The organism is Knoellia sp. p5-6-4, assembly GCF_029222705.1.
GTDB lineage: Bacteria > Actinomycetota > Actinomycetes > Actinomycetales > Dermatophilaceae > Pedococcus_A.
In genome coordinates, this window is the sequence record NZ_JARGZF010000002.1 from 960,565 (window position 1) to 1,017,146 (window position 56,582).

52 protein-coding genes (2 of these 52 only partly in view) are annotated in these 56,582 nt (G+C 72.0%); 18 read left to right on the forward strand and 34 right to left on the reverse strand.

Translation table 11 applies throughout. From position 1 onward, the window contains the following. Positions 1-1,039: the 3' portion of a UDP-N-acetylglucosamine 2-epimerase (non-hydrolyzing) gene (gene wecB / locus P2F65_RS15960; protein ID WP_275809921.1), read on the forward strand. It extends 41 nt beyond the left edge of the window; 1,039 of the gene's 1,080 nt are visible here — the last part of the coding sequence; the start codon falls outside the window, past its left edge; it ends in the stop codon at positions 1,037-1,039. A 10-nt stretch (positions 1,040-1,049) separates the two neighbouring features. Beyond that, positions 1,050-2,192, forward strand: coding sequence for a glycosyltransferase (locus P2F65_RS15965; protein ID WP_275809925.1), 1,143 nt, complete (start codon positions 1,050-1,052; stop codon positions 2,190-2,192). A 6-nt stretch (positions 2,193-2,198) separates the two neighbouring features. Here the strand turns inward: P2F65_RS15965 and P2F65_RS15970 are convergent, their stop codons facing one another. The 5 genes from P2F65_RS15970 to P2F65_RS15990 form a co-directional block, all read right to left on the reverse strand. Beyond that, positions 2,199-3,374, reverse strand: a complete 1,176-nt coding sequence (locus P2F65_RS15970; RefSeq protein ID WP_275809928.1) for a glycosyltransferase family 4 protein — start codon at positions 3,372-3,374, stop codon at positions 2,199-2,201. Positions 3,375-3,458: 84 nt separating this feature from the next. After that, positions 3,459-4,451 carry a Gfo/Idh/MocA family oxidoreductase gene (locus P2F65_RS15975; protein ID WP_275809931.1) on the reverse strand — a complete coding sequence of 331 codons (993 nt, stop codon included), beginning with the start codon at positions 4,449-4,451 and terminating at the stop codon, positions 3,459-3,461. Next, positions 4,451-5,587, reverse strand: a complete 1,137-nt coding sequence (locus P2F65_RS15980; RefSeq protein ID WP_275809933.1) for a DegT/DnrJ/EryC1/StrS family aminotransferase — start codon at positions 5,585-5,587, stop codon at positions 4,451-4,453. Before P2F65_RS15980 ends, P2F65_RS15975 begins: the two co-directional genes overlap by 1 nt. Beyond that, positions 5,584-6,192 (reverse strand): acyltransferase, encoded by a 609-nt coding sequence (locus P2F65_RS15985; protein WP_275809936.1) that lies wholly within the window; start codon positions 6,190-6,192, stop codon positions 5,584-5,586. The genes P2F65_RS15980 and P2F65_RS15985 overlap by 4 nt, the downstream gene beginning before the upstream one ends. A gap of 2 nt (positions 6,193-6,194) precedes the next feature. After that, positions 6,195-7,529 carry a nucleotide sugar dehydrogenase gene (locus P2F65_RS15990; RefSeq protein WP_275809939.1) on the reverse strand — a complete coding sequence of 445 codons (1,335 nt, stop codon included), beginning with the start codon at positions 7,527-7,529 and terminating at the stop codon, positions 6,195-6,197. Between the two features lie 113 nt (positions 7,530-7,642). Between P2F65_RS15990 and P2F65_RS15995 the strand changes: the two genes are divergently transcribed. Further along, a complete protein-coding gene (locus P2F65_RS15995) occupies positions 7,643-8,974 on the forward strand; it encodes a UDP-glucose/GDP-mannose dehydrogenase family protein (RefSeq protein ID WP_275809942.1) in 1,332 nt (443 codons plus the stop codon). A gap of 45 nt (positions 8,975-9,019) precedes the next feature. Next, entirely contained in the window at positions 9,020-9,475 is a 456-nt protein-coding gene (locus P2F65_RS16000; protein WP_275809945.1) for a CoA-binding protein, read from the forward strand. 6 nt (positions 9,476-9,481) lie between these two features. Here P2F65_RS16000 and purE read toward each other — a convergent pair whose 3' ends face one another. Together purE and P2F65_RS16010 are read right to left on the reverse strand one after the other, a co-directional pair. Next, a complete protein-coding gene (gene purE / locus P2F65_RS16005; RefSeq protein ID WP_275809948.1) occupies positions 9,482-10,015 on the reverse strand; it encodes a 5-(carboxyamino)imidazole ribonucleotide mutase in 534 nt (177 codons plus the stop codon). Continuing rightward, on the reverse strand, positions 10,012-11,223 hold the full coding sequence (locus P2F65_RS16010; RefSeq protein ID WP_275809951.1) for a 5-(carboxyamino)imidazole ribonucleotide synthase: 1,212 nt from the start codon (positions 11,221-11,223) through the stop codon (positions 10,012-10,014). Before P2F65_RS16010 ends, purE begins: the two co-directional genes overlap by 4 nt. Before the next feature lie 82 nt (positions 11,224-11,305). Between P2F65_RS16010 and P2F65_RS16015 the strand changes: the two genes are divergently transcribed. Beyond that, positions 11,306-11,818, forward strand: coding sequence for a GtrA family protein (locus P2F65_RS16015; RefSeq protein WP_275809954.1), 513 nt, complete (start codon positions 11,306-11,308; stop codon positions 11,816-11,818). 20 nt (positions 11,819-11,838) lie between these two features. On the opposite strand, the gene P2F65_RS16020 is transcribed toward P2F65_RS16015, so the two are convergent. From P2F65_RS16020 to P2F65_RS16040, 5 genes are all read right to left on the reverse strand, one after another. Next, the gene (locus tag P2F65_RS16020) at positions 11,839-12,882 is read right to left on the reverse strand and encodes a HAMP domain-containing sensor histidine kinase (protein WP_275809957.1); all 1,044 of its coding nucleotides are present in this window, start codon (positions 12,880-12,882) and stop codon (positions 11,839-11,841) included. 9 nt (positions 12,883-12,891) lie between these two features. Continuing rightward, on the reverse strand, positions 12,892-13,569 hold the full coding sequence (locus P2F65_RS16025; RefSeq protein WP_275809960.1) for a response regulator transcription factor: 678 nt from the start codon (positions 13,567-13,569) through the stop codon (positions 12,892-12,894). Positions 13,570-13,598: 29 nt separating this feature from the next. After that, positions 13,599-14,396 carry an enoyl-CoA hydratase-related protein gene (locus P2F65_RS16030; protein WP_275810691.1) on the reverse strand — a complete coding sequence of 266 codons (798 nt, stop codon included), beginning with the start codon at positions 14,394-14,396 and terminating at the stop codon, positions 13,599-13,601. 29 nt (positions 14,397-14,425) lie between these two features. Continuing rightward, entirely contained in the window at positions 14,426-15,520 is a 1,095-nt protein-coding gene (locus P2F65_RS16035) for an adenylate/guanylate cyclase domain-containing protein (protein WP_275809963.1), read from the reverse strand. A gap of 112 nt (positions 15,521-15,632) precedes the next feature. Further along, positions 15,633-16,418, reverse strand: a complete 786-nt coding sequence (locus P2F65_RS16040; RefSeq protein WP_275809966.1) for a biotin--[acetyl-CoA-carboxylase] ligase — start codon at positions 16,416-16,418, stop codon at positions 15,633-15,635. Between the two features lie 23 nt (positions 16,419-16,441). Here P2F65_RS16040 and P2F65_RS16045 point away from each other — a divergent pair, with 23 nt between their 5' ends. Both P2F65_RS16045 and P2F65_RS16050 read left to right on the forward strand, forming a co-directional pair. Continuing rightward, complete coding sequence (locus P2F65_RS16045; protein ID WP_275809969.1) at positions 16,442-18,073, forward strand: acyl-CoA carboxylase subunit beta; 1,632 nt, start codon at positions 16,442-16,444, stop codon at positions 18,071-18,073. Next, positions 18,070-18,324, forward strand: a complete 255-nt coding sequence (locus P2F65_RS16050; RefSeq protein WP_275809972.1) for an acyl-CoA carboxylase epsilon subunit — start codon at positions 18,070-18,072, stop codon at positions 18,322-18,324. Before P2F65_RS16045 ends, P2F65_RS16050 begins: the two co-directional genes overlap by 4 nt. A 4-nt stretch (positions 18,325-18,328) precedes the next feature. Here P2F65_RS16050 and P2F65_RS16055 read toward each other — a convergent pair whose 3' ends face one another. Both P2F65_RS16055 and P2F65_RS16060 read right to left on the reverse strand, forming a co-directional pair. After that, on the reverse strand, positions 18,329-19,186 hold the full coding sequence (locus P2F65_RS16055; RefSeq protein WP_275809975.1) for a CoA transferase: 858 nt from the start codon (positions 19,184-19,186) through the stop codon (positions 18,329-18,331). Then, positions 19,183-19,860, reverse strand: a complete 678-nt coding sequence (locus tag P2F65_RS16060) for an MOSC domain-containing protein (RefSeq protein ID WP_275809978.1) — start codon at positions 19,858-19,860, stop codon at positions 19,183-19,185. The genes P2F65_RS16055 and P2F65_RS16060 overlap by 4 nt, the downstream gene beginning before the upstream one ends. 73 nt (positions 19,861-19,933) lie before the next feature. Here P2F65_RS16060 and P2F65_RS16065 point away from each other — a divergent pair, with 73 nt between their 5' ends. Next, positions 19,934-21,634, forward strand: coding sequence for a DUF885 domain-containing protein (locus P2F65_RS16065; protein WP_275809981.1), 1,701 nt, complete (start codon positions 19,934-19,936; stop codon positions 21,632-21,634). Between the two features lie 8 nt (positions 21,635-21,642). Here the strand turns inward: P2F65_RS16065 and P2F65_RS16070 are convergent, their stop codons facing one another. Then, positions 21,643-22,587: a trypsin-like peptidase domain-containing protein gene (locus tag P2F65_RS16070; RefSeq protein WP_275809984.1), complete on the reverse strand. Its 945-nt coding sequence runs from the start codon at positions 22,585-22,587 to the stop codon at positions 21,643-21,645. A 130-nt stretch (positions 22,588-22,717) separates the two neighbouring features. On the opposite strand from P2F65_RS16070, the gene P2F65_RS16075 reads away from it, so the two are divergent. Next, positions 22,718-23,281, forward strand: a complete 564-nt coding sequence (locus P2F65_RS16075; protein WP_275809987.1) for a dihydrofolate reductase family protein — start codon at positions 22,718-22,720, stop codon at positions 23,279-23,281. Between the two features lie 8 nt (positions 23,282-23,289). Here P2F65_RS16075 and arr read toward each other — a convergent pair whose 3' ends face one another. Further along, on the reverse strand, positions 23,290-24,243 hold the full coding sequence (arr, locus tag P2F65_RS18470; RefSeq protein ID WP_345803705.1) for an NAD(+)--rifampin ADP-ribosyltransferase: 954 nt from the start codon (positions 24,241-24,243) through the stop codon (positions 23,290-23,292). 196 nt (positions 24,244-24,439) lie between these two features. Here arr and P2F65_RS16085 point away from each other — a divergent pair, with 196 nt between their 5' ends. Next, positions 24,440-27,517, forward strand: coding sequence for a hypothetical protein (locus P2F65_RS16085; RefSeq protein WP_275809990.1), 3,078 nt, complete (start codon positions 24,440-24,442; stop codon positions 27,515-27,517). Positions 27,518-27,569: 52 nt separating this feature from the next. Here the strand turns inward: P2F65_RS16085 and P2F65_RS16090 are convergent, their stop codons facing one another. From P2F65_RS16090 to P2F65_RS16120, 7 genes are all read right to left on the reverse strand, one after another. Further along, a complete protein-coding gene (locus P2F65_RS16090; RefSeq protein ID WP_275809993.1) occupies positions 27,570-28,379 on the reverse strand; it encodes an LLM class flavin-dependent oxidoreductase in 810 nt (269 codons plus the stop codon). 63 nt (positions 28,380-28,442) lie between these two features. After that, positions 28,443-29,183, reverse strand: coding sequence for an alpha/beta fold hydrolase (locus tag P2F65_RS16095; protein ID WP_275809996.1), 741 nt, complete (start codon positions 29,181-29,183; stop codon positions 28,443-28,445). A gap of 203 nt (positions 29,184-29,386) precedes the next feature. After that, entirely contained in the window at positions 29,387-29,509 is a 123-nt protein-coding gene (locus P2F65_RS16100) for a hypothetical protein (RefSeq protein ID WP_275809999.1), read from the reverse strand. Positions 29,510-29,586: 77 nt separating this feature from the next. Then, entirely contained in the window at positions 29,587-30,648 is a 1,062-nt protein-coding gene (locus P2F65_RS16105) for a S8 family serine peptidase (RefSeq protein ID WP_275810002.1), read from the reverse strand. Between the two features lie 195 nt (positions 30,649-30,843). Beyond that, complete coding sequence (locus P2F65_RS16110; protein WP_275810005.1) at positions 30,844-31,872, reverse strand: dihydroorotate dehydrogenase-like protein; 1,029 nt, start codon at positions 31,870-31,872, stop codon at positions 30,844-30,846. After that, entirely contained in the window at positions 31,872-35,441 is a 3,570-nt protein-coding gene (gene nifJ, locus P2F65_RS16115) for a pyruvate:ferredoxin (flavodoxin) oxidoreductase (RefSeq protein ID WP_275810008.1), read from the reverse strand. Before nifJ ends, P2F65_RS16110 begins: the two co-directional genes overlap by 1 nt. 1 nt (position 35,442) lies before the next feature. Beyond that, positions 35,443-37,089, reverse strand: coding sequence for an NAD(P)-binding protein (locus P2F65_RS16120; RefSeq protein ID WP_275810011.1), 1,647 nt, complete (start codon positions 37,087-37,089; stop codon positions 35,443-35,445). 145 nt (positions 37,090-37,234) lie between these two features. Here P2F65_RS16120 and P2F65_RS16125 point away from each other — a divergent pair, with 145 nt between their 5' ends. Beyond that, positions 37,235-39,115: a Na+/H+ antiporter gene (locus P2F65_RS16125; protein ID WP_345803706.1), complete on the forward strand. Its 1,881-nt coding sequence runs from the start codon at positions 37,235-37,237 to the stop codon at positions 39,113-39,115. Between the two features lie 46 nt (positions 39,116-39,161). On the opposite strand, the gene P2F65_RS16130 is transcribed toward P2F65_RS16125, so the two are convergent. Genes P2F65_RS16130 through P2F65_RS16140 form a run of 3 tightly spaced genes read right to left on the reverse strand, consistent with a single transcriptional unit; the run spans position 39,162 to position 42,230 of the window. Beyond that, the gene (locus tag P2F65_RS16130) at positions 39,162-39,920 is read right to left on the reverse strand and encodes an SDR family NAD(P)-dependent oxidoreductase (protein WP_275810017.1); all 759 of its coding nucleotides are present in this window, start codon (positions 39,918-39,920) and stop codon (positions 39,162-39,164) included. A gap of 43 nt (positions 39,921-39,963) precedes the next feature. After that, positions 39,964-40,971, reverse strand: coding sequence for an acetamidase/formamidase family protein (locus tag P2F65_RS16135; RefSeq protein ID WP_275810020.1), 1,008 nt, complete (start codon positions 40,969-40,971; stop codon positions 39,964-39,966). Positions 40,972-40,985: 14 nt separating this feature from the next. Next, entirely contained in the window at positions 40,986-42,230 is a 1,245-nt protein-coding gene (locus tag P2F65_RS16140) for an alpha-hydroxy acid oxidase (RefSeq protein WP_275810023.1), read from the reverse strand. A gap of 228 nt (positions 42,231-42,458) precedes the next feature. Here P2F65_RS16140 and P2F65_RS16145 point away from each other — a divergent pair, with 228 nt between their 5' ends. Genes P2F65_RS16145 through P2F65_RS16155 form a run of 3 tightly spaced genes read left to right on the forward strand, consistent with a single transcriptional unit; the run spans position 42,459 to position 43,600 of the window. Then, complete coding sequence (locus P2F65_RS16145) at positions 42,459-42,701, forward strand: hypothetical protein (RefSeq protein WP_275810026.1); 243 nt, start codon at positions 42,459-42,461, stop codon at positions 42,699-42,701. Positions 42,702-42,728: 27 nt separating this feature from the next. After that, entirely contained in the window at positions 42,729-43,385 is a 657-nt protein-coding gene (locus tag P2F65_RS16150) for a Maf family protein (protein WP_275810028.1), read from the forward strand. Further along, complete coding sequence (locus P2F65_RS16155; protein WP_275810031.1) at positions 43,382-43,600, forward strand: hypothetical protein; 219 nt, start codon at positions 43,382-43,384, stop codon at positions 43,598-43,600. The genes P2F65_RS16150 and P2F65_RS16155 overlap by 4 nt, the downstream gene beginning before the upstream one ends. A gap of 21 nt (positions 43,601-43,621) precedes the next feature. Here P2F65_RS16155 and P2F65_RS16160 read toward each other — a convergent pair whose 3' ends face one another. After that, positions 43,622-45,220, reverse strand: coding sequence for an acyl-CoA carboxylase subunit beta (locus tag P2F65_RS16160; protein ID WP_275810034.1), 1,599 nt, complete (start codon positions 45,218-45,220; stop codon positions 43,622-43,624). A gap of 26 nt (positions 45,221-45,246) precedes the next feature. Continuing rightward, positions 45,247-46,428, reverse strand: a complete 1,182-nt coding sequence (locus P2F65_RS16165) for an acyl-CoA dehydrogenase family protein (protein WP_275810037.1) — start codon at positions 46,426-46,428, stop codon at positions 45,247-45,249. Between the two features lie 60 nt (positions 46,429-46,488). Here P2F65_RS16165 and P2F65_RS16170 point away from each other — a divergent pair, with 60 nt between their 5' ends. Further along, positions 46,489-46,887 (forward strand): MerR family DNA-binding transcriptional regulator, encoded by a 399-nt coding sequence (locus P2F65_RS16170; protein WP_275810040.1) that lies wholly within the window; start codon positions 46,489-46,491, stop codon positions 46,885-46,887. Here P2F65_RS16170 and P2F65_RS16175 read toward each other — a convergent pair. The 4 genes from P2F65_RS16175 to P2F65_RS16190 all read right to left on the reverse strand — a co-directional run bounded on the left by P2F65_RS16175 (position 46,871) and on the right by P2F65_RS16190 (position 50,491). Continuing rightward, the gene (locus tag P2F65_RS16175; protein ID WP_275810043.1) at positions 46,871-47,383 is read right to left on the reverse strand and encodes a GDYXXLXY domain-containing protein; all 513 of its coding nucleotides are present in this window, start codon (positions 47,381-47,383) and stop codon (positions 46,871-46,873) included. The genes P2F65_RS16170 and P2F65_RS16175 overlap by 17 nt on opposite strands. Next, positions 47,380-48,594 (reverse strand): DUF2157 domain-containing protein, encoded by a 1,215-nt coding sequence (locus P2F65_RS16180; RefSeq protein WP_275810046.1) that lies wholly within the window; start codon positions 48,592-48,594, stop codon positions 47,380-47,382. Before P2F65_RS16180 ends, P2F65_RS16175 begins: the two co-directional genes overlap by 4 nt. 105 nt (positions 48,595-48,699) lie before the next feature. After that, positions 48,700-49,563: a tryptophan 2,3-dioxygenase gene (gene kynA / locus P2F65_RS16185; RefSeq protein WP_275810049.1), complete on the reverse strand. Its 864-nt coding sequence runs from the start codon at positions 49,561-49,563 to the stop codon at positions 48,700-48,702. 91 nt (positions 49,564-49,654) lie between these two features. Further along, positions 49,655-50,491 (reverse strand): aldo/keto reductase, encoded by an 837-nt coding sequence (locus tag P2F65_RS16190; RefSeq protein WP_275810052.1) that lies wholly within the window; start codon positions 50,489-50,491, stop codon positions 49,655-49,657. 137 nt (positions 50,492-50,628) lie between these two features. Between P2F65_RS16190 and P2F65_RS16195 the strand changes: the two genes are divergently transcribed. Together P2F65_RS16195 and P2F65_RS16200 are read left to right on the forward strand one after the other, a co-directional pair. Further along, entirely contained in the window at positions 50,629-51,522 is an 894-nt protein-coding gene (locus tag P2F65_RS16195) for a CPBP family intramembrane glutamic endopeptidase (RefSeq protein ID WP_275810055.1), read from the forward strand. A gap of 101 nt (positions 51,523-51,623) precedes the next feature. Then, positions 51,624-53,399: a biotin carboxylase N-terminal domain-containing protein gene (locus tag P2F65_RS16200; RefSeq protein ID WP_275810058.1), complete on the forward strand. Its 1,776-nt coding sequence runs from the start codon at positions 51,624-51,626 to the stop codon at positions 53,397-53,399. A 90-nt stretch (positions 53,400-53,489) separates the two neighbouring features. On the opposite strand, the gene P2F65_RS16205 is transcribed toward P2F65_RS16200, so the two are convergent. Both P2F65_RS16205 and P2F65_RS16210 read right to left on the reverse strand, forming a co-directional pair. Further along, positions 53,490-54,266, reverse strand: coding sequence for an Rv0909 family putative TA system antitoxin (locus P2F65_RS16205; protein WP_275810061.1), 777 nt, complete (start codon positions 54,264-54,266; stop codon positions 53,490-53,492). Between the two features lie 204 nt (positions 54,267-54,470). Continuing rightward, positions 54,471-55,877, reverse strand: a complete 1,407-nt coding sequence (locus P2F65_RS16210) for an NAD(P)H-quinone dehydrogenase (protein ID WP_275810064.1) — start codon at positions 55,875-55,877, stop codon at positions 54,471-54,473. 52 nt (positions 55,878-55,929) lie between these two features. On the opposite strand from P2F65_RS16210, the gene P2F65_RS16215 reads away from it, so the two are divergent. Next, a protein-coding gene (locus P2F65_RS16215; protein ID WP_275810067.1) for a purine-nucleoside phosphorylase crosses the window boundary here: on the forward strand, positions 55,930-56,582 show its 5' portion. It continues 199 nt past the right edge of the window; only the first 653 of its 852 coding nucleotides appear in the window; it begins with the start codon at positions 55,930-55,932; its stop codon lies beyond the right edge, outside the window.

The following is a 56,582-nucleotide window of genomic DNA, read 5'->3' on the forward strand; positions in this document are numbered from 1 at the left end:
CAAGCTCGCGCCCATCGCGCGGGCCCTGGGTGAGGCCGGCCATGAGCACGTCATCGTTCACACCGGCCAGCACTACGACCTCAACATGTCGGACGTCTTCTTCGAGGACCTGGGCATCCCCGCCCCCGATGTGCACCTCGCGGTCGGCTCCGCGAGCCACGGCCGCCAGACCGGCGCCATGCTCGGGGCCATGGACGAGGTGCTCGAGGAGCACCGCCCGGACTGGGTCCTCGTCTACGGCGACACCAACTCCACGGTCGCCGGAGCCCTGTCAGCGGTGAAGATGCACATCCCGCTGGCCCACCTCGAGGCGGGCCTGCGCTCGTTCAACCGCCGGATGCCCGAGGAGCACAACCGCGTGCTCACCGACCACGCGGCCGACCTCTGCCTCGCGCCCACCGAGCTGGCGATGCGCCACCTCGCCAACGAGGGCCTCTCGGGCCGCAGCGTGCTCGTCGGCGACGTCATGACCGACGTGCTGCTCACCGTGCGCGACGCCGTCGCCGAGCGGGAGCCGGAGCTGCCCGAGGACATCGACCCCGCGAGCCCCTACTACGTCGCCACGCTGCACCGCGCAGAGAACACCGACGACCCCGAGCGGCTGCGCGCCATTATCGAGAGCCTGGCCAAGGTCGACGCGCCCGTGCTCCTCCTCGCCCACCCGCGCCTGCGGTCACGCGCCGAACAGCACGGCCTCGACCTGGCCCAGGGTGCCGTCGTGGCGGCCGACCCGCTGCCCTACCCCACCCTGGTCCGGGCGGCGATGTCGAGCGCCGGCGTCATCACCGACTCCGGCGGCCTCCAGAAGGAGGCCTTCCTGCTTCGGGTCCCGTGCACAACCATCCGCACAGAAACGGAATGGACCGAGACCGTCGACCTCGGATGGAACGTTCTCGCCGGAGATATCGAGACCTTGTATGCCGCCGTGACACGGCCCCACCCACAGGCCACAGACGCGATGCCGTATGGCGACGGCAGCGCAGCTGGGCGGGCGGTCGAAGCCATCCTCGCCGGCGGCACACGGCTGGCCAGCGCTTAAGATCAGCGCCGTGCCGCGACCTCGGATCCTTTGCATCTCCCTCTCGCCCATCTCGCGCGATGCCCGCGTCCTGCGGCAGCTGGACGTCCTGAGCGAGCACGGGGACGTCACCACCGTGGGCTACGGCCCACGCCCGACGGGCGCGACCGACCACGTCGTGGTGCCGGACAGCGCGCTGACCCTGCCTCAGACGCCCATGGGTGTGCTGAAGTTGGCGACCCGTCGGCTGCGCAGCGCCGAGCTCGACGCACCAGCCGTGCGCTACGCGTTGCAAGCACTGGAGGGCCAGCGCTTCGACTTGGTCGTTGCCAATGACGCGCGATCACTCGCGCTGGCGTTCCGGCTCGCCGAGGGTGCGCCCGTCTGGGGCGACATGCACGAGTGGGCGCCCGGCCAACGCGACCAGTACGTCGTTTGGCGGCTCATGGTGGCTCCCCTGATGGACTACATGTGCCGCACCTACCTGCCGCAGTGTGCTGCCGTCAGCACGGTGGCCGAAAGCCTGGTCCATGAGTACGACCGGGTCTACGGCACCCAGGCGGAGCTCGTCCGCAACTCCCGCCCGTGGGAGGACCTTGAGCCCACTCCCCTGAGCGCGGACGGCCGGCTTCGGCTCGTGCACAGCGGAGGGGCCGAGCCCAACCGCAACCTCAGCATGCTGATTGACGCCGCCGTCGAACTCGAGCACACGACGCTCGACCTGTACCTCGTCTCTGCCGGTGACGGCGGAAAGTACCTCCGTATGCTTCAGGAACAGGCCGCGGTGAGCGACCGCATCACCATCCACGACCCCGTCCCCCCCGCGGAGCTGCCCATGACGCTGAACGCCTACGACGTGGGCGTCTTCTCGTTGCCGCCGGACAACTTCAACATGGAGAACTGCCTCCCCAACAAGCTCTTCGACTTCCTCCAGGCGCGACTGGCGTTCGCCGTCAGCCCCTCGCCCGAGATGGCGCGGTTCGTGCGTGAAAACGAGCTCGGTGTGGTCTCGGCTGATTACTCGCAGGACGCCTTCGTGCGGGCCCTCCGCACCCTGACCCCCGAGGGGGTCGTGGCAGCAAAGGAGTCAGCACATCGCCACGCCAAAGAGCTCAGCAGCGACACGGACGTCGCCGCCTCCCATGCGATCGTCCGCCGTCTCCTAGGGGACTGACGCGGCTCAGGGAGCCAGAGTCACGCCGGCGGCCCTCAACGTGGCGTCCGCGGCACCTCGGGCCGCCGCCACCAAGGAGGCATTCTCCTCGGTCCAGTGGGCGAGCCGGGCACGCTCCTCGGCAGGAGCCGGCGACGACAGCGCCGCAGTCATTGCGGCAGCCACCGCAGCAACGTCATACCCAGGCGCCCACCCGAGCCGCTCTTGCGTCACGAGCTCTTGACCGGCACCGCGCCCAGCGAACACCACGGGCGTTCCACAACTCGTCGCGGCATAGATCTTCGTCGGCTTGGCGAAGTCGTAGCCCAGCCCCGGCTTGATGGACACCAGTGCCGCCGCTGCACCACGGAGCCAACGGGCGGCCTCAGGCGGGGGCACCACGCCCAGAAAGTCGACAGCATCGGGCATCTCTGATGCCGCCAGCTCCTTGAGGTGCGGGAGCTCACTGCCCTGCCCAAGGAAGACGATGCGTGCCCTCGGGTGCTCCCGGCGCACGAGCGAAAGCGCCCGTACGAAGACTTCGGCACCCTGCCACTCGGACATGGTCCCGGTGTAGGCGAAGTAGGCCCCTCCCCCCTCGGGTCGAGGACCGTCGGGCCGGAAGACGCGGGTATCGATCCCGTTTCCCACGACGAGGATGCGGTCCTCAGGGACCCCCATCCCGGCGACCCGCTCGGAGACGCCCTCGGACACCGCGAGCACCAGGGAGGCACCGCGCAACACCCAGGCCTCCACCGACCTTAAGCCCTTCACGAGTAGGGCTGGAGCCCCCATGCTCGCGGCTCCGTCGGACCACACGTCGGCGGCGTAGTAGGCGTATGGACGCCGCTGGAGAAGGGCCGCAAGCCGGACCACGACCCCGGTTGTCGGCGGTGGTTCTGCCACAAAGAGCAGCGGTGCGCGTCGCACGAGCAGCCGCAGCAGAGCCGGTACGTCGAAGCTGAGGTAGTGGAAGTAGCCGCGAATGTTGCCGTTCACGTCTCGTAGTGCCGGCCACCGGGAGACGTGCAGGGCCCCGTCGTCGGGCGCTGCCGAGACTGCCGCTGGGGGAGTCGTCGTGAGGACCTCGACGTCACAACCCAGGTCGGCGAAGGAGTCGGCCAGCACGCGCTGCCGGAAGGCCGCAGCGCCCACCTCGGGAGTGAACAGGCGAGTCACGATACGCACAGTCCTGGTCGGCACGCGTGTCACCCTACCGAGCCGCAACACCACATCTTCACGCCCCGCCGCTCTGGTGGAGCTTCGGATTGGGCCCGCGACCAATGGCTAGTCGATCGCGATCGTGCGCCCGGACTGCGCGGACTCGATGCAGGCCTCGGCGACGCGGACGGTGGTCAGGCCCTGCTCCATGGTGACGATGTCGGCGCCCTCCTTGCCCAGCACCGCGTCGCGGAACATCTCGTGCTCCACCCGCAGCGGCTCGGGCTTGGGGATCGCGTAGCGCACCACGTCGCCCTCGGAGACGCCGCGGAACTTCGCGATCGCGTCCCAGGTGGTGGCGATCTCGCCGTTGGCGAAGAAGGTCAGGTCCGCGGTCAGGGTGTCGGCGACGAAGGTGCCCCGCTCACCGGTGATCACGGTGACCCGCTCCTTCAACGGGGACAGCCAGTTCACCAGGTGGTTGGCCACCGTGCCCTTGCTCAGCGACGCCACCACCGCGACCAGGTCCTCGTGCTCGCGCCCGGACTTGTGCGCGGTGCGCGCCGACACCGAGGTGTAGGTCTGCTGGGTCACCCACGCGGTCAGGTCGATGTCGTGGGTGCCCAGGTCCTTGACCACCCCGACGTCGGCGATCCGGGCCGGGAACGGCCCCTGCCGGCGGGTGGCCACCTGGTACACGTCACCGAGCTCACCGGCCTCCAACCGGGCCCGGGCCTGCTGCAGCGCCGGGTTGTACCGCTCGATGTGCCCGACCGCGCCGACCAGCCCGGCGTCGGCGAACGCCCTCGCCAGCTTCGTCGCGCCCGGGGTGTCCTGCGCCAGCGGCTTCTCCACCAGCGCGTGCACCCCCGCCGCGGCCAGCGCCAGCCCGACCTGCTCGTGGTAGACCGTCGGCACCGCGACCATGCAGTAGTCGATCCCGGCCTCGATCAGCTCCTCCACGCTGCCCAGCACCGGGCGCCCACCGGCCACCCCGTGCGGGTCCCCACCGGGGTCGGCCACCGCGACCAGGTCCACCCCGTCCAGCGAGCCCAGCACCCGCGCGTGGTGCCGGCCCATCATGCCCAGCCCGATCAGGCCCGCCCGCAGGTTCGCCATCACGCACCCGCCTTTGCCAGGGCGTTCACCGCGGTCACGATCCGCTCCAGGTCACCCTGGCTCAGCGACGGGTGCACCGGCAGCGACAGGCACTCCGCGGCCGCCTTCGCGGTCTGCGGCAGGTCCGCGTGCGGAGCGTGCGCGAACGGCGCCAGCTGGTGGTTCGGCACCGGGTAGAACATCCCCGACCCCACCGCATACTCGCTCTTGAGCGCGGCCGCGAACCCGTCCCGGTCCGCCGGCACCCGCACCGTGTACTGGTGGTACACGTGCACCGCCCCCGGCGCCACCGGCGGCGTCACGACACCTTCCAGGTTCGCGGACAGGAACGCCGCGTTCTCCTGCCGACGCTTCGTCCAGCCGTCCACCTTCTTCAGCTGCTCCCGCCCGATCGCGGCGTGGATGTCGGTCATCCGGTTGTTAAACCCGACCACCTCGTTGTGGTACTGCTTCTCCATCCCCTGGTTGCGGTACAGGCGCATCAGCCGCTCGACCTGCGCGTTGGCCACCGACACCATGCCGCCCTCACCGGAGGTCATGTTCTTCGTCGGGTACAGCGAGAACATCGCGAACGACCCGAACGCCCCCACCGGGGTCCCACCCAGCGACGCCCCGTGCGCCTGCGCCGCGTCCTCGAACACCTGCAGGCCGTGCCTGTCCGCGATGGCCATCAGCTGGTCCATCTTCGCCGGGTGCCCGTACAGGTGCACCGGCATGATCCCCACCGTCTTGTCGGTGATGGCCGCCTCGACCGCGCCCGGGTCCAGGCAGAAGTCATCCGCGGAGATGTCCGCGAACACCGGCGTCGCCCCCGTCAACGCCACCGAGTTCGCCGTCGCCGCGAACGTGAACGACGGCACGACCACCTCGTCCCCGGCCTTGACCCCGCACGACAGCAGGCCCAGGTGCTGACCCGACGTGCCCGAGTTCACCGCCACGCACGCCCGCCCCAGGCCGAAGTGCTCGGCGAACTCCGCCTCGAACGCCGCGACCTCCGGGCCCTGCGCCAGCATCCCCGAGCGCATCACCCGGTCCACCGCCGCCCGCTCCTCGTCACCGATGATCGGCCTCGCGGGCGGGATGAACTCCAGCGCCTCGTCCGTCCCAGTCGTTCCGGTCGTTCCAGGGGTCGTCACTGCTCAGCCTCCACGAGGGTGTCGGTGTCCTTCTCGATGTACTTCTGTCCGGTCTTCGGGCAGACCCAGCTGCCCTCGCCGCCGTCGGGGTCGCGCTCCAGCGGCACCCCGGCGCGGCCCACCCAGCGCAGCCGCTTGGCAGGAACACCGGCGACCAGGGCGAAGTCGGGCACGTCGCGGTTGACCACGGACCCGGCCGCCACCAGCGCCCACCGACCCACCGTCACCGGGGCGATGCAGACCGCGCGGGCCCCGATCGAGGCGCCCTCACGGACCGTCACGCCGACGGCCTCCCAGTCGTCGCCGCGCTTCAGGGCGCCGTCCGGGGTGACCGCACGCGGGTAGTGGTCGTTGGTGAACACGACCGCCGGCCCCACGAACACCCCGTCCTCGAGGACGGCCGGCTCGTAGACCAGCGCGTAGTTCTGCAGCTTGCAGTTGTCGCCCATCCGGACCCCGGTGCCGACATAGGCGCCGCGGCCGACGACGCAGTTCTCCCCCAGCTGGGCGCCTTCGCGCACCTGCGCCAGATGCCACACCGACGTGCCGTCACCGATCTGCGCGTCGGCCGAGACATCGGCCGACTCCACGATCCGCACCGCCATGGTCAGCGCTCCTGCTCGGCCTGGCCGACGACGAGAAAGCGGACCCCGTCGAACTTCGCCCTGTCGAGCAGGCGGCGGCCGTCGACGACGACCCGCACCCCCGGGAAGTCCTCCTTGCCCAGCCCGGCGTACTCGGCGTGGTCGGCCTGCACGACCACCACGTCGGCCGGCTGGCCCAGCTCGAAGGCCTCCCAGCCGAAGCCCTCCAGCTCCCGCGCGGAGTACATCGGGTCGTGCACCAGCACGCTCGCCCCCGCCTCCCGCAGCGCCTCGACCGTGGCGAACACCCCCGAGAACGCCGTCTCCTTCACCCCACCGCGGTACGACGCACCGAGGACCACCGCCCGCTTCCCGGACAGGTCACCACCAGCGGCACCGACCGCCAGGCCCACCGTGTACGCCGGCATCGCCGCGTTCGCCTCCCGCGCCGCCCGCACCACCGTCGCGTCCGGGTCGTTCCACAGGTACAGCCGCGGGTACACCGGGATGCAGTGCCCCCCGACCGCGATCCCCGGACGGTGGATGTGGGAGTACGGCTGGGAGTTGGACGCCTCGATCACCTGGTACACGTCAATCCCGTGCCTGGCCGCGAACGCCCCGAACTGGTTCGCCAACCCGATGTTCACGTCCCGGTACGTCGTCTCGGCCAGCTTGGCCATCTCGGCCGCCTCCGCCGACCCCAGGTCCCACACCCCGTTGCCGCGCGGCAGGTCCAGCCGCTCGTCGAACTGCAGCACCTGCTCGTAGAACTCCACCGCCGCCTTCGCCCCCGCCTCCGACAGGCCACCGACCAGCTTCGGGTACTTGCGCAGGTCCTCGAACACCCGACCGGTCAGCACCCGCTCCGGGGAGAACACCAAGTGGAAGTCCCGCCCCTCCACCAGGCCCGAACCCGCCTCCAGCATCGGCTTCCACCGGGTGCGGGTCGTGCCCACCGGCAGCGTGGTCTCGTAGACCACCAGCGTGCCCGGCTTCAGCCCCCGCGCGATGTCCTGGGTCGCCGAGTCCATCCACCCGAAGTCCGGCCGCGCCTGCTCGTCGACGAACAGCGGCACCACCACGACCACGGCATCGGAGTCCGCGACCGCAGCCGCAGTGTCCGTCGTCGCCGACAACCGGCCACCACCGGCCGAACCACCCGCAGCGGCCCCCTCACCGGTGACCTCGCCCAGGTACTCCCCCAGGTGCGCCTCCCCCGGGAACGGCTCGGTCCCAGCGTTCACCAGCTCCACCACCGACGCGTTCACGTCAGCACCGAACACCTCGTGCCCGGACCTGGCGAACTGCACCGCCAACGGCAGGCCGATCTTGCCCAGGCCCACAACCGTGATCTTCACAGGGGTTCCTTCACTCTCGGGGGGTTACCGGCGTCGATACTAGAGCCTGCGCCGCCGCCGGCCCCATTCCGGTGCGGAGGATGCACGGGGGTCGCGCACGTTAATGTCGCCGTGTGAACCTCGCGATCTCTGTCATCGGCACCGGCTACCTGGGCGCGGTGCACGCGGCGTGCATGGCCGACCTGGGGCACACCGTGGTCGGGGTCGACAGCGACCCGGCCAAGGTGGAGGCGCTCAACGCGGGTCGGGCGCCGTTGTTCGAGCCGGGTCTGGACGAGCTGCTCGCGCGGGTGCTGCCGACCGGGCGGTTGCGGTTCACCACCGAAATCGCCGAGGTCGCCGACGCGTCCGTGCACTTCGTGTGCGTGGGGACCCCGCAGATGGTCGGGGAGAACGCGGCGGACACCACCTTCGTGTATGCCGTGGTGGACGCGTTGGCGCCGCACGTCAAGCCCGGTGCGCTGGTGGTGGGCAAGTCGACGGTGCCGGTGGGCACGGCGAAGAAGCTGCGCAAGAAGCTGGCCGCGCGGGTCCGCGACGGGGTGGAGGCGCGGCTGGCGTGGAACCCCGAGTTCCTGCGGGAGGGCTTCGCGATCGAGGACACCGTGGCCCCGGACCGGTTCGTCTACGGGGTGCACCGTGAGAGCGCCGAGGCGGACGTGGCGCTGCTGGACCAGGTGTATGCCGCGCCGCTGGCGAACGGGACGCCGCGGCTGGTGATGGACTACGCCACCGCCGAGCTGGTCAAGGTGGCCGCCAACGCCTTCCTGGCCACCAAGATCTCGTTCATCAACGCCATGTCCGAGGTGTGCGAGGCCGCCGGCGGTGACGTGGTGGCCCTGGCCGAGGCGATCGGGCACGACGACCGGATCGGGCGCAAGTTCCTCGGCGCCGGGGTCGGGTTCGGCGGTGGCTGCCTGCCCAAGGACATCCGGGCGTTCATGGCCCGGGCCGGCGAGCTAGGCGCCGACCAGGCGCTGACGTTCCTGCGGGAGGTGGACCAGATCAACCTGCGCCGCCGGGCCCGGATGGTCGACCTCGCCCGCGCCGAGTGCGGCGGCACCCTGGTCGGCAAGCGGGTCGCGGTGCTCGGGGCCGCGTTCAAGCCCAACAGCGACGACGTGCGCGACTCCCCGGCCCTGGACATCGCCCAGGCCGCCCGCGCCGCGGGTGGGCGGGTCACCGTGCACGACCCTAAGGCCATCCCCAACGCGCAGCGCACCCGCCCCGACCTCGACTACGCGCACACCGTCGAGGAGGCCTGCAAGGGCGCCGACGTGGTGCTCCACCTCACCGAGTGGCAGGAGTACCGCGACCTCGACCCGGCGGCCCTGAAGACCGTGGTCGCGACCCCGGCGATCATCGACGGCCGCAACGCCCTCGACGCCGACGCCTGGCGCGCCGCGGGCTGGACCTACCGCGCCCTCGGCCGACCGCACGCCTGACGGCAACGGACTTGCGTCCCTCAGCGCCGGTGTGAGGATGAGGGGATGACCCTGAAGCACCAGAACGACCCGCACCTGATCCGCCAGCTCATGGAGGATCCGGGCATCTGGGTGGTGGTCGGCCTGTCCACGAACCAGCGGCGGGCGGCATACGACGTGGCACGGTGGCTGAAGCACGAGCTCGGCAAGGGCATCATCCCCGTGCACCCCAAGGCGGAGACCGTGCACGGCGAGCAGGGCTACGCGTCGCTGGCCGACATCCCGGACGGCACGGACCTGAAGGTGGTCGACTGCTTCGTCAACTCCGAGCACGTCGGCGCCGTCGTCGACGACGCGATCGAGCACAAGGACCGGCTCCTCATCGACGCCATCTGGATGCAGCAGGGGGTCATCGACGAGGACGCCGCCGAGCGGGCCCGGCAGGCAGGGCTGGGCGTCGTGATGGACACCTGCCCCAAGACGGAGCACCCACGGGTCCGCCACGAGGGCATGATGCGCTAGTCGCGCTCAGCGCGAGCGGCGCTCCCGCAGCGCCGCACCCTTCGCGTGCGCCTGGTCGCGCAGGGCTGCCTGGAAGGCGGTCATCGCCTCACGCAACCGCTGGGCCTCGGCACCCTCACCCGCGGCGAGGATGCGGGCGGCGAGCAGCCCGGCGTTGCGGGCCCCGCCGATCGAGACCGTCGCCACGGGCACCCCTGCCGGCATCTGGACGATCGAGAGCAGGCTGTCCATGCCGTCGAGGTGCTTCAGGGGCACGGGCACGCCGATGACCGGCAGGGGCGTGACGGAGGCGAGCATGCCCGGTAGGTGGGCCGCTCCCCCGGCCCCGGCGATGACGACGCGCAGACCGCGCTCGGCCGCCTGCTGGCCGTAGGCGATCATCTCGTCGGGCATGCGGTGGGCCGAGACCACGTCCGCCTCGAACGGGATGTCGAACTCCGCGAGGGCGGTTGCCGCGTGCTCCATCACGGGCCAGTCGCTGTCGCTGCCCATGACGAGGCCGACGAGGGGCTGCCGTGTGGCGGCAGGCTGCACACTCATTCCGTGATCACTCCCGAGAGGTAGTCGGCGGCGTGGCCGGCCCGCTCGCGCAGGTCGTCGAGGTCGGCGCCGCTCACGTTGACGTGGCCGATCTTGCGGCCGGGTCGCACGCCCTTGCCGTAGAGGTGGACCTTGAGCCCGGGGTCGCGAGCCATGATGTGCCGGTACGCCGGGTACAGCTGCGGGTAGTCACCGCCCAGCACGTTGGCCATCACCGTGAACGGCTCCCGCGGCGCAGGCGTCCCGAGCGGCAGGTCGAGCACCGCGCGCAGGTGCTGCTCGAACTGCCCGGTAACCGCCCCGTCCATGCTCCAGTGCCCGCTGTTGTGGGGGCGCATCGCCAGCTCGTTGACGACGTATGCCGGGGAGCCCGTCTCGGGGTCCCTCACCTCGAACATCTCGACGGCGAAGACACCGGTGACGCCGAGGTTCTCGGCGATGCGCAGACCCGCCTCGGTGGCCACCGCGGCCAGGTGCGGGTCGAGGTCGGGGGCCGGGGCCAGCACCTGGGTGCAGATGCCGTCGGTCTGCACGGTCTCGACCACCGGCCACGCGGCCGCCTGGTCGGAGGGGCTGCGCGCCACCAGCACGGCGAGCTCGCGGACGAAGTCGACCTTCTCCTCGAGCAGCAGCCCGTCGGCGAGCGGCCCGCTGCCGGCCTCGGCGTCGTGCACGGCGTCTGCCAGCCAGTCGCCGAGGTCGTCGACCGAGGAGACCACCCGCACGCCCTTGCCGTCATAGCCGCCGCGCGGCGTCTTGACCACCAGCGGCCAGCCCACCTGGGCGGCGAACTGCTCGACCTCGGCGGCGGTGCGCGCCTGGGCCCACGCCGGGCAGGCGACGTCGATCTCCGTGAGGCGGTGGCGCATGGCCAGCTTGTCCTGCGCGAAGAGCAGCGCAGCAGGGCTGGGGTGCATCACGGCGCCGTCCGCCTCCAGGGCGGCGAGCACCTCCGGCGGGACGTGCTCGTGGTCGAAGGTCACCACGTCGCACTCTCGCGCAAAGGCCCGCACCGCCTCGACCTCCCGGTGGTCGCCCACCGGCGAGGAGGGCACGACCTGCGCGGCGGCGGCGTCAGGGGCCTCGGCCAGCACGCTGAGCGTGATGGCGAGCTCGGCCGCCGGCGCCGCGCACATCCGCGCGAGCTGGCCGCCGCCGATGATGCCGACCACGGGGAACCCGCCGGGTGCACGCTGGGGGGAGGTCACGAGCGCGAGGATATCGGGGGCCACGACCCACAGGCGCGGCGCCTGCGCTCGTTCGCACGGCGTGGGCGGCTAGGCTCGCTGGGTGCGTGCACCCATTGCCCGGCTGGTCGACCACCTGCGCGGGACGATCCACATCCTCGTCCGCGAGGTCATCAAGTTCGGCCTGGTGGGCGCGGTGGCGTTCGTCGTCGACATCGGCCTGTTCAACCTGCTGCGCTTCGTCGGCGGCGAGGGCCCGCTCTACGACCGGCCGCTGACCGCCAAGGTCCTCTCCGTCTCGGCCGCCACGCTGGTGGCCTGGCTGGGCAACCGCTACTGGACCTTCCGGCACCGGCGCCGCGCCGCAGCCGCCCACGAGCTCGCCCTCTTCGTGGTGTTCAACGTCGCGGGAATGGTCATCGCGCTGATCTGCCTCGGGTTCTCGCACTACGTGCTCGACCTGCGCTCACCGCTGGCCGACAACGTCAGCGCCAACGGCGTGGGCCTGGTGCTCGGTACGCTGTTCCGCTTCTGGGCCTACCGCACCTTCGTCTTCTCCAAGGAGGAGATCCTGGAGGACACCTCGCCCCTGGCGGGGCACCCCGCCGAGCGCTGACGCCGAGGCGGCCGAGCCGCTCAGGCGGTCGAGCCGATGAGTGCACCCTCGTCGGACTCGGACAGGAACAGCGCGAAGATCGCCGGCTGGGCCTGGATCAGCTCGAGCCGGCCGCCGTTGGACTCGGCGAGGTCGCGCGCGAGGGCGAGGCCGAGTCCGGTGCCGCCGGAGGAGACCGAGCGCTCGAAGATGTGCGGGGCGATCGTCGCGGGGACCCCGTCGCCCTGGTCGCTGACCTCGACGACCACGGAGGGGCCGCTGCGGCGGGCGTGCACGTCGACGGTGCCGCGGCCGTGGGCGAGGGAGTTCTCGAGCAGGGTCGAGAGCACCTGCGAGAGGGCGACGGGCGTGGCGTGGACGACCAGCCCGCGCTCCCCGTGCACCCGCACGCTGCGCCGGGCCTGCTCGAAGGCGGGCTGCCACTCCCGCTGCAGGGCGGCGATGACCGAGTCCAGCGACACGGTCGCCCTGCGCTCGTCGCCGCCACGGCGGGTGCGGGCCATGAGGTCGTCGACCACGCGGGTCAGGCGCTCCACCTGGGCGATCGCGATGTTGGCCTCCTCCTGCACGACGTCGAGGTCGTCGGTGGCGGCGATCTCCTCGAGGCGCATGAGCAGGGCGGTCAGTGGCGTGCGGAGCTGGTGGGAGGCGTCGGCGGCGAAGTCGCGCTCGGCCGCCAGCGACCGGGTCAGCCGCTGCGCGCTGCGCGAGAGCACCTCGGAGACCTGGTCGAGCTCGGCGATGCCGGAGTGCAGGGGCTGGATGCGCGACTCTCCCGCCCCGAGCCGCTCGGCCCGCTCGGCGAGCAGGGTCATGGGGCGCGAGAGCCGGCGTGCCTGGCGCGTGGCCACGAGCACCCCGGCCGCGAGGGCCAGCACCGACAGGGCCAGCACGACGCCCATGAGGAGCACCGAGGTGCTGGTCGGGGTGCCCCGGTCGGCCCAGTCGCTCAGCGAGGAGGGGTCACGCGCCAGCCACCAGGTCGCCACGAAGACCGGCGCGCCGATGATGAGGATGGCCAGCGCGACGGCCAGCACAGTGGAGCGGATCAGCTGCTGGCGCATGAGGTGTGGTCAGGCCCCGTCGCCGCGCTCGAAGCGGAACCCCACGCCACGGACCGTGGCGATGTACCGCGGCTGGGCGGCGTCGTCGCCGAGCTTTCGCCTCAGCACCGAGATGTGCATGTCGAGGGTCTTCGTGGAGCCGAACCACGCCGTCTCCCAGATCTCGCGCATGAGCTGCTCGCGGGAGACCACCTTGCCCTGCTCGCGCACGAGCACCCGCAGCAGGTCGAACTCCTTGGCGGTGAGCTGCAGCTCCTCGTCCTTGAACCAGGCGCGCCGGCCCTCGGGGTCGATGCGCACGAGCTCGTTGGTCGGGGCGGCATCGGCCGGGTTGCGCCGCAGCAGCGCCCGCACCCGGGCCAGCAGCTCGGCGAGCCGGAAGGGCTTGGTGACGTAGTCGTCGGCGCCGGCGTCGAGCCCCACCACGGTGTCGACCTCGTCGGCGCGGGCCGTGAGGATGAGCACGGGCACCGAGCGGCCCTCGGCGCGGATCCGGCGGCACACCTCGAGGCCGTCGACGTAGGGCAGCCCGAGGTCGAGCACGACGAGGTCGGGGTTCTCGGTGGCCGCGTCGAGCGCCGCGCGGCCGTCGGCTCGCACGTCGACGTCGTAGCCCTCGCGCCGCAGCGCGCGGGCCAGTGGCTCGGAGATGGCGGGGTCGTCCTCGGCCAGGAGCACTCGGGTCATGGGCTGATCGTAGGGAACCGCAGGCAAGTTCAGCGACCTGGCCACATCGGTCGGCGTTTCTCCGCGAAGGCGGCCACTCCCTCGGCCCGGTCGCCCGAGAACGCGGTGGCTGCCCAGCACTCGTCCTCGATGTCGAGCCCGGCGGCCAGGTCGGTGTCGAAACCGAGCCGCATGGCCTTCTTGGCGTTGCGGACGCCCACCGGCGAGTGGGAGGCGATGGTGCCCGCCAGCTCGAGGGCGCGCTCGCGCGCCGACCCGCTGGGAACGACCTCGTCGACCACTCCGAGGTCACGGGCCTCGGCGGCGGTGAGGCGACGTGCCGTGAAGACCATCGAGGCCGCCTTCGACCAGCCGACCCGGCGGGTGAGCAGCTGGGTGCCGCCCCCGCCGGGGATCACGCCGACACTCACCTCGGGCAGCCCGACCGTGGCCCCTTCCCCCGCGACGACCAGGTCGCAGGAGAGCGCGATCTCGAAGCCGCCGCCGAGCGCGAAGCCGTCGACCGCGGCGACGACAGGCACCGGCAGGTCGAGCACGCCCCGGTATGCCGCCCGCGCCAGCGGGCGCTGCGCCCGCAGCTCGTCGTCGGTGAAGGAGTTGCGCTCCTTGAGGTCGGCCCCCACGCAGAAGGCGCGCTCGTGCGTGCTGCTGACGACCACCGCCCGCACCGTCTCGTCCTCGGCGAGCTCGCCGGTCGCGGCGGCCAGGGCGCGGGCCATGTCGGTGGAGACGGCGTTCATCGCCTCCGGCCGGTCGAGCACGAGCTCGGCGACGTGGCCGCCCTCCCCGTGCCGCTCGAGGCGCACCAGGGGGCGGGCCCCGCTCACGCCTGCACCGCTCGTCGTGCTCCGATCACTCACGGGTGGACCTCTCTCTGGGTGGTGCGGCGTTCCCCACGGGCACGCCGGAGCTCGCTGGGCACGACCTGGCCGATGCCCCGCAGGGTGCGGGGACGCAGCGCCGTCATCTCGAACCCGGACAGGCTGGCGAGCGACGCGGCGAGGGCGTCGTCGACGAGGACGGTGCGCGGCGGCGCCACCGCCGTCAGGCGGCTGGCCCGGTTGACGGTGGTGCCGAAGACGTCGCCGAGACGGGAGATCACGCTGCCGTAGGACATGCCCACGCGGACGTCGGGGAGCAGCTCGTCCTCGGTCATGGTGTCCACCAGGTCGAGCGCGATGGCGGCAGCCGAGGCGGGCCGGACCGTGACGAAGAGGATCTCGTCGCCCACGGTCTTGATGACCCGTCCGCCGTGAGCGGTCACGATGTCGGTGGCGAGCGCCTCGAACCGCTGCACCATCACCGCGAGCTGGCGTTCGGTCATCCGGCGCACGAGGGCGGTGAAGTTCACGAGGTCGGCGAACCCCACGGCGCGGGTGACGCCCTCACCGGCGTGGTCGGGATCGGCGTCGGCGAGCATGCGGGCGATCGCCGCGGCCAGGTGGCGGCGCCAGGCGTAGACCAGCAGCGGCTCGAGGTCGTCGGCCATCTCGGCCAGCTTGACCGCTGCAGCCTGGGCTGCGTCGCTGTCCGGCACCGCCCGGGCGTCGGCCTCGTCGAGCGCCGCCTCGAGCTCCGGGGCGGCGAGCGCCTCTGCCATCAGCTGGGTCTGCCACACCGCGAGCCGGTCGGTGGTGCGGGCGAACGCGCGGGTCATCGCCAGTGCGGTCTGCTCGTCGAGCTGCTGCTCGCGCACCAGCCGGGCCACGGACTTCAGGGCCATGAGGTCGGCCTCGGTGAACGCGGCGTCCTCGTCCTGCACGATCGGGAAGCCCAGGGCGTGCCAGAACTTGCGGGCGCTCAGGAGCGAGACCTGCGCGCCGCGGCTGACGTCGCGGCGACCCATCGTCGCGGGTCGGCCGAGCAGGCGGGCCTCGATGTCGTCGGGGTCCGTCAGGGCCGTGGGCTCCTCGCCCGGGCGCACCAGCCGGTGGCGACCGGTCCTGCGCACCGCCGAACACCTCCTCGTGCCGAGCTCGCCAAGCTGACTTGCGGTGCCGATCATGCCGTGTCAGCGCCTGCCGTGCCCGGTGGGGGCCCGGCGCGCCCCCACCCGATCCGCCTCAGGCGCCCAGGCCGCGCGCCTCCCGGACGTGCACCACGTCACCGGCCGCCACGGCATACTCACCGCTCTCCCCGTGGACCACCAGCCGGCCCTCGTCGTCCACCCCGGTGGCCGGCACCCGCGAGGTGGTGCCGGTGTTGAGGTCGACCACCATGCCGATGGTGCGGCAGGCGGAGCGGTAGGCCGCACGCGCGGCCTCCAGCGCCGGCCCGCCGACCATGAGGTCGCCGTGGAGCACCGCGAGGTGGCGCAGGCAGGCCACCACCAGGTCCTCCCGGCGCACGTCCGGCGCGCCACACAGCGCGAGCGAGGTCGCGTTCTCGACCGGCAGCTCGTCGCGGGACTGGCTGACGTTGACGCCGAAGCCGACGACGACCCCCGCCGGGTGCACCTCGCACAGGACCCCGCACACCTTGCGCCAGCCGTCCTCCTCGACGAGCACGTCGTTGGGCCACTTCACCCCGGCGTGCACACCGGCGACGTCGTGGACGGCACGGGCGACGGCCAGCCCGGTGACGAGGGGCACCCAGCCGATGCCGTGCTGGGGTGCGGGCAGCAGCACCGAGACGGCGATCGAGGTGCCCGCCGGAGCCTCCCACGAGCGGCCGAGACGGCCCCGGCCCGCGCTCTGGTGGTCGGTCACCACCACGCGCCACGGCTGGGCGAGCTCTGCAGCGGCGGCGTTGGTCGAGCCCAGCTCGGCGTGGACGTCGAGGCCGCGCCAGGGCGCCCCCGGCGTGACCAACGCCTCGTGCAATGCCTCACTGTCGAGCGGTTCGCGCATAGGGGCAAGGCTAGGCTCCCGCCATGGCCCAGAGCACCGAATCCCTCGTCACCGGGGGCACCGAGGTTCCCTCCGACATCGACGTCCACACCACGGCCGGCAAGCTGGCCGACCTCAAGCGCCGGGTGGCCGAGGTCGCCCACGCCGGGTCCGAGCGAGCCGTCGAGAAGCAGCACGCCCGCGGCAAGAAGACCGCGCGCGAGCGGATCGAGCTGCTGCTCGACGACGGCTCCTTCATCGAGATGGACAAGTACGCGCGGCACCGCTCGAACGCCTTCGGCCAGGAGAAGCACCGGCCCTACGGCGACGGGGTGGTCACGGGCTACGGCACCGTCGAGGGCCGCACGGTGGCCGTGTTCGCCCAGGACTTCACGGTCTTCGGCGGGTCCCTCGGCGAGGTGTTCGGCGAGAAGATCGTCAAGGTCATGGACTTCGCCATGAAGATCGGGTGCCCGGTCGTCGGCCTGAACGACTCCGGCGGCGCCCGCATCCAGGAGGGCGTCGTCTCGCTCGGCCTCTACGGTGAGATCTTCCGGCGCAACGTGCACGCCTCGGGTGTCATCCCCCAGATCTCGCTCATCATGGGCCCCTGTGCCGGCGGCGCGGTCTACTCCCCCGCCGTCACGGACTTCACGGTGATGGTCGACCAGACCTCGCACATGTTCATCACCGGTCCCGACGTCATCAAGACCGTCACCGGTGAGGTCGTCTCCTTCGAGGACCTCGGCGGCGCCCGGGCGCACAACACCAAGTCCGGTGTGGCGCACTACATGGGCAGCGACGAGGAGGACGCGATCGAGTACGTCAAGGCGCTGCTGTCCTACCTGCCGTCGAACAACCTCGAGGAGCCGCCGGCCTACGAGGTCGAGAACGACCTGGCCGTCACCGACGAGGACCGCGAGCTCGACACGCTCATCCCCGACTCGCCGAACCAGCCCTACGACATGCACACCGTCATCGAGCACGTGCTCGACGACGGCGAGTTCCTCGAGGTGCAGCCGATGTTCGCGCCCAACATCATCTGCGGTCTCGGCCGCGTCGAGGGCCGCTCGGTCGGTGTCGTCGCCAACCAGCCGATGCAGTTCGCAGGCACGCTCGACATCGACGCCTCCGAGAAGGCGGCCCGCTTCGTGCGCACCTGCGACGCGTTCAACGTCCCCGTCCTGACCTTCGTCGACGTGCCCGGCTTCCTGCCCGGCACCGACCAGGAGTGGGACGGCATCATCCGCCGCGGGGCCAAGCTCATCTACGCCTACGCCGAGGCCACCGTCCCGCTGGTCACGGTCATCACGCGCAAGGCCTACGGCGGCGCCTACGACGTCATGGGGTCCAAGCACCTCGGCGCCGACATCAACCTCGCCTGGCCGACCGCCCAGATCGCCGTCATGGGCGCCCAGGGCGCGGTCAACATCCTCTACCGCAAGCAGCTGGCCGAGGCCGCCGAACGGGGCGAGAACGTCGACGAGGCCCGTCAGCGGTTCATCACCGAGTACGAGGACACCCTCGCGAACCCGTACGTCGCTGCCGAGCGCGGCTACATCGACACGGTCATCACGCCCTCCAACACGCGGATGAACGTCACCAAGGCGCTGCGGGCGCTGCGCAACAAGCGCGAGACGCTGCCGCCGAAGAAGCATGGGAACATCCCGCTGTGAGCGGTGACCAGGACCAGGACGCGACGGCGGAAGCATCGGCCGAGGAGCGGCGTCCGGCCCTGCGGGTCGTGCGTGGTGACGCCACGCCCGAGGAGCTCGCCGCCCTCGTCGCCGTGCTCTCCGCTGCCTCCGGTGGCGACGAGCCCGAACCGCCGAGGCCGCCCTCGCGGTGGACCTCACGTCCACACGGTCCTCGTGGCCCGCTGCACCCGGGGCCGGGCGCCTGGCGCGCCTCCGCGTTCCCCCGCTGACGCGTCAGGCTCTCTTCACCTCGGCCAGCGGGAGGTCGTGCTCGCGGCCCCAGGCCTCCCACTCCGCAGCGGTGCGTGTCGCGAAGACCGGGGCGAGATCCCCGTCCGTGGCCGGCACGCCGAGCAGCTCGGTGAGTCGCGCGAGGAAGTGCGGCTCGAGGCAGGCGACGGCCACGTGGCCCTGCCGCGCGGCATACAGCCGGTAGGCCGGGTGGCCGCCACCCAGCACCGCACCGGGAGCCGTGAGGCCGTGGCGCAGCGGTGCGGCCATCGCCTCCGCCGCGTCGGAGAGGGCCACCTCGCGGCGGACGCCCTCCCCGCTCGTGGTTCGCGCGAGCAGCGCCGCGACCGCCTCGGTGGCGGCGCGCTCTGCGCCGGCCAGGTCGGCGGCGAGCAGCACCGGCATCCGCGGCTCCTCCTCGGGACCCACGGCACCGAGCAGCCCCAGGACCGCCTGGTAGGTCAGGTCGTGACCGGGCCAGTCGTCGTCGGGCGACGGGTGACCCACGACTGCCACCTGGCAGAGCCGGGGATGCCGGGCGTGCAGGGACTTCCAGCCGAGGCCGAGCCGCTCGAGCGCCGAGGTGCGGCTCGAGGTGAGCAGCAGGTCAGCGCCCGAGAGCAGGTCCTCGAGCCGGCCGCGGTCCGCAGGGTCCTTGAGGTCGAGGCGCACCACCTGCTGCCCCGACGAGAGCTCGGCGTACCAGCGCGGCGAGGCCGCCTCGAGCGGGTCGCCGCCGGGTGGCTCGACCTTGACGACCCCCGCCCCGAGCCCGGCGAGCCGGGCGGCGGCTGCCGGCCCTGGCACGTTCACCGCGGTCGAGACGACCCGGACGCCCTGGAGCGGGCCGCCTGCGGTCACCCCGCCTGCCTGTCGCGCGTGCGCCGGTCATAGGTGGCCTGCAGGTCGGCGTGGTCCACCGGGTTCAGCACCCTGGCGGCCAGCACGCGCTCGGCGGCCTCGAGGTCACCGGTGAAGGCGCGGAAGGCCACCCGCACGTCGATGTCGTGGTCGGGCCGCGAGAGCACCTCCACCGCGTCGCCGCAGCGCACCGTGCCGGGCTGCACGACAGACAGGTAGGCGCCGGTGTTGCCGACCTCGGTGAACCGCTTGACCCAGCCCTTCCCGCCCATCCGCGAGGCGAAGGTGCTGCACGGGATGCGGGGCCCGGAAACCTCGAGCACGACCTCGTCGCCGACGCGCCAGCGCTCCCCCACCAGTGCCGCGTCGACCTCGAGACCGACCGTCGTGAGGTTCTCGCCGAACATCCCGTCCGGCAGGTCGCGGCCCAGGCGCTCCTGCCAGGCGTCGAGCTCCTCCCGGGCGTAGGCGTAGACCGCCTGGTGGTCGCCCCCGTGGTGGCGCTGGTCGCCGATGAAGTCGCCGACGACACCGCTGCCGAGGCCGCCCTTCTTGGGGCCGGGCGCCCGCACCTCGACGGCGTCCACCGGCCGTTTGCCGATGCCGGTGGGGATCGACTGCTTGACCGGGTTGGGCTCCGAGCGGCCGACATTGAGCGAGTGGATGCGCGCCATGGGCGGCAGCGTATGCCGTGGGGGACCGGGTATTCGGTGGGACGTGCGGGGAGCGTGGGGTACGTTCGCCCGCGTGACCACAGACGCACCCCAGACCGCACGGCCCGAGTCCGACGTCGACCGCATCGCCGACCGTTTCCTCGAGGAGTTCGTGGCGCTGAGCCCCATCACGGCCACCTACCTCGGCATCGCCGGCCACGACGAGGACCTCGACGACTTCTCGCCCGCCGGCCACGAGGCCCACGCCGAGCTGCGCCGCCGGACCCTGGCCGAGCTCGACGACGTGACCCCGGTGGACGACATCGACAAGGTGACCGTCGCGGCCATGCGCGAGCGCCTCGGCCTCGCCGAGGAGACCCACCAGGCGGGCCTGGACGAGATGGCGCTCAACGTCATCGCCTCGCCGCTGCAGGAGATCCGCGGCACCTTCGACCTGATGCCGACCGCCACCGACGAGGACTGGGGCGTCATCGCCCGCCGCCTGGCCAAGGTGCCGACCGCTCTCGACCAGTGGGTGGTGAGCCTGACCTCGGCCGCGGCCAAGGGCAACGTCGCACCGAAGCGCCAGGTCGAGGCCTGCGTCAAGCAGTGCGCGGACCTGACCGCCGACGACGGCTACTTCGCCAAGCTCCTCGCCGGCGCCCGGGTCGGCGACGACGAGCTGGCCGACCCGGTGCGCGCCGAGCTCGAGGCCGCAGTGACCGCGGCCTCCGAGGCCTACCGCGCGCTCGGCGACCGGCTGCGCGCCGAGCTCCTCGACCAGGCGCCCGAGTCCGACGCCTGCGGCCGCGAGCGCTACCAGCTGCTCTCCCGGGCGTTCCTCGGTGCGGTGGTCGACCTCGAGGAGACCTACCGGTGGGGCCAGGAGGAGCTCGCTCGCATCAGCGCCGAGATGCAGGAGGTCGCCGAGAAGATCAAGCCCGGCGCCACGGTGAAGGAGGCCATCGCCGCCCTCGACGCCGACCCGGCATACCAGCTGCACGGCACCGACGAGCTCAAGGCGTGGATGCAGACCAAGGCCGACGAGGCCATCGCCAACCTCGCCGGCACGCACTTCGACATCCCCGACCCGGTGCGCACGATCGAGTGCCTCATCGCGCCGACCCAGACCGGCGGCATCTACTACACCGGCCCCAGCGAGGACTTCTCGCGTCCGGGTCGCATGTGGTGGTCGGTGCCCAAGGGCGTCACCGAGTTCGGCACCTGGCGCGAGCTGACGACCGTCTACCACGAGGGCGTGCCGGGCCACCACCTCCAGGTCGCCCAGACGGTGTTCCGCTCCGAGCTGCTCAACCGGTGGCGCCGCATGTTCGCCTGGACCTCCGGCCACGGCGAGGGCTGGGCGCTCTACGCCGAGCGGCTCATGGCCGACCTCGGCTACATGGACGACCCGGGCAACCGGATGGGCCTGCTCGACGGCCAGTCGCTGCGGGCGGCCCGCGTGGTGCTCGACATCGGCTTCCACTGCGGTTTCGAGGCGCCGGAAGAGGTCGGCGGCGGCGAGTGGACCTACGACAAGGCGTGGCAGTTCCTCACCGCCCACGCCAACATGGACGAGGCGTTCCTGCGCTTCGAGCTCGACCGCTACCTCGGCTGGCCCGGCCAGGCGCCGGCCTACAAGATCGGCGAGCGGCTCTGGATGGAGCTGCGCGACGAGGTGCAGCGCCGCGAGGGTGACGACTTCGACATCAAGGCCTTCCACCGCCGCTCGCTCGACGTCGGCGGGGTGGGCCTCGACACCCTGCGCGAGGCCGTCCTCGGCCCGCTCGACTGAGGGTCCCCTCAGTCGGGAAGCTCGCTCGGCAGCACCACCGCGTCCACCAGCGCGCCGTTGCGGATCACGGTGACTTCCATCCGCTGGCCGATCGCGTCGGCGAACAGGCGCTTCTGCAGCGACTGGGCATCGCCGAGCGGGGCGCCGTCGATCGCGAGGACCAGATCCCCGGCGAGCAGGCCGCTCTGGGCGGCCGGGCTCCTCTCCACCACCTCGACGACGCGCAAGGCGCCGCGTTGCCCGTACCGCTCGGCCTGGGTGGGCGTCAGCCGTGCCGGGGTGCTCACCAGACCGAGGTACGCGCGCCGCACCCGCCCGTCGTGCATCAGCGCGTAGATGATCCGGTGGGTCGTGGCATTGATGGGCACCGCCATGCCGAGGCCCACTCCGGCGACGGCCGTGTTGATCCCGACGACGCGACCGCGGCTGTCGGCCAACGCGCCGCCGGAGCTGCCCGGGTTGAGGGCAGCGTCGGTCTGGATGACGTCCTCGATCAGGCGCGCCGTGGTGCGGGTTCGCACCGGCATGCTGCGGCCAAGCGCGCTCACCACGCCCGCCGTCACCGTGCCGGAGAGGCCCATCGGGTTGCCGACGGCCACCACGAGCGAGCCGACGAGGAGCGCACCCGCGTCGCCGTACTCCGGCGGGGCCGGCACCTCACGGTCGGCGCGGATGACGGCGATGTCGGACAGCGGGTCACGGCCCACGACGTGGAAGCGGGCGACCGTGCCGTCGGCGAACTCCGCAGTGCCCGCGCTGGCATCGCCGACGACGTGGGCGTTGGTGACCAGGTGCGAGTCGCCGGTCAGGACCACGGCCGACCCCGTCGACTCACCGCGGAGCGACCGGGTGCGCAACGCGGCGACCTTCGGCGTCAGCTGCGCCGCGACGGAGGTGACGACCGCCGAGTAGGCGTCCAGCGCGGCCGACTCCGCCGCCGGGTCAGTGCTCATGGCTGTGGAACGACCGGAGGACGCGGTGGGATTCCGGGGTTCACCGAGGGCGGAACGACGAGAAGGCGTCCACCGCAGCAGGGCGGACACTGGCTGTGACAGAGCACCCTGAAAGGGGAGGGAGAGCCCGATGCTGATCTACTCGATGAGTGTGTCGGTCGACGGCTTCATCGCCGACCGCGAGGGCGGGTTCGAGTGGTCGGTGCCCAGCGAGGAGCAGTTCCGTTTCCACGTCGAGCAGACGCGCGAGCTCGGCGGCTTTCTGTGCGGCCGAAGGCTGTACGAGACCATGCTGCCGTGGGAGACGGACTCCTCGATGCGCGACACCGAGCTCGAGGCCGCGTTCGCCGATGCCTGGTGTGCCATCCCGAAGGTGGTCTTCAGCCGCACGCTCGACAGCGTCGAGGGCAACGCCCGGCTCGCGAGGGCATCGCTGGCTGAGGAAGCCGCGGCGGCGCTCGCCGCGACCGACAAGGACGTCGCGATCGGCGGTGCGGGTCTGGCCGCTTCAGCGATCGAGCTCGGCCTCGTCGACGAGCTGCACATGTTCCGCAACCCGGTCGTCGTCGGTGGCGGCACGCCCTTCCTGCCGCCGGTGACCGAGGTCATCCCGCTGGCCCTGGTCGAGACCAGGACGTTCGGCTCGCGCGTCATCTACGAGCGGTACCGGCGCGTGCGCGACGACTCCGGCTGATACCGCCGTCAGTCGTCCATCGCCTCGATGCCAAGCTCGGCCAGCTCGGCCATGCGCTCGCGCAGGTGTCGGACCACCTCCGGCGGAGGAGGCTCCCAGCCGGTGACCTCCTCGACGACCCGCAGGGGCTCGGTCGTCCGGTAGGACCGGGTCGGGTTTCCCGGGAAGCGCTTGTCGGTGACGTTGGGGTCGTCCTCGATCGCGCCGAGGGGCTCGACCCGGAACACCCGACCCGGTCCCTCGCCGCGCGCGAGCTCGGCAGCCAGTGGCGCGCCCTCGCGTGAGGCCGTCAGGTAGAGGTGCTTGGCCTGACGTCCCGAACCGTAGTTCGAGCGCCAGCCCGGTGTGAGCAGGTCACCCGGACGCAGGTCGGCCCTGGTCCCGTGGAAGAACGGCCCGGGGTCGTCGACCACGCGCGGCGTCGGGGGTGGGTCCCGAAGCAGGCTGTCGAGCCGTTCCATGAGGGCCGCGACCCGGCTGCGCCCCTTCGGCGCCCGCGGGTAGCGGCTCAGCACGTCGAGGACGACCGGCACGGCCCGCTTGGCGGCGGCGGTGACCACGTACTCCGCGACCACCGGGTCATCGCCGCTTGCGAGCTCGGCAGCCCGGGCCGCATGGGCCGACGACCCCAGGATGTGGCGCACCTGCGTCGCCTTCGCCAGCGGGTGGAGGTATGCCGCCGCGGCGGCGTCCCCTGCGGCCATCGCTGCGTGCCGGGCGGCTTCGCTCGTGGCGTCCCTCGCTGCGCGGTGGGCGTCGGCCGCGGCAGTCCGTTGGAGGCGCGAACGGGGCGCCCCCTCGGCGAAGACGCGCGCGGCGTGGAGAGCCGCCGCCGGGCGAGGGTCATCGGGGCGGACCTTCCGGAAGAGGACGAGCGCAGGTTCGGCGCACGCCGCGGCATACCCGGCAATCGCCCGCAGCTCGTCCACCGTCAGCTCGAAGTCACCCCGGCGTGTCTGCATCTCCTGGAGTTTCGCACAGCACTGCTGCGTGGTTTGGGCGAAATCTGCCGTGTGCGCCTGTCCACGCCTTTACAGTTGTGCCCGCGCGGCCAGGGGGGCTGCGGCCGGCCGGCCCGTTGCCGCAGGACCCACCGGAGACACCTTGACGGCACGGCAGCGCAACACTCTGGGCTTCCTCGTTGCTGCAGTGATGACCATGGCCGCCATGCTCACGGGGGCAGCCGCTTCCTCGGCTGCCACCGTGGCTCCGGAGGCCCCGTGGGGCCTGCGCACGGTGGTCGGCGTCGACGGAGTGATGCTCAGCTGGACGCGCGGGTCCACGCAGACGGGCGGCACACCGACCTCGTATGTCGTTCATCGGCGGGCGAGTGGACATGACGCCGACTGGGTCGTCAGCACCTCCACGACCTCCAGCTCGTGGAGCTACGGCGACCGCGGCGCCCCTGTCGACGTCGACGTCGCCTACACCGTCACCGCCCGCAACTCCGCGGGGGACAGCGCCGAGTCGTCGCCCGTCACGGCGCGGGTGCCGGCCTGGGCCGGGCCCTACGACCCGGACCGCGTCTCGCTCACGCTGGTCTGGGACGAGGCTGCCGGGGGTGACGAGACCGAGCGCTCCACGGTGGTCGCGGACTCCACGAGCACGCCCGCCCTGACCCAGGGATGGGACAACGGCGTCTCCTTCTCCGCCGGCTCCTGGCGACAGGCGCTTGTGCTGCCTCGACACGTGCAGGACGGCACGTACGCCGTCGGTGACGGAGAGGGCCAGCTGCAGCTGCGGGCGATGGCAGGAGACTTCTGCGGCAGCGCGGCCGGAGGGGCGGCACCCGGCGGGACCGCGACGGTCTCCAGGGCCGCGGCGTCCATGGACGGCTTCTACGCGTCGATCAGCGTGGACGCGACCCTCGACTGCGAGAACGGGCACCGCCTGCGCGCCGAGCTGCGCTGGCACACCCCCGATCCGACTCGGGTCCTGACCGCACCGCGGCTGTCGCTGATGACCGCGGCTCCGGAGCAGTCGACCACCACGGACGTCGACGTGACGAACTCCGGCAGCGATCCTGTGGTGCTGGGAGCCGCCCGGCTCGTGGACGCCCCACTGTCCACGTCCGCGCCACTGGCCGTGGTGGGCTCGACCTGTGAGGGCCTGACGCTGGAGCCGGGAGCGGTGTGCACCGTGACCGTCGGCTATGCGGCGGGCCCGGCCGCATCTCCCGAGGGCAAGGGCGTCCTCAGCCTCTTGACCGATGTCGGCGAGTGGGAGCTGGGCGCGGTGGTCGGACAGCAGCCACCGGCCCACTCCGGGCCGCAGGCCCTGGCGGGGTCCAGCTCGCCCGGGCGGGTGAACCTGTCCTGGACGGCGCCCCGGACGCTGGACTCCCGCCTCATCGCCGGCTGGCGCGTCGAGGACGTGGTCGGCGGCACTCCGGTCGTCCTGCAGACCCGGACCGAGAGCCACCTCACGGCCACCTCGCTGACCGCGCCGAGCACCGGCGCGCACGCGCTGAGACTGGTCCTGCTGACGACCGATGGGCGCGAGGTCGCCTCCGAGCCGATCCCCCTCACCATCGCCTCGCGGTGGCTGCTGCTCACCACCCCCACCGGGGTGCGTGCCTACGACGCAGACGGTGGCGTCACCAACGGTGGCACCCTGGGCACCCGTGCGGCCTCCACCGATGGGATCGCCACGTCGCCGACCCGCACGTCGATCGCGGTCAGCGAGGGGCCCTACAGCGGGTACGTGAAGCTCCTCGGTCCCACCGGAAACGTGCTGCGCAGCCTGACGTACGACCCGACCTTCGCCGATGGGGAACCCGACGTCAGCCCGGACGGGTCGAAGGTGGTGTTGCTGCGCCGCGGCTACACCGGAGCGCAGACCAGGCCCTCCTCGCTGATCACGGTCCCCACCGCCGCGGGAGACCCCAGCGCGGTGCCGAGCTCCGTGGGGCTGTCCGACCCGGTCTGGACTCCGGACGGCGCCGCGCTGGTCGCCACGGAGGACTCCGGGGCCGGGGTGGTGCGGGTCGACCCCAGGACAGGCACTCGGACAGCGGTCCCGGGGACGAGGGGCGCTGCCGCGGTCGCCGTGTCCCGCACCGGGCGGCTCGCCTACGCCCTCACCGGCTGGGGCGGCTCGGGAGAGATCCGCATCATGAGTCTCAGCGGGGGCACGTCCGCCCTCGTCGGAGTCCACCCCGGTGCCACCGACCTCTCCTGGGACCCCACCGGAGCATGGCTCGCCGTCACGGGGGCGCCCTACGGCGAGACTCCGACCACGCAGCTGTTCGACCTCCGCGGGGCCCGCCCGGCACTGGTGCGAAGCTTGCCCGGGGGCTCCTCGGTGTCGTGGCTGGTCCCGCTCTCCGCCGCGCCGGCCGGCAGTGTGACCGGTGCGGCGTGGACCGCCTCGACCGCCAGTCTGTCCATCGGCGCGACCGACCCCGACGACGCCCCCGGCGGGCTCCGGCGGGAGTGCCGCCTGGACGCGGGCGCATGGTCGTCCTGCACCGCGACGTGGAAGCTCACCGGCCTCACGCCGGGACAACACACCGTCGCAGCGCGCGTCACCGACCCGAGCGGGCAGGTCTCCGCGGTCGCCCAACGGACGTGGTCTGTCGACACCCAGGCACCCACCGTCGCGCTCGGCGCGCTGCCCTCCGCCCTCACCAGCACCACGCTCAAGCTTGCGTGGACGGCCAAGGACAGCGGCGGCTCGGGCCTCAGCTCCATCGAGGCCCGCTACCGCAGCGCACCGGTCAACGGGAAGTTCGGGGCGCTCAGCTACCCCACCTCATGGCGTGCCCTGAAGGGCACCAGCCTGACGACCACGCTGACGGCCGGGCGGCACTACTGCTTCAGCGTCCGCGCGCGTGACACGGCAGGCAACACCGGCGCCTGGAGCGGTGAGCGCTGCACCTCCGTGACACTCGATGACCGGTCCCTCACTGCCTCATCAGGATGGACCAGAGGAATGAGCAGCGCGCACGCCTACGGCACCTACTCGCGGGCCGCCGCCAGCGGGCGGTCCCTCACCCGCACCTCGGTGCAGGCTCGTCGCATCTCGATCGTGGCGACCACCTGCCCGACCTGCGGCGCCGTGGACGTCTACCACGCGGGAATCCGGCTCGGCCGCGTCAGCCTGTACTCCGCCACGACCTCCTACCGCCAGGTCCGTTCGCTGCCACTTCAGTCCGTCACCCGCACCGGCAGTGTGGTGGTGCGGACCACCTCATCGAAGACGGTGATCCTCGACGGGATCGTGGTCTGGCACTGACGCAGCACCGTGGCGGCAAGCCCATCGACGTCGGCTCCCGTGGCTGGACGTGCTACCGGCCGGCCAGCTCGGCCACCATCGGGGCCAGCACCTCGGCGGAGTCGATGCCGACGACGAAGTACGAGTAGCCGATCTCCTCACGTCGCCTCTGGATCTCTTCGGCAGCGGCCGCCGGGTCATCCGGGAGCACGGCCAAGGAGTCCGATTCCCGCAACGAAACCGGATCGGTGTCCCGCGCGGATGCCATGAACGGCGCGACAGCGTCGCCGACGACCGGCACGTGCAGCGCCAGCTCGACGTCCCGCGCAGCGCGGAGGTCGCGGGCTATGCCGGCGACCGCGGCGCGAGTGTCGCTCGACAGCGCGGCGACGGTGACCGTGTCGGCGACCTCGACGGCAAGCGCTTGAGCTTTCGGCCCCCGAACCGCCATGACTACCGGGGTGTGGACATCGGGGCCGTCCAGGTCACGCAGCAACGCCACCGTTTCGCGCGCCTGGGCCAGCCGCTCCCTCGGTGACGCGGCGGGCATCCCAAGCTCTCGGAGCTCGTCCTCGATCCCGGGCCGCCCGGTGCCGATGCCCATCTCGAAGCGACCCTCGGTGAGCACCGACATCGAGTGCGCCTCCCACGCGGTGCTCCAGGCTGGGCGCAGCGGCGAGGCATAGACCCAGGTGCCGACGCAAAGGTCCGTCTGGGCCGCTGCAAACGCGAGGGTGGGAGCCGGCGCAGGCTGCCATTGCGGCACGTCGGGCATCAGCAGAGTCGAGTAGCCGCTGTCGGCGATGCGGCGCACCCGGTCCCGCCACGTGGGCACGTCAGTCAGCAGCGGGGCAACGACCCCGAACCGAAACGGTCTGGTCATGTCCGGACTCCGTTCACACAGGTGGGACAGACGGGGCAGCTCGGCCGGTGAGCCCCCAGGCCATCACTCCTCTGCCGCTGCTGCCTGGGCGATGATGTCGGCCAGCTCGGCCGGCCGGCTCCACATCGGCCAGTGACCAGTCGGCAGGTCGACAAGCTCCAGCCGCCTGTGCTGCAGGACGCCGGCCAGGAACGGCATCCCCTGCTCGGCGTAGGAGCGGTACTCGGCAGCCGGGAACGCGGTGCACACGATGGTGCCCGGCACGTCGAGACGACGCTGGTCGGAGAGCCTCACGACGTCGCGGAGGGAGGCTGCGGGTTGCGGAACGGCACGCTCACGGAAGGTGGCCAGCTGCTCCTCGCTCAGACCCGCCATCGATCCCTGCTCGAGCTCCTCGTCGTACTGGGCTGAGAGCGGGTGCTCGCTGCCCCTCACATCGGGGTCGATGGCATACCCGTCCACGACCGGGGCGGTGTCGACCCAGACGACGTGGTCGACCTCGTCCACGTGCCGGTCCAGGGCGACGGTTGCGGGGACGGCTGCTCCGCTGTGCGCGACCAGCACCGTGCGAGCGCCCTGCGGAGCGAGCGCGAGCGCGGCCTCGATCGCGGCGACGTGGTCCTCCAGACGCACGGAGCCGCGATCGGGATGGTCGGGCTCGAGGCCCGGCAGGGTGAGGGCGAGCGCCGTCACACCGCGCTCGCGCAGGTGGGCGACGACGTCGTCCCAGGCCCAGGCACCGAGCCAGAAGCCGGGAATGAGGACGACGTGGGCGGGTACCTCGGCGTTGGGGGTGCTGCTCATGGCGCCATTGTGCTGCCTGGCGCGGGGCCGGCGCGGTCTGACGCGGTGGCAACACTGATGTCACCGGCTCACGCCGCCGTCCACACGTCGATGGGCGGCGGCGCCCAGATCCCGTGCCGGTCACCTGAGCCGCCGAGGCGATCGGTCCTGGGCCGGACGCCTGCCGACGCCCGGCCAGCATCCCCATCCCTGCAGGCCGGGCGTCAAGAGGTGACGAGGAACGACGTCATGCCGCGCGGGCCGGAGGTGGCCGGGCCGAGGGTGCCGACCACCGCCGCTGCGGCGAGCAGCGCCGGCAGCAGGACGTGTGGGACCTGACGAGCCATGACGGGGCACCCTCCTCGACAGGACGGGTACCTGCTGCGGGAGGCCCACTGCTGGACGTCCCGCAGCAGGCTGCTCATCAGCTGCCGACCGCTGCCTGCGCGTCGACGACGCCGTAGCCGTAGGCAGGCGTCCAGGTGCCACGGCTGCCGGTGCCCGGCGTGACCGCGGTGCCGAGCAGGGCGTCCTCGACCTGGTCGACCGTGCGGCCCTGCGCGTAGAGCAGCGCCGCGACACCGGCGACGTGCGGGGTGGCCATCGAGGTGCCGGCGTAGGCGTCGTAGTCGGCCTGGCCGCACGCCGAGGAGCCGGTGCCCTTCGGCACGGTCGACCAGATGTCGTCGTCGCAGCTGGTCAGGCCGGCGCCGCCGGGTGCCGAGACTGACTTGAAGTCGGTCTTGTTCGGCAGCTCGGAGTACCACGAGTGCAGCCCGTTGCGGTCGGTGGCGCCCACGCAGATGCCCTCACTGGTGAAGGCCGGGTCGTTGCACAGGGCGGTCGAGCTGTTGCCCGCTGCAGCGACGGTGAGCACACCCTTGGAGCGGGCGTAGGCGATGGCCTCCTGCATGGCGGAGTCGAGCCCGGTGATCGCGAACGCCTGGCCGCCGGGGATCGAGCCGAGCGAGAGGTTGATGACGTCGGCGCCGTGGTCGGCGGCCCAGCGGATGCCGTCGCCGATGTCCTCGCCGGAGCCCGAGCCGTCCTCGAGCACCTTGACGGGGAGGATCTTGGTCGAGGGCGCCACGCCGACCACGCCGACACCGTTGCCGCGCACGGCCGCGACGGTGCCGGCGACGTGGGTGCCGTGCTCGTCGGCGTTGTTCTGGCCGTCCGGGCCGCGGAAGTCACCGTTGCCGCAGGGACGCTGGCCCTTGGCGCAGCCAGTGAAGGTGGCGCCCTGGAGGATCTGGCCCTGCAGGTCGGGCTGGGAGAAGTCGATGCCGGTGTCGACCACTGCCACCACGGTGCCGGTGCCCGTGCTGCTGGCCCAGGCCTGCTCAGCCTTCACCTGCTGCAGGCCCCAGAGCTTCCCGTAGAGCGGGTCGTTGGTGGCCGCCAGGGCGGTGGGTGCCGTGGACAGGACGCCGGCCAGGGCGAGCGCCCCTGCGGCGGCGGCACCGGTGAGTGCACGAGGTCGCATGGTTGAACCTTTCGGGGGTCGTCGGTCGTGCGCAGGTGAGGTCCACCCGCCCACTGCCCAACGAGGCGCCCTGCCCCAGGACACGGCATACCGGACATTTTGACCATCCCTTGACCTCCCGTGGCGGCCGTGATCGGTTCCGAGGGCGCGGAGTCAGCTGCGTGGAGTCAGCCGCGCGGGACCAGGCGCGCGGGGTCAGGCGGGCGCGACCAGCCGCAGGTCGCCGTACGTGCTCCGGGCCCGTTCCAGCGCGCTGACGTAGCCCGCCCGCTCGTAGGCCGTGGGGTCCACCCCCGCCGGCACCGCCAGCAGGCCGCGCACCTCCTCCAGCGTGGTGAAGCCCTTGCGCGACATCCACTGCGTGAGCCCGTCGAGCAGGGCCGGGACGTGCTCGACGCCGTGGCGCATGAGGGCGGAGGCGGTCATGACGGCGTCGGCGCCGGACAGCAGGTACTTCACGACGTCGTCCCACTGATCCACCCCTGTGGTCGCGGCGAGGGAGCCGGCGACGTGGCGGCGCAGGATCGCGATCCAGGTGCGCGCCAGCCGGGCGTCGTCGGGCCGGGACAAGCCCGCGAACGGCTGGACGGCCAGGGTCTCCACGTCGATGTCGGGCTGCTGGAAGCGGTTGAACAGCACCAGGCCGTCGGCACCGGCCTGGTCGAGCCGCAGCGCCACCTCGCCGGGCGAGCTGAAGTGGGGGCTCAGCTTCACGGCGACCGGGATGGACACGACGGACCGCACCCGGCGCAGGATCGCGAGGTGCGTCTCCTCGACCTCTCGCCCGGTCATGTGCGGGTCGCCGGGGACGAAGTAGACGTTGATCTCGATGGCGGCCGCGCCGGCGTCCTGCAGTGACCTGGCGAAGTCCTCCCACCCCCCGGGCGTGCTGCCGTTGAGGCTGGCGATCACCGGCACGTCCACGACGCCCGCGGACCGCTCGACGAGGTCGAGGTAGCGCTGCGGACGGCCCGGCAGGCCGCTGTAGCCGGTAGGGAAGAACGTCAGTGCCTCGCTGAACGCGTCAGCACGTGCCTCGACGAGCTCCTCGTCGCGCTCCTGCTCCTTGCGCAGCTGCTCCTCGAAAAGGGACGGCAGCACGACGGCGCCGATGCCTGCAGCAGCGAGCTTGCGAACTCCGTTGACACTGCGCGTCATCGGCGACGCCGACGCGACGATGGGGTTGGCGAGGGGCAGTCCCAGGTAGGTGGTCGAGAGGTCCATCACGAGCTCCTTCGCGCGTCGGCGGTGAACTGGCTGGCGCTGCGCGTCGCCATCTCCTCGTAGGTGGCCCAGCGCTGGTCGACCGCCTCCTGCGCCAGCGCGAGCAGCCGCTCTGCCTCCACCGGGTCGGCGTTGCGCAGCATGCGGTAGCGCAGCTCTCGGTAGATGTAGTCCTCCAGCGGGATCCGCGGCCGCGGCGAGTCGAGCATGAACGGGTTGCGACCGCCCGCGCGGGCCACGGGGTCGTAGCGCACCAGCGGCCAGTGGCCGCTCGCGACGGCCCGGTACTGCTGGTCGAGGCCGTCCTTCATCTCGATGCCGTGGGCGATGCAGTGGCTGTAGGCGATGATCAGCGACGGACCGTCGAAGGCCTCGGCCTCCCGGAAGGCGGTGAGGGTCTGCTGCGCGTCGGCGCCCATGGCGACCCGCGCGACGTAGACGTTGCCGTAGGCGATCGCCTGGAGGGCGAGGTCCTTCTTCGCCATCGTCTTTCCGGCAGCGGCGAACTTGGCTACGGCGCCGAGCGGCGTCGCCTTGGACGACTGGCCGCCGGTGTTGGAGTAGACCTCGGTGTCGAGGACCAGGACGTTCACGTCGCGACCGCTGGCCAGGACGTGGTCGAGCCCCCCGGAGCCGATGTCGTAGGCCCACCCGTCGCCCCCCACGATCCACACGCTGCGACGCAGCAGGTGGTCCGAGACGCTGCGCAGGTCCTCGACGGCCGACCCCTCCAGCGAGCTCAGCCGGCGGTTCAGCTCGGCGACCCGCTCGCGCTGCGCGGCCAGCTCGAACTCGCGCACCTGGGGAGCGTCGAGGATCGCGTCGGCAAGCTCGGTCCCGACCTGCGGGCGCAGCTCGGTGAGCCGCTCGCGCGCCAGCCTCGTGTGCAGGTCGGCGGCCAGGCGCAGGCCGAGGCCGAACTCGGCGTTGTCCTCGAAGAGCGAGTTCGACCAGGCCGGGCCGCGCCCCTCAGCGTTCTTCGTCCACGGTGTCGTCGGCAGGTTGCCGCCGTAGATCGAGGAGCACCCGGTGGCATTCGCGACGGTGAGCCGCTCGCCGAACAGCTGGGTCAGCAGCTTCAGGTAGGGCGTCTCCCCGCATCCCGCGCACGCGCCGGAGAACTCGAAGAGCGGCTGGAGGAACTGGGTGCCACGCACCGTGCCGAAGTCGACGCGCGAGCGGTCGGCCGTGGGCAGGGTCTCGAAGAACGCGATGTTGGGCTGCTCGCGTTCGACCTGCTCGTCCACCGGTGCGAGGTTGATGGCCTTGCGGCTGGCGTCGGTCACGGGGCTCACCGGGCACGCCTCGACGCAGAGGCCGCAGCCCGTGCAGTCCTCGACGTAGACCTGCAGGGCGTAGCGGGTCGTCGGCAGGCCGACAGCGTCGAGCGGCATGCTCCGGAAACCCGTTGGGGCGTCGGCGAGCTCACCCTCGTCGAAGTACTTCGAGCGGATCACGCTGTGCGGGCAGACGAAGCTGCACGTGCCGCACTGGATGCAGGTGGACGGGTCCCACTCGGCGACCAGGTCCGAGATACGTCGCTTCTCGTATGCCGTGGTGCCGCTGGGGAAGGTGCCGTCCACCGGGAGCGCGCTCACCGGCAGCTCGTCGCCGCGCCCGGCCATCATGGCCGCCGTCACCTGCCGCACGAAGGCCGGGGCGGTCGGGGGCACCGGGGGCAAGGGCTCACGGACCGAGGTCGTGGCGGCGGGCACCGTCACCTCGTTCAGGGCCGCCACAGCCGCGTCCACCGCCTCCTCGTTGCGCCGGACGACCTCGCTCCCCCGCTTCCAGTACGTCCTGCGGATGGCGCCCTTGACCTGCTCGATGGCGCGCTCGCGCGGCAGCACCCCGGAGATCGCGAAGAAGCAGGTCTGGAGCACCGTGTTGGTCCGCCCCGGCAGGCCGCAGTCGCGGGCCACCTTGTCGGCGTCGATGGCGAACAGCCGCAGTCCCTTGGCGATCACCTGCTGCTGCACCGTGCGCGGAAGGGCGTCCCACACCAGGTCGGGCGGCTGCGGGGCGTTCAGGAGCAGGGTCGCGCCGTCGGCCGCCCGAGCCAGCACGTCGACCTTCTCGAGCAGGCCGAGGTGGTGGCAGCCGACGAAGCCGGCCCGGTGCACGAGGTAGGGCGCGCGCACGGGGTGGGGACCGAACCGCAGGTGCGAGACGGTCTGGCCGCCGGACTTCTTGGAGTCGTAGACGAAGTAGCCCTGCGCGTAGATCGCCGGGTCCGCGCCGAGGATCTTGATGGTGTTCTTGTTGGCCCCGACCGTGCCGTCGGAACCGAGCCCGAAGAAGACCGCTCGCACCGTCGCCGGGTCCTCGATGTCGAGGTCGAGGTCGTAGGTGAGGCTGGTGCCGCTGACGTCGTCGACGATGCCGACCGTGAACCGCGCTCGGGGGTCCGGCCGGCCCAGCTCCTCGAAGACCCCGGCCACCATGCCCGGGGTGAACTCCTTGGACGACAGGCCGTAGCGTCCGCCGACCACCAGGGGCAGGCGTCCCCCGTCGCCGTGCCGGCTCGCCTCGGTGAGTGCGGCCACCACGTCGAGGAAGAGCGGTTCGCCCCCGGCGCCCGGCTCCTTGGTGCGGTCGAGGACGGCCACCCGCGACGCGGTCGGCGGTAGTGCTGCGACGAGCTCGGCGGCCGGGAAGGGCCGGTAGAGGCGGACCTGGACGATGCCGACCCGCTCCCCTGACTCGACGAGATGTGCCACCGTCTCGCGGGCGGTCTGGGCGCCGGAGCCCATGACCACGACCACGCGCTCGGCCTCGGGGTGCCCGGCATACTCCACCAGCCGGTAGGCCCGGCCGCAGTGCTCGGCGAGCTCGTCCATGGCAGCCTGCACGATGGCGGGGGTGCGCGCGTAGTAGGGGTTCACCGTCTCGCGGGCCTGGAAGTAGACGTCGGGGTTCTGGGCCGTGCCGCGGATGAACGGCCGCTCGGGAGTCAGCGCCCTCGACCGGTGCCGGCGCACGAGGTCCTCCGGCACCAGGGCGCGCAGCACGTCGTCACCGAGCAGCTCGATGGTGTTGAGCTCGTGCGAGGTGCGGAAGCCGTCGAAGAAGTGCACGAAGGGCACCCGCGAGCGCAGCGTCGCGGCCTGGGCCACCAGCGCGAGGTCGTGCGCCTCCTGCACCGAGGCCGACGACAGCAGGGCGAAGCCGGTCTGCCTCACGGCCATGACGTCGGAGTGGTCACCGAAGATCGAAAGCCCCTGCGCGGCAAGAGATCTCGCAGCGACATGGAAGACGGTGGAGGTGAGCTCACCGGCGATCTTGTACATGTTGGGCACCATGAGCAGCAGACCCTGTGACGCGGTGAACGTGGTGCTCAATGCTCCACCCTGCAGGGCGCCGTGCAGGGCCCCCGCCGCCCCGCCCTCGCTCTGCATCTCCATGACCGTGGGCACCGAGCCCCAGACGTTGGGGCGGTCGCGGGAGGCCCACTCGTCGGCGAGCTCGGCCATCGGGGAGGACGGGGTGATCGGGTAGATCGCGCACAGCTCGTTCAGCCGGTAGGCCACGCTCACGGCGGCCTCGTTGCCGTCGACCGTCACGCGCATGTCAGCTCCCCTCCGCGCTGCCCTCGGCCACCATCTCGATCGCGTGGACCGGGCACTGGCGGTAACAGGTGCCACACCCCGTGCACGCGGTGTAGTCGAACCGGTAGCGGTGTCCCTTGCCGAGCTTGATGACCGCGTCCTCGGGGCACGCACCGAGGCAGCCGTCGCACTCGAAGCAGTTGCCACAGGACAGGCAGCGGCCGGCCTCGAAAGCGACCTCGTCAGGCGAGAGCCCCTCGGTCACCTCCACGAAGGCGTGGACCCGCTCCTGCGGGTCGAGCTCATGCTGCTCCCGGCGGGTGTGGTCGCCGAAGTACCAGAGGTTGAGGGCGCCGAAGTCCGCCACCGGGTGCTTGGCCGCAGGGGTGAGCTCCTGCCCCCGCAGCCACGCGTCGATGCTGCGAGCCGCCCGCTTCCCGTGGCCGACCCCGACGGTCACCGTGCGCTCGCTCGGCACGGCGTCGCCACCGGCGAACACCCCCGCCGCACCCGTCATCAGCGTGACGGGGTCCACCCTCACGGTGTCGCCGTCGAATTCCACGTCCGGGAGCTCGCGCAGGAAGCCGGTGTCGCTCTCCTGGCCCAGCGCGAGGATCACCGTGTCGGCCGCGAGCCTCTCGAACCGGCCGGTGCCGTGCGGGCGCCCCCGCTTGTCGAGCTCCTGCACCTCGACGGTCAGCTCGTGCTCGTTCATCGAGCTGATCGTGCGCAGCCAGTTGATCCGGATGCCCTCCGCCTCGGCGTCACAGGCCTCCTCCTCGTGGGCCGGCATCTGTGCGCGCGTCCGCCGGTAGATGACGACCGTGTCCTCGGCCCCCAGCCGGCGCGCGACCCGGGCGGCGTCCATGGCCGTGTTGCCGCCGCCGTAGACCGCGACGCGCCCGGTCATCGGCCCCTGCTCGCCCGACTCGACCCCCCGGAGGAAAGCGACCGCGTCGATGACCCGCCCGGCGTCCTCGTTGGGGATGTCGACCCGCTTGGACAGGTGGGCACCCACCGCCACGAAGACCGCGTCGAAGCCGCCGTCGCGCATCTCCTCGGCCAGGCTCGAGACCCGGCGCTCCTGCTCGAACAGGACCCCCAGGGCCGCGATGCGGGCGATCTCGGCGTCGAGGACGTCCCGCGGCAGCCGGTAGGCGGGGATGCCGTAGCGCATCATGCCGCCGGGGGCCGCGCCGCTGTCACGCACGACGACCTCGTGACCGAGCCTGGCGAGGTGGTAGGCCGCCGACAGGCCGCTCGGCCCGGCGCCGACCACGAGCACCCGCCGCCCCGACCTCTGCTGCGGCCGCTCCAGCTGCCAGCCACGTTCGATGGCGAGGTCACCGAGGAAGCGCTCGACCCCGTGGATGGAGATCGCGTCGTCGAGCTCGGACCGGTTGCAGACGCGCTCGCACGGGTGGTAGCAGACCCGCCCGTGGACCGCGGGGAACGGGTTGTCACGGGTGAGCAGCCGCCAGGCGCCCTCGTGGTCGCCCTCGCGGACACGGGCGAGCCAGCCCTGGATGTCCTCGCCGGCGGGGCAGCCGGCGTTGCACGGCGGAAGGAGGTCCACGTAGACGGGTCGGCGCTGGCGGACGGGGCCCGCCCGCAGCCTCCCGAGGCCGAGCGGCGCCAGCGGGGTCAGGTCGCGGTCGCCCGTCGTCACAGATGCCTCCCTGCCGTGGCGGCCGGCTCGGCGACGCCACCCGTGTGAAGTCCCCCCGATCGTCGCCCGTGCCGCGCTCCCACCTCTAGGGTCCTTCGTCACCAGCGGTGGCGACCGGCCGCCCGGCAGCGGTGGGTTTGCGACAATGTCAGCCGTGCACCTCGCCTTCACGCTGCTCGCGGTGGTGGCCACCGTGACGGCCGTGGCGGGGCTCTCCCGACGGGTGGGTGTCTCCGCTCCACTGGTCCTGATCGTCACGGGCGTCGTGGGGTCCTACCTGCCCTTCCTCCCCGAACCCCGGCTCAGCTCCGAGGTGGTGTTGGTCGGCCTGCTGCCGCCCCTGCTGTATGCCGCGGCCATCCGCACGTCGTTGGTGGACTTCCGTGACAACAAGGGGGTCATCGGGTCGCTCTCGGTGGGGCTGGTGCTCTTCACGGCCCTCGGGGTCGGCGTCGTCGCCTGGTGGCTGCTGCCGGTGCCCTTCGCTGTGGCCTTCGCCCTGGGCGCCGTCGTCGCCCCGCCCGACGCCGTGGCGGCGACCGCGGTGGCGCGCCGGATCGGGCTGCCCCGGCGGCTGGTCACCATCCTCGAGGGCGAGTCACTGGTCAACGACGCCACCGCCCTGGTAGCGCTGCGCACTGCCATCGCCGCGTTCACGGCGACCGCGGCCGTCAGCCTCGGCTCCGTGACCCTCGACTTCGCGTGGGCGGTGGCCGGAGGCGTCGCCCTCGGGCTCGCCGCCGCGGTCGTGGTGGGCGCGGTGCGACGTCTCGTCGACGACCCCGTCATCGACACCTCGCTGTCGTTCATGACTCCGTTCCTCGCCTACCTGCCCGCCGAGGCGCTGCACGCGTCCGGGGTGCTCGCCGTGGTGGTGGCGGGACTGCTGCTCAGCCACCGCTCGCCCATCCTGCAGAGCGCCGCCTCCCGCACCAGCGAGCGCATCAACTGGGCGACGGTCCAGTTCCTGCTCGAGAACGCCGTCTTCCTCATGATCGGCCTGCAGATGCGCCGCGTCGTCTCGGGCGTCGCTGCCTCCGACCTCGGCTTCGGCCTCATCGTCGGCACCAGCATGGCGGTCCTGCTGACCGTGATGCTGCTGCGGCCGGTCTGGGTCTTCCCGCTGTTCTGGGTGGCCCCCCGGCTCGGCGCCAGCACCGGCGACCCGGCGCCGTGGTCGCACACGGCCGTGCTGTCGTGGGCCGCCATGCGCGGGGTGGTCACGCTCGCTGCGGCGCTGGTCCTGCCCCCGCAGACGCCGCACCGCGACGTGCTCGTCTTCATCGCGATGGTCGTCACGGTCGGCACCCTGCTCGTGCAGGGCACCACGCTGCCGTGGCTGGCCAGGCGCCTCGGCGTGCGCGGGCCCGACCGCCGCGAGGACGCCCTCGCGGAGGCCACCCTGCTCCAGCAGGCGGTGGCCGCGGGCCTGCGGGCCCTCGACGCCGTCCCCGAGATCGACCGTGACACTGCTGCCCGGCTGCGCCAGCGCGCCGAGGACCGCACGACGGCCGCCTGGGAGCGGCTCGGGCGCGCTCGCCCGGACGAGCAGGAGACGCCGAGCGAGGCCTACCGGCGGGCCCGTCTCCTGACCCTGGCGGCAGAGCGGGCCGAGCTGCTGCGCCTGCGGGATGCCGGCGAGGCCGACCACCAGGTGCTCAGCACGGTCATGGCCCAGCTCGACATCGAGGAGTCGGTGCTCGAGCGGCTCGAGGACCGGGCCGAGGCCGTCCGCGACATCCCCCTCCACGCGCCCGAGTCCCTGGCGGCCGCGTGCCGGCACCTCGAGCGCTACCGCCGTCCGGTCCAGCCGCTCACCCCACAGGGCTGCCTCGACTGCGAGCGCGAGGGCCTGGTGCCGGTGCACCTGCGCCTCTGCCTCGCCTGCGGCAACGTCGGCTGCTGCGACTCCTCGGTGGGCCGGCACGCCGAGCGGCACTTCAAGGAGACCGGCCACCCCGTGATCCGCAGCTTCGAGCCGGGCGAGCACTGGCGCTGGTGCTACGTCGACGAGGTGCTCGGCTGATCGGGACCTGTCGGGGAGCAGCCGCTGGACTGCCCAGGGGTGAGCACTACAGCTGGATGCCGCGCGTCAGCGCCCCATCCACCACGAGGTTCGTGCCACTGATCCGGGACGCCCGTGGGCTGGCCAGGAACACCACCGGTGCCGCGATCTCCACCGGAGCGCCCATGTGCCCGGTCGGGTTGAGCCCGACCGCCATCTGGAACAGCTCAGGGTTGCCGGCCTCGATGGTGGCCCAGACCCCGCCCTCGAAGTAGGTGTTCCCGGGCGAGACCGTGTTGGCACGAATCCCCTTCGCGGCCAGCTGCATCGCAAGTCCGTGGATGTAGCCGACGATCGCGGTCTTGGCTGTCCCGTAGGGCCCGGAGGCGAAGTCCGACTCGCGGCCGGACACGCTGGAGATGGCGATGATCGAGGCTGCGTCACTGCGTTCGAGATACGGCACGGATGCACGAACGAGCCGGACGGTGTGCATGAGATCGACGTTCAGGCTGAGCTGCCAGTTCTCCTCGGTGTCGGGGATCGCGATGGCACTGACGTTGGCGACCACCACGTCGAGCCCTCCGAACGCCTCAGCCGACTGCTCCACCCACGCCGCGAGCGCCTCACCGTCACCGACGTCGACCACTGTGCCGGAGACGCTCCCCCGGCCCCGCAGGGCGTCCTCCGTCGACGTGACCTCCTCGGCGTCTCGCGCGCAGAACCCTACGACAGCACCCTCGTCGAGGAAGGCCTCGACGATCGCCCGACCGATGCCACGCGTCCCACCGGTCACGAGGACGCATTTGCCGCTGAGCTGCAGGTCCATGGGCTGGCCTTTCGTCGGGGGCGACCCGCCGTCGCCGGGTGGTTCAGGGAGTGCCGAGCGAGCGAGCCCGGGCGCGCAGTTCGGCGTGGATGCCGCCGAACGCGTCCGCGGCCGGAAGCAGCGCCTTGGCTGCCTTGACCACGACGCTGTAGTTGGCGTCGACGACGTTGGCGACCGGCACCTGCGCGATCTGCGAACAGAGCTGGTAGGAGTCCATCGGGTGCAGGCCGTACAGGCTGCTGACCCACCGCACGAGCTCGGCGTTCGCGATCCGCCACGAGTCCTCCATCGGCCGACTGGAGCCGACCGCCATCCAGTGCGTGTCGTCCTCGATCCTCGGCCACCCGGGTGCACCACCCTTGATGAGCTCGACAACCAGGGTGCTGGTCATCGCCCCCTCGACGGCCGTGCCGCAGGCCTCGCCCTCTCCCTGCCGATAGTGGCCGTCGCCGACGGAGAACATCGCGCCCTCGACGTTGACACCCAGGAACACTGTCGAGCCGGCCTTCATCTGCGGGGTGTCCATGTTGCCGCCGAATCGGTCCGGCACCAGGGAGGAGCGCACCTCGCCACCGGCGGGGGCCACACCCACGGTTCCGAGCATCGGCTCCACCGGCAGCTCGATGCGGTGGTCGCTGTGCCGCGCCGCGAAGGCGACAGTGTCTCGGTCCCGGTCGAGCTCGTAGATCCAGGTGGTGTCCGGCAAGGGTTCCTGCAGAGTGACGACGCGGTCGGTGCTCGTCATACCTCCGAAGAACGGTATGGCGGCCGAGGCGCCCCAGTCTCGGGCCGGCTCCAAGGCGACGAGGTGGAGCACGAGGGTGTCGCCGGGCTCGGCACCCTCGACGTAGAACGGTCCGGTCTGCGGGTTGACGAACCGCAGGTCCACCTTGGCGCTGGACAGATCGTCCACACTGCGCAGCGCACCGCCGAAGGCGTCGTCGGACCAGAGCCGCAGAGCCGTTCCCGGGACGACCCGCATCACCGGGGCGACGCCTCCGAAGGTGTAGGCGTACTCCTCACGGGTGGGCGTGTACTCCGTCACCTTCATTGTCGGAACGTACCTCAGGCCCCGCGGAGCCGTACATGGTCGCGTCTGAGGTCGGATACCCGGGTCACACCCAGCAGCGCAAGGGTGCGGGCCACGTCGTCCTGCAGGATGTCGGCAGCTCGCTGCACCCCCTGCTCTCCGCCGGCCATGAGCCCGTAGAGGTAGGCCCGGCCCACGAAGGCCGCGCGAGCGCCGCATGCGACGGCGGCGACGACGTCGGCGCCGGACAGGATTCCCCCGTCGACGTAGACCTCGGCTCGGTCCCCGACTGCGTCCACCACCTCTGGCAGCACCTCCAAGGGTGTGGGTGCGCGGTCGAGCTGGCGTCCCCCGTGGTTGGAGACGATCACTGCGTCGGCGCCGGCCGCGACGACCGCGCGGGCGTCGGCGACCGTCTGGATGCCCTTGACGACGAGCGGCCCGTCCCAGGCGGACCGCAGCCATGACAGGTCGGCCATGGCCAGGGCGGGGTCGAACATCCGCCCCACGAGGTCGGCCACCGTTCCCTCGAACCGGTTGAGCGAGGCGAACTCGAGGGGGTCGGTGGTCATGAGGTCGAACCACCACCGCGGGTGTAGCGCGCCCTCCGCGAGGGTCCGCACCGACAGCGACGGCGGGAGGGTCAGGCCGTTGCGGACGTCGCGCAGCCGCGGCCCGGCCACCGGTGTGTCCACCGTGAGGATGAGGGCCTCGAAGCCCGACTCCCGGGCCCGCGCGACGAAGTCACGAGCCGGCGCACGGTCGCGCCACAGATACAGCTGGAACCATCGGCGCCCCTCCGGGGCGGCGGCCGCGAGCCGTTCGATGGAGGTCGTGCCCAGGGTCGAGAGCGCATAGGGGATGCCGGCGCGGGCCGCCACGCGCGCGACGGCCGGCTCCCCCTCGGTGTGCATCATCCGGGTGAACCCGGTGGGGGCGAACGCCAGGGGCGAGGCAGCCGGGCGCCCGAGGATCGTCGTGGACGTGTCCACGGCCGACACGTCCTGGAGCACGTGCGGTTGGAACTCCACCCGGGCATACGCCTGTCGGGAACGGCGCAGGCTGATCTCCTCGCCGGCAGCACCGTCGGTGTAGTCGAACACGGCTCGTGGCGCGCGGCGCCGGGCCAGCAGTCGCAGGTCGAGGATCGATGCTGCGCTGGCCAGCCGCCGCTCGGTGCGGTCGAGGGACACGACGCGCGGCCGGAGCAGCGGTCCCAGCTCGGACCAGCGCGGCCAGTGTCGGGCGCTCATCCCCGAGTTGTACACGACGTCTCGCATGACCGGAACCACCCGGCCTTTGGGATGGGTCTGATGGCACCGCCAACGGCGACCCGCCGGCGTGCCGATCCCCAGCGCCTGGCTCACCCGGCCCGGTCACGGCGCCGACGCGCCGGCGTACACGTGCGCAGAGGGGACTGAAGACCCGTGTGCCCGCCCCGCCCCGGTGACAGCCTGAGACCAGGTCTTCCCTCTGTGGGAAGGGCGATGGTCGGGAGGTGGCCAGCCATGAGTGACGTCAACAGCGAACGAGCCCGGCACGAGGCCCGCGAGTCCGTGGGCAACCGGCCGCCGCGCGAGGGCGAGAACCGGGTCGAGGCTGCCATGCGGCGCTACCTCGGCGCCGAGATGTTCGACGAGCTCCACCGCCCGGAGGAGAAGGCGGAGAAGAAGCCGCCGAAGAAGGCCGCGAAGCCGGCACCCGCGGCGGCCCCGGAGGAGCCCGAGGAGGGCACCGGCGAGAAGGCCTGACCCGGCAACGTCGATAGGCTCGCCGCCATGAGCGAGCACCCGTACCCGGTCCACGTCGTCCTCGCCTCGGCGTCGCCTGCCCGCAAGCGGCTCCTGCACGCTGCCGGCATCGAGCCGAGCATCATGGTCAGCGGCGTGGACGAGGACGCCGCGACGGCGGCCGCCGAGCAGACCTACGGCCCCCTCGCCCCGGAGGACCTCGCCCTCGTCCTCGCCCGCGCCAAGGCCGAGGACGTCGCCTCCCAGGTCGACGACGCGCTCGTCGTCGGGTGCGACTCGATCCTCGAGCTCGACGGCGACGGCCACGGCAAGCCGGCGAACGCCGAGGAGGCCGTCGCCCGCTGGCAGCGCATGCGGGGCCGCACGGGCGTGCTCCACACGGGCCACTGGGTCATCGACACCCGTGAGGACGACGGCACCGGCGCCACCTTGGGCGCCACGGCCTCCACGACGGTGCACTTCGCCGCCATCGACGACGACGAGATCCGCGCCTACGTCGAGACCGGCGAGCCGCTCCGCGTCGCCGGCTCGTTCACCCTCGACGGGATGGGGGCGCCCTTCGTCGCCGGCATCGAGGGCGACCCCAGCAACGTCGTGGGCCTCAGCCTTCCGCTGCTGCGCGAGCTCCTCGCCGAGGTGGGCATCGCCTGGCGCACCCTGCGCGCCCCGGGGATCCCCACGTGAGGCGCCGTCTCGACCACAATCGGCGCGCCGGCATGCTCACCGCCCTGGTCGGCCTGGGCTTCGCGGCAGTGGACGCGGCGGCTCGCCCGGAGCCGGGATCGGCGCGCCCGACCATGGCGGCGCGGCTGCGCCGAGCCTGCCTCGTCGCCGCGCCCTTCCTCGCCGGCGGCCACGTCATGTTCTGGCGCGGGGTGCTCCCCCGCCGCCGCTCCTGACGGGCCGCCGAGAGGAGCGGCTCAGACGGGCGGGACGTCGCGGCGCTTCGTCGCGAAGTGCCGGTCGCGGGCGCTGGCGTAGCGCAACCGCAGCAGCAGCTCCGCACGCAGGGCATCGGCCTCGATGATCTCGTCGAGCACCAGGTCGGAGGCCAGCCGCTCGAGGTCGACGTCCTCCTCGTACTCGCGCCGCATCTGCTGCACGAAGGCATCGCGGGCCTCGGCGCCCTGCTCGGCCTCAACGGCCGCGATCTTGTTGGCGTAGACCGCGTTCACGGCTGCCTCGGGCCCCATGACGGCGATCCGTGCGGTCGGGAGCGCGATGGTCGCGTCGGGCGCGAACCCCGGGCCGCCCATGGCGTAGAGCCCGGCGCCGTAGGCCTTGCGGACGATCACGCAGAACTGCGGCACCGTCGCCGACGAGACGGCCGAGACCATCTTGGCGCCATGGCGGATGATGCCGCCGCGCTCGACCTCCGAGCCGATCATGAAGCCGGGCACGTCGGCCAGGTAGATGATCGGGATCGAGAAGGCGTCGCACAGCCAGATGAACCGGGCTGCCTTGTCGGCGCTGTCGGTGAAGAGCACCCCGCCCTTGACGGCCGAGTTGTTGGCGACGATGCCGACCGTCTCGCCCGCCATGCGACCGAGGCCGATGACGAGCTCGGCGGCGAACAGCGGTTTGATCTCGAAGAACGAGTCGTCGTCGAGCAGGCCGTCGATGACCTCGTGGATGTCGAACGGCTGGCTCTCGCGCTCCGGGACGGTGTGCCGCGTCAGCGGCTGCGCCGGCTCCTCCGGGTGGTAGGACGGCAGGTCGGAGTGCCAGTTCTGCGGCATGTACGAGAAGTAGAGCTTGGCCAGCTCGATGGCCTCGGTGTCGTCACCCGCGAGCAGGTCGCCGACGCCCGAGACGGTGCAGTGCATGCGCGCACCACCCATCTCCTCGAGGGAGACCTTCTCCCCCACCACCATCTCCGCCATGCGCGGGCTGCCGAGGTACATCGACGCGTTGCCCTCGACCATGATGACGATGTCGGTGAACGACGGGATGTAGGCACCACCGGCGGCGCTCGGCCCGAAGAGGCAGCAGATCTGCGGCACCTTGCCCGACAGCGCCACCTGGTTGTGGAAGATGCGTCCGGCGCCGCGACGGCCGGGGAAGAGGTCCACCTGGTCGGTGATGCGGGCGCCTGCCGAGTCGACGAACCAGAAGACCGGCAGTTCCTCGCGCAGCGCCATCTCGGTGGCCCGCACGATCTTCTCCACGGTGCGCGCGCCCCACGAGCCCGCCTTCACGGTCGGGTCGTTGGCGACGACGATCGCCGGGCGGCCGTCGACGGTCCCGCGCCCGGTGACGACGCCGTCGGCGGGAAGGCCGTCGGACATCGCGTTGGCGTAGCGGCCGTCCTCGACGAAGGAGCCCTCGTCGAACAGCAGGGCGATCCGGTCGCGCACGAACAGCTTGTTCTGGGAGTCGAGCTTCGCCTTGGCCTTCTCCGGCGGCGTCGCCGACGCCCGGTATGCCGCGGCGAGCCGCTCGCGGACATCGGTCACCTTGGGGTCCGCGCCGGAGTCCGGACCGGTGGCGAACGGGGGACTGGAGCTCGAGGAGGTCACCGGCACACCTTCTCGCACCTCGGCACTCACGCGGTGGGGAGGCCGAGGTTGCGGGCGATGACCATGCGCTGCACCTCGGAGGTACCCTCGCCGATCTCGAGGATCTTGGCGTCGCGGTAGAAGCGCGCGACGGGGTACTCCTCCATGAACCCGTTGCCGCCGAAGACCTGCGTCGCGATGCGGGTCGCGGTCACGGCCGCCTCGGTGGAGTAGAGCTTGCAGATGGCGGCGGCCTGCTTGACCTCGGCGACCGAGCGGCGACCGTGCTCGAGCTCGTCCTTGAGCCAGGCGGCCTTGTAGGTGAGCTGGCGCGAGGCCTCGACCATGACGGCGAGGTCGGCGATCTGGAACGAGACGCCCTGGTTGACGCCGATCGGCTTGCCGAACGCCTTGCGGGTCTTGGCGTACCCGGTGGTCTCCTCGAGCATCCGCTGGCTCATGCCGACCGCGAGGGCCGAGATCGCGATCCGGCCGTCGTCGAGGGTCTTGAGGAACTGCTTGAAGCCGTTGCCCTCCTGGCCGAGCAGGTTGCCCGCGGGGACACGACAGTTCTCGAAGGTCAGGCCGTGGGTGTCGGAGGCGTGCCAGCCGAGCTTGTCGTAGGCCGGCTCGACGGTGAACCCGGGGGTGCCGTTGGGGACCATGATCGCGCTGATCTGCGCAGAGCCGTCCTCGTTGGTGCCGGTGCGGGCGGTGACGGTGACGACCGAGGTGATGTCGGTGCCGGAGTTGGTGATGAACGCCTTGGCGCCGTTGATGACCCACTCGTCGCCGTCACGGACCGCCTTGGTGCGGGTCGCACCGGCGTCGGAGCCCGCGTCGGGCTCGGTGAGGCCGAAGCCGGCGAGCGCGCGGCCGGCGACGAGGTCGGGCAGGAAGCGCTCCTTCTGCTCCTGGCTGCCGTAGGTGAGGATCGGGTTGATGCCGAGGCCGACACCGGCCGACAGCGTGATGCCGATCGACTGGTCGACGCGGCCGAGCTCCTCGATGGCGACGCAGAGCGAGGTGAAGTCTCCGTCCTCGCCCATGCCGCCGAACTCCTCCGGCACGACCAGGCCGAACAGGCCCAGCTCGCCCATCTTCGGCACCAGGTCGGAGGGGAAGTGGTGGTCGCGGTCCCACTTCGCGATGTGGGGCTCGACCTCTGCCTCGGCGAACTCCCGGACGACCTTGCGGAAGTCCTCGTGGTCCTTGCTCAGCTCGAACATCGTCGTTCCCGCTTCCTGAGTGCTTGACGTTGACGTAAACGTAAAGCAATGATGGGTGCCATGACAACCCCGACCCGGCAGCAGGAGCGGACCTGGACGATCCGTGAGGTCGCCCACGAGTTCGGGGTCACCCACCGCACGGTGCGGCACTACGAGGACCTCGGGCTCATCTCTCCCGAGCGCCGCGGCACGACGCGGGTCTACCACCGCCGCGACCGCACGAGGCTGAACCTCATCCTGCGCGGCAAGCGCCTCGGCTTCCCGCTCGAGGAGATCCGCACGATCATCGACCTCTACGACCGTCCGCGGGGCAAGGCCAGCCAGCTCGAGTACGTCCTCGACCAGATCGACGAGCGCCGCGCCGACCTCGAGCAGCGGCGCCGCGACATCGAGGACGCCCTCTTCGAGCTCGGCGAGTTCGAGCGCCGCTGCCGCGAGGACCTCAGCCGGCTGGGCTGACCTCCACGCCCACCAGCGCCGCGTTGCCCCGGGCGTCGACGCGCACCCGCGCGACCGCCGAGCCCGAGGCCACTGCCCGCTCGACCCCGATCGCCTTGTCCTGCGGGAGGAACCAGCTCTCGATGCCGCAGCGCATGCGCCACTCGGCGTCGCTGCAGCGCATGTAGGGGCCGGAGTCGGGCCGCATGCGCGTAGCCTCGCCACCGCGCCAGAGTGCACCGTCCCGCACGAGGGGGATGAACACCTCGCCCCGCTCCCCCGGCACGTCGTCCGGCCGCCAGAAGCCGCTCTCCGAGGAGCCGCTCAGGGTCGGGTAGCCGAGGTCGACGTACGCCCCGCGGAACGGGTCGACCGGGTCGACGGGTCGCACCGCCAGGAGGTACTCGTCGCCGGTGAGGCGTGCCGACAGCGGCCCGGCGACCGCGACGCCGACCAGGGCGAGCTGGGCGGCACAGGCCGCGGCCAGGAGCACGATGCGGGAGGGCAGCCGGTTCATGAGACACCTCCCTCGATCGTGGCGACGAGGTGTCGACGGCCGCGGTCGACGACGAAGCCGGAGCCGACCAGCACCGCACCGACCAGCAGGAAGAGCGTGGCCCCGGAGATGATCGGCGCGAAGACCGCGAACGCCTGCACCGTGGTGAAGACGACCAGCGCCCCGGTGGCGAGCACCGTGAGCCGAGTCGTGTCCCGCAGGGTGCCGAGCACGGCATACCAGCCGGCGGCGGCGAGGTAGACCGCGACGCTCACGAACGCGTGCAGGTATGCCGTGCCGGTCACCTCGCTGGCGTCCGTCACCCCGGGGTCCCACAGGACGAGCAGCAGCCCGGCCCCCAGGGCGGCCACCGGCGCGACGAGCTCCAGACGGCCCTCGCGGTCGGCCAGCAACAGGGCCGCGGCGGCCGCCACGGCTGCCACGACGAGGCCCAGGGTGAGCAGGGCCGGCCAGCGGAAGTCCTCGGTGGTGACGAACGGCAGGGCCGCGGCGAACAACCCGATCAGCACGAGCAGGGCGCCGACCTCGCGCCACGGCACCGCGAACCGTGGCAGCAGGCGGCTGGCGTGCAGCACCGCCACGGACGCGGCGACCAGGCCCCCCACGAGCAGGGCCGCGACGAAACCCATGCCGCTGTCGGCGGAGTCGGCCACGTGCCAGACGAACCACGCGGTGCTGATGGACAGGCCGACGAGCAGCGGGCTGACGGCGGCGACCGCGTAGGCGTAGAGCAGGGCGCCGAGGCCCCAGATGCCGAGCAGGCGCGGCTCGTAGGCCGGCACCTGCAGGCTCTGCGCCGCTTGGAAGACGACCGCGCCGAAGCTGAGAGCCGCCAGGACCCGCGCCGCGCCGACGACCGCCGAGCCACCCCATCGCGGCCGGCGCCCCGCAACGGCCTCGGCCGCGGCCGTGAGGCCCAGCCACAGCAGCACCACGAGGGTGAAGCGCAGTCCCGGGGTGAGCCGGTCGAGGTTCGCCGCCACGAGCCACAGCACGCCGACTCCGAAGAAGCAGACGCCCAGGCCGAGCAGCAGGCGCACCAGCGAGAAGCGCCGCACCGCAACGTATCTCGCACGAATGGCATCGGCGGTCGGCGCCTCGAGCAGGCCCAGGGCCTGCCACTGACGGAGCTCGCCCTCGAGCCAGGCGAGCTGCCCCGGCTTCACGGGCGCAGGTGCCGGCGCGGGGCCGGGAACGGGGCTGCTGGTCATCGCGTGCTCCCAGGGTCGGTGGACCGTTGGGGCACAGTGTCGGGCTGCGGCAGCCTGGCGCGCCTGAGTTCTCCTACTTATCCGCCGAACGGCTGGCAGGCGCGGCTACGCGCCGATCCGCGTGCGCACGGCATACAGCTCGGGGAAGAAGGTGAGGTCGAGCGCCCGACGCAGGAAGTCGACGCCGGAGGACCCGCCGGTGCCGACCTTGTGCCCGATGGTGCGGGTGACGACCTGCAGGTGGCGGAAGCGCCAGTTCTGGAAGTTGTCCTCGATGTCGACGAGCTCCTCGCAGGTCTCGTAGACGCCCCAGTGCTCGGCGGGGTCGGCGTAGACGGCGGCGAAGACGTCGACGAGGTCCTCGTCCATCCGGTAGGGCTTGGTCACGTCGCGTTCGAGCACCGCGGCCGGGATGGCGTAGCCGCGGCGGTGCAGGTAGCGCAGGAACTCGTCGTAGAGGCTCGGCTCCTCGAGCGCCTCCGCCAGCAGCTGCTGCGCGGTCGGGTCGTGGTCGAAGACGGCCACCATGTCGCGGTTCTTGTTGCCGAGCATGAACTCGACCGCCCGGTACTGGTAGCTCTGGAAGCCGGACGAGGTCGCGAGGAACGGCCGGATCAGGGCGTACTCGCTCGGCGTGAGCGTGGCCAGCACCGACCACTGCTCGGTGAGCTGGTTCTGGATGTGCTTGACCCGAGCCAGGCGCTTCAGGGCGGGTGCGAGGTCGTCGGTCGTCAGCAGGGCGCGGGCCGAGCGCAGCTCGTGGAGCATGAGCTTGAGCCACAGCTCGGCGACCTGGTGCTGCACGATGAAGAGCAGCTCGTCGTGCTGGGGCGGCGTGCTGCGGGGGTGCTGGGCCGACAGCAAGCGGTCGAGGTCGAGGTAGGACCCGTAGGACATGCTCGAGGAGAAGTCCCGCTGGATCCCCTCCTCCAGCTCGCGCTGGGACCGTGCGTCGGAGGCGTCGCTCATGGCGCACACCCTAGACGGCACGCCGCGGGGCCGGCAGGTGCGTCCCTGCCGGCCCCGCGGCCGCTGACTCAGCGCACTCGGGCGTGACGGCTCAGGCCCAGAACGCGTCCGGGTCCGGGCCGGTGCGGTGGCCGCGGTCGAGCTTCTCGATGGCGGCCAGGTCGTCGACGTCGAGCGAGAAGCCGAAGATGTCGAAGTTCTCGGCGATGCGGCTCGGGGTCACCGACTTGGGGATGACGACGTTGCCGATGTCGATGTGCCAGCGCAGGATCGCCTGCGCCGGCGTGACGCCGTGCTTGGCCGCGACCTTCGCGATCGTCTCGTCCTGCAGGACGTCGCCGCCCGAGGCCAGCGGGCTCCACGCCTCGGTGACGATGCCGTTGGCGGCGTGGAACGCGCGCAGCTCGGTCTGCTGCAGGTAGGGGTGCAGCTCGACCTGGTTGATGGCCGGCAGCTCACCGGTCTCGTCGAGCAGCCGCTGCAGGTGCGGCACGTGGAAGTTGCAGACGCCGACGGCGCGCACGCGACCCTCCTCGCGCAGGCGGAGCAGGGCCTTCCACGTGTCGACGAAGGCGTCCTGCTTCGGGGCCGGCCAGTGGATGAGGTAGAGGTCGAGGGTGTCGAGCCCGAGGCGCTTCATCGAGGCGTCGAAGGCGGTGAGGGTGGAGTCGAAGCCCTGGTCGTCGTTCCACACCTTGGTGGTGACGAACAGGTCCCCGCGGTCGACGCTCGACTTCGCGATCGCCTCGCCGGTGCCCTCCTCGTTGCCGTAGATCCGGGCCGTGTCGATGCTGCGGTAGCCGGTCTCGATGGCGGTCGTCACTGCGGCGACCACCTCGTCCTCGGGCACCTGCCAGACCCCGAAGCCGAGCTGCGGGATCTCGATGCTGGACGTTCCGGCGGACAGGGTGAGGTTCGGGACAGTCATGTGCCCGACTGTATGCCGCGTGTCAGCGGCGCACCTCGTGGGCCGCCTGCCGGGACGGCGGGGAACAAGACGAGAACGTGCAGTGTTGAAGGCGCCATCGAGGGGGCGGTGCCGAACCGTTGCGGAGGGACCCCGAGATGACCCGCACCACCCCCGCCGAGCCGCCGCCTCCAATGGGGACCGAGCGGCCCGAGAGCCTCGCCCGGCGACGCCCCGTCGCGACGTTCCTGCTCCTGGCACTGGGCATCGGCTGGCCTGTGCTCGTCGTTCCCGCGATCGGTGGACTGCCGTTCGAGCCGTTCCTCCTCGTCCTCGTCTACGTCGCCCTGCTGGGCTCTGCGCTGCTCGTGACCCGCTGGGCGGACGGCCCCGGCGCTGCCCGCCGGCTGCTCCGCCGGACGCTGGCCTGGCGCGTCGGCGTGGGCCGGTGGGCGGTCGTCGTGCTGGCCATGCCCGTGCTCACGCTCGCGGTCGCCGCTGTGTCGGGCACGCTGCAGGACTCGGAACGCAGCTGGCTGGCCTCGACCGGCTTCTACCTGTTCGACATCCTGGTCTTCGGCGCCCTGCTCCTGAACCTGTGGGAGGAGACCGCATGGGGCGGCTTCGTGCAGTCGCGCCTCATGGCCGGTCACGGCCTCTTCCTCGGGTCGCTGCTGACGGCACCGGCGTTCGCCGCGATCCACGTGCCGCTCCTCTTCGAGCCCGGGTGGACGTGGTCGCAGGTCGCGGGCGGGCTGGCGCTGCTCTTCGGCCTCGCACCGGTCTACCGCTACCTGCTGGGCATGCACCTGCTCGACACGGGGGGCAGCGTGCTCGTCATCGCGGTCCAGCACGCGTCGTGGAACACCGCCACCCGCATGGACGAGGTCGACGGCTCGTGGCAGGCCGTCGTCGCCGTCGTCGTCCTCACCGTGGCACTGGCCGTCCACCGCCGCGTGCGCCGGTCCGGCCGTCCGACGGGCGTGGAGGCCGAGGAGGCGGCCGCGCGGACCTGGCTGGCACCCGCGGCGCAGGTCCCCGGACAGCACTGATCCGGGCGCGATCCGGGCGCCCACGGCATACGGCGCAGTGTTGGCGACCCCACACTGCGCGGGTGGTCCTGACGCCGCGGCAAGACGCTAGGCTCCGCGCCATGGCGCCCATCAGCAAGGTTCTCATTGCCAACCGCGGCGAGATCGCCGTCCGCATCGCACGTGCCTGCAAGGACAGCGGCATCGGCTCCGTGGCGGTCTACGCCGACCCCGACCGCGACGCGCTGCACGTCAAGGTTGCCGACGAGGCCTTCGCGCTGGGCGGGTCCACCCCCGGTGACAGCTACCTCGTGCAGGAGAAGCTGCTCGACGTGGCCAAGCGCGCGGGCGCCGACGCCGTGCACCCGGGCTACGGGTTCCTCGCCGAGAACGCCTCCTTCGCCCAGGCCGTCATCGACGCCGGGCTCACCTGGATCGGCCCCTCCCCCGAGGCCATCGACAGCCTCGGCGACAAGGTCAAGGCCCGGCACATCGCCGCGAGGGCCAAGGCCCCGCTGGTGCCCGGCACCCCCGACCCGGTCGAGAACGCCATCGAGGTCATCGACTTCGCCGAGAAGCACGGCCTGCCCGTCGCCATCAAGGCGGCCTACGGCGGTGGCGGCCGCGGTCTGAAGGTCGCCCGCACCCTGGAGGAGATCCCCGAGCTGTTCGACTCTGCGACGCGCGAGGCGGTCGCCGCGTTCGGACGCGGGGAGTGCTTCGTCGAGCGCTACCTCGACAAGCCCCGGCACGTCGAGACCCAGTGCCTGGCCGACATGCACGGCAACGTCGTCGTCGTCTCGACGCGCGACTGCTCGCTGCAGCGCCGCCACCAGAAGCTCGTCGAGGAGGCTCCGGCGCCCTTCCTCTCCGACGCGCAGAACGCCGAGCTCTACCGCGCCTCCAAGGCGATCCTCAAGGAGGCCGGCTACACCGGTGCCGGCACCTGTGAGTTCCTCGTCGGGCAGGACGGCACCATCTCCTTCCTCGAGGTCAACACCCGGCTGCAGGTCGAGCACCCCGTGACCGAGGAGGTCACGGGCATCGACCTCGTCCGCGAGCAGTTCCGCATCGCGAACGGCGAGCCCCTCGGCTACAGCGACCCCACCCCGCGGGCGCACTCGATCGAGTTCCGCATCAACGGCGAGGACGCCGGTCGCAACTTCCTTCCCGCCCCGGGCACGGTGAGCGTCTTCCAGCCCCCGTCGGGTCCCGGCGTCCGGCTCGACAGCGGCATCGTCGAGGGCGATACCATCGCCGGCGCGTTCGACTCGATGCTCGCCAAGCTCATCGTCACCGGCCACGACCGCAAGCAGGCCCTGCAGCGGGCCCGTCGGGCGCTGGCTGAGTTCGTGGTCGAGGGCATGCCGACCGTGCTGCCCTTCCACCGCGCGGTGCTCGACGACGAGGCCTTCGACCCGAGCGACGCGGGCGAGCCGTTCACCGTGCACACCCGGTGGATCGAGACCGAGTGGGACAACACCATCGAGCCCTACAGCGGACCGGTGGCCGAGGCCCCCGAGGAGCAGGGCGAGCGGCAGACGGTCGTCGTCGAGGTCGGCGGCAAGCGCCTCGAGGTCGTGCTGCCCGGCGGCCTGAACCTCGGTGGGGGCGGTGGCGCGGCGGCCAAGAAGAAGGCTCCGAAACGCTCCGGTGGCGGCAAGGCCGGCGCCGCGGTCTCGGGTGACTCCCTGACCGCCCCCATGCAGGGCACCATCGTCAAGATCGCCGTCGAGGAGGGTCAGGAGGTCGCCGAGGGCGAGCTCGTCGTGGTGCTCGAGGCGATGAAGATGGAGCAGCCGATCAACGCCCACAAGTCCGGCACCATCACCGGCCTGTCGGCCGAGGTGGGCCAGACGGTGACCAACGGCGCGGTCATCGCCGACATCAAGGACTGACCCCCCGCAAGAGACCAGTGGCACCGCGGTGCCGGCACGGACGAGGGCGCCTCCCGGTGGGAGGCGCCCTCGGTCATGTATGCCGCGTGCTCAGGACTGCCCGAAGGGCGGCAGGCGCTTCTCGGCACCACTCTCGGGAGCCTCGCCGGTGTCCGGCCCGGGTCCGGGGGTGGTGGTGCTCCCCGGCTCGTCGGTGGGGACCTGGGCGGGACCGCCGGTGTCGGGCTGGTCGCCACCCGGGGTGCCGGGAGCCGCCTGCGCCTCGCCCTGCTGGGTCGGGCCGCCCTGGGGCAGCGGCTCGTCGCTGCCGCCCCGGGGGGCGCCGCTCCCGGCGTCGCCGCGGCTCTCGGGGCGCAGGCCCTCCTCCAGCGGCCCGCCGGGCTGACCGGGCTGCTGGCCGCCACCCGGCGTCATCGGCTCGTCGAGCGACCCCGGCTGCTGGGCATCGTCACCGGGCAGCGGCTGCGGGTTGGGCGCAGGGACTTCGTCGGAGGAGGCTTCCTGCTGCGGGAACGGACCGGGCTCGGGCATGGGGGTGGGTCCCGGCTCGGGCATGGGCGTGGGACCGGGTTCCGGCACCGGCGTGGGCCCCGGCTCCGGCATCGGGGTCGGCCCGGGCTCAGGCACCGGCTTGGGACCGGGCTCGGGAAGCGGCTCCGGGATCGGCTCGCCCGGCACGGGCTGGCTGCCCTCTGGCGGCAGGCCGAGCTTGTCGCGAAGGGCGTCGCCGCCGCGGTCGACGTGCTCGGAGTACTTCCCGCCGGTTCGCTGGTCGACGACGTCCTCGACCTTCTCGATCGCGCAGGCAGCCTGCTCCGGGTTGCCCTTGACGAAGTCCTTGACCTTGTCCATGAATCCGCCGGCCATGTGTGCCTCGTTTCTGTGGGGTTCAGCCTTCGTATCGACCCTAGCGACGGGTCCCGGAGACGGCTCGCCGAGCGACCGCCGGCAGGTATGCCGGGTGCCCACCTCCGCTGTCCACACCCCCGCGTCCCGCGCCCCACGGCCCGGCACCGGCGGGGTCACCGCCATGTCCCGGACTCGGCTGAGGGCGAGATCGACCTGATCGCTCTAGTGTGGGGCGTGCAGCTGGCGGGCTGCTTCGGCGACCGACCCCGACAGCGACGGGTAGACCGTGAACGTCCCCGCCAGCTGGTCGACCGTGAGCCCGTGCTGCACGGCCAGCGTGACCGGGTAGATCAGCTCGGAGGCGCGGGGCGCGACGATCACACCACCGACCACCGTGCCGATTCCCTTGCGGGCGAACAGTTTCACGAAGCCGTCGGTGATGCCCTGCATCTTCGCCCGCGGGTTCGTGGCGAGCGGCAGCATGAGCGAGTCTGCGTCGACGAGGCCCTCGTCGACGTCCTTCTGCGAGAAGCCCACCGTGGCGATCTCCGGGTCGGTGAAGATGTTGGCCGAGACCGCCCGCAGGTTGATCGGGTGCACCGCGTCGCCGAGGGCGTGCGCCATCGCGATGCGGCCCTGCATCGCCGCGACGGAGGCCAGCGGCAGCACCCCGGTGCAGTCGCCCGCGGCGTAGATGCCGCGCACCGACGTCCGCGAGACGCGGTCGACGGCGACGTGGCCCGAGGGCTTGAGCTGCACGCCGACCTCCTCGAGGCCGATGCCGTCGGTCTGCGGGATCGAGCCGACGGCGAGCAGGGCGTGGCTGCCCTCGACCTCGCGCCCGTCCTCGAGCCGCACCAGCACGCCGGTCTCGGTGCGCTCGACGGCAGCCATGCGCGAGCGGTCGAGCACCTCCATGCCCCGCTTGCGGAAGACCTCCTCGATCACCGTTGCGGCGTCGGCGTCCTCCCCCGGGAGCACGCGGTCGCGCGACGACACGAGCGTCACCTGCGAACCCAGCCCGAGGTAGGCCTGCGCGAGCTCGGCGCCCGTGACACCGGACCCGACCACGACGAGCTTCTCGGGGAGTTCCTTGAGGTTGTAGATCTGCTGCCAGGTGAGGACCCGCTCGCCATCCGGCTGCGCCGTGGGCATCACCCGCGGCGTCGCACCGGTGGCGAGGAGGACCACGTCCGCGGCGACCTCCTCGACGCCGCCGTCGGTGAGCTCAGCCCGCACCAGCGACGGCGACACGAGGCGCCCCGTGCCGGGCAGCACCCGCACCCCGTCCGCCTCGAGGCGGCGACCGATGTCGCGGCTCTGGGCTGCGGCCAGGCTCATGACGCGCCGGTTCACGGCCACGAGCTCGGCCACCGAGTCGGCGACCTCGTCGCCCTCGGTGTCCTCGAGGTGTACCCCGAGGTCGGCGGCGGTCTCGAACTGCGACATGAAGTCCGCCGTGGAGATGAGGGCCTTCGACGGCACACAGTCGGTGAGCACCGCTGCACCCCCGAGGCCGTCGCGGTCGACCACGGTGACCTTCGCGCCGAGGTGCGCTGCCACGAGGGCCGCCTCGTAGCCGCCGGGGCCACCGCCGAGGATCACGACTGAGGTCTCAGGTGCATTCACGGCCCCATCCAACCATCCGGCCGTCGTCGCGACCGTGGGTAGGCTTCCCCCCGTGATCGAGCAGAGCGGCCCCGCGTCGGGCACCCCGGACCTCAACGACCCAGCGATCGACCCGTTCGAGGTGGCCAAGGCCGCCGCATCGGTCATCGCCGAGCGGACCGGTGCCGAGCGCCACGACGTCGCCCTCGTCCTCGGCTCCGGGTGGGGCCAGGCCGGCGACCTCATCGGCGAGACGCTCGCGACGATCGACAACGCCGACGTCCCCGGCTTCGCCAAGGCCGCCGTGGAGGGCCACTCCGGCACCATGCGTTCGGTCGCCGTCGGCGACACCGGGCGGCGTGCCCTCGTCTACGGCACCCGCACCCACTTCTACGAGGGCCGCGGCGTGCGGGCCGTCGTGCATGCGGTGAGGACCGCCGCGGCTGCCGGCTGCAAGGCCATCGTGCTCACCAACGGCTGCGGTGGCCTCAACCCCGCGTGGGTCCCGGGCACGACCGTGCTCATCCGCGACCACATCAACCTGACCGCCCACTCCCCCATCGAGGGCGCCAACTTCGTCGACCTCACCGACCTCTACTCGCCGCGCCTGCGCGAGGTCGCCCGCTCGATCGACCCGACTCTCGACGAGGGCGTCTACGTGCAGTTCCGTGGCCCCCACTACGAGACTCCGGCCGAGGTCCAGATGGCCAAGGTCATCGGCGGCGA

Excerpts from the sequence above, each read along its gene's own strand:
- purE (WP_275809948.1), bottom strand. The coding sequence starts at position 10,015 with ATGAGTGTGCAGCCTGCCGCCACACGGCAGCCCCTCGTCGGCCTCGTC.
- P2F65_RS16130 (WP_275810017.1), bottom strand. The coding sequence starts at position 39,920 with ATGGACCTGCAGCTCAGCGGCAAATGCGTCCTCGTGACCGGTGGGACG.
- P2F65_RS16170 (WP_275810040.1), top strand. The coding sequence starts at position 46,489 with ATGACAACCCCGACCCGGCAGCAGGAGCGGACCTGGACGATCCGTGAG.
- P2F65_RS16025 (WP_275809960.1), bottom strand. The coding sequence starts at position 13,569 with ATGACCCGAGTGCTCCTGGCCGAGGACGACCCCGCCATCTCCGAGCCA.
- P2F65_RS16090 (WP_275809993.1), bottom strand. The coding sequence starts at position 28,379 with ATGACCAGACCGTTTCGGTTCGGGGTCGTTGCCCCGCTGCTGACTGAC.
- P2F65_RS16045 (WP_275809969.1), top strand. The coding sequence starts at position 16,442 with ATGGCCCAGAGCACCGAATCCCTCGTCACCGGGGGCACCGAGGTTCCC.
- P2F65_RS16205 (WP_275810061.1), bottom strand. The coding sequence starts at position 54,266 with ATGGCCGGCGGATTCATGGACAAGGTCAAGGACTTCGTCAAGGGCAAC.
- P2F65_RS16040 (WP_275809966.1), bottom strand. The coding sequence starts at position 16,418 with ATGCGCGAACCGCTCGACAGTGAGGCATTGCACGAGGCGTTGGTCACG.
- P2F65_RS16200 (WP_275810058.1), top strand. The coding sequence starts at position 51,624 with ATGGCGCCCATCAGCAAGGTTCTCATTGCCAACCGCGGCGAGATCGCC.
- P2F65_RS16180 (WP_275810046.1), bottom strand. The coding sequence starts at position 48,594 with ATGACCAGCAGCCCCGTTCCCGGCCCCGCGCCGGCACCTGCGCCCGTG.
- P2F65_RS16195 (WP_275810055.1), top strand. The coding sequence starts at position 50,629 with ATGACCCGCACCACCCCCGCCGAGCCGCCGCCTCCAATGGGGACCGAG.
- P2F65_RS16140 (WP_275810023.1), bottom strand. The coding sequence starts at position 42,230 with ATGCGAGACGTCGTGTACAACTCGGGGATGAGCGCCCGACACTGGCCG.
- P2F65_RS16070 (WP_275809984.1), bottom strand. The coding sequence starts at position 22,587 with ATGAGCACTGACCCGGCGGCGGAGTCGGCCGCGCTGGACGCCTACTCG.
- P2F65_RS16165 (WP_275810037.1), bottom strand. The coding sequence starts at position 46,428 with ATGTTCGAGCTGAGCAAGGACCACGAGGACTTCCGCAAGGTCGTCCGG.
- P2F65_RS16145 (WP_275810026.1), top strand. The coding sequence starts at position 42,459 with ATGAGTGACGTCAACAGCGAACGAGCCCGGCACGAGGCCCGCGAGTCC.
- kynA (WP_275810049.1), bottom strand. The coding sequence starts at position 49,563 with ATGAGCGACGCCTCCGACGCACGGTCCCAGCGCGAGCTGGAGGAGGGG.
- P2F65_RS16125 (WP_345803706.1), top strand. The coding sequence starts at position 37,235 with ATGTCAGCCGTGCACCTCGCCTTCACGCTGCTCGCGGTGGTGGCCACC.
- P2F65_RS16105 (WP_275810002.1), bottom strand. The coding sequence starts at position 30,648 with ATGCGACCTCGTGCACTCACCGGTGCCGCCGCCGCAGGGGCGCTCGCC.
- P2F65_RS16020 (WP_275809957.1), bottom strand. The coding sequence starts at position 12,882 with ATGCGCCAGCAGCTGATCCGCTCCACTGTGCTGGCCGTCGCGCTGGCC.
- P2F65_RS16150 (WP_275810028.1), top strand. The coding sequence starts at position 42,729 with ATGAGCGAGCACCCGTACCCGGTCCACGTCGTCCTCGCCTCGGCGTCG.
- P2F65_RS16000 (WP_275809945.1), top strand. The coding sequence starts at position 9,020 with ATGACCCTGAAGCACCAGAACGACCCGCACCTGATCCGCCAGCTCATG.
- P2F65_RS15985 (WP_275809936.1), bottom strand. The coding sequence starts at position 6,192 with ATGGCGGTGCGGATCGTGGAGTCGGCCGATGTCTCGGCCGACGCGCAG.
- P2F65_RS15975 (WP_275809931.1), bottom strand. The coding sequence starts at position 4,451 with ATGGCGAACCTGCGGGCGGGCCTGATCGGGCTGGGCATGATGGGCCGG.
- P2F65_RS16135 (WP_275810020.1), bottom strand. The coding sequence starts at position 40,971 with ATGAAGGTGACGGAGTACACGCCCACCCGTGAGGAGTACGCCTACACC.
- P2F65_RS16085 (WP_275809990.1), top strand. The coding sequence starts at position 24,440 with ATGGCCGCCATGCTCACGGGGGCAGCCGCTTCCTCGGCTGCCACCGTG.
- P2F65_RS16175 (WP_275810043.1), bottom strand. The coding sequence starts at position 47,383 with ATGAACCGGCTGCCCTCCCGCATCGTGCTCCTGGCCGCGGCCTGTGCC.
- P2F65_RS16060 (WP_275809978.1), bottom strand. The coding sequence starts at position 19,860 with ATGGCGCGCATCCACTCGCTCAATGTCGGCCGCTCGGAGCCCAACCCG.
- arr (WP_345803705.1), bottom strand. The coding sequence starts at position 24,243 with ATGCAGACACGCCGGGGTGACTTCGAGCTGACGGTGGACGAGCTGCGG.
- P2F65_RS16110 (WP_275810005.1), bottom strand. The coding sequence starts at position 31,872 with ATGGACCTCTCGACCACCTACCTGGGACTGCCCCTCGCCAACCCCATC.
- nifJ (WP_275810008.1), bottom strand. The coding sequence starts at position 35,441 with ATGCGCGTGACGGTCGACGGCAACGAGGCCGCCGTGAGCGTGGCCTAC.
- P2F65_RS16095 (WP_275809996.1), bottom strand. The coding sequence starts at position 29,183 with ATGAGCAGCACCCCCAACGCCGAGGTACCCGCCCACGTCGTCCTCATT.
- P2F65_RS16100 (WP_275809999.1), bottom strand. The coding sequence starts at position 29,509 with ATGGCTCGTCAGGTCCCACACGTCCTGCTGCCGGCGCTGCTCGCCGCA.
- P2F65_RS16075 (WP_275809987.1), top strand. The coding sequence starts at position 22,718 with ATGCTGATCTACTCGATGAGTGTGTCGGTCGACGGCTTCATCGCCGAC.
- P2F65_RS16190 (WP_275810052.1), bottom strand. The coding sequence starts at position 50,491 with ATGACTGTCCCGAACCTCACCCTGTCCGCCGGAACGTCCAGCATCGAG.